Origin of the sequence: Alcanivorax xiamenensis (assembly GCF_009846745.1) — a bacterium.
In the GTDB taxonomy this organism is placed as follows: Bacteria; Pseudomonadota; Gammaproteobacteria; order Pseudomonadales; family Alcanivoracaceae; genus Alloalcanivorax; species Alloalcanivorax xiamenensis.
This window is the reverse complement of record NZ_AQPF01000003.1, coordinates 1-56934: the sequence shown is the minus strand read 5'-3', so window position 1 is coordinate 56934 and position 56934 is coordinate 1. Positions and strand designations below refer to the sequence as shown.

53 protein-coding genes and 1 pseudogene (1 of these 54 only partly in view) are annotated in these 56934 nt (G+C 61.3%); 31 read left to right on the top strand and 23 right to left on the bottom strand.

Translation table 11 applies throughout. The features are described from left to right. From A6D6_RS03095 to A6D6_RS03065, 7 genes are all read left to right on the top strand, one after another. Window positions 1-311, top strand: partial view of a GFA family protein gene (locus tag A6D6_RS03095; protein WP_159659891.1) — the 3' portion only. Its footprint begins 97 nt before the window's first position; 311 of the gene's 408 nt are visible here — the last part of the coding sequence; its start codon lies off the left edge, out of view; it ends in the stop codon at window positions 309-311. 111 nt (window positions 312-422) lie between these two features. Further along, complete coding sequence (locus A6D6_RS03090; protein WP_133491844.1) at window positions 423-1085, top strand: riboflavin synthase; 663 nt, start codon at window positions 423-425, stop codon at window positions 1083-1085. A 66-nt stretch (window positions 1086-1151) separates the two neighbouring features. Continuing rightward, entirely contained in the window at window positions 1152-2261 is a 1110-nt protein-coding gene (ribBA, locus tag A6D6_RS03085) for a bifunctional 3,4-dihydroxy-2-butanone-4-phosphate synthase/GTP cyclohydrolase II (RefSeq protein ID WP_133491845.1), read from the top strand. Between the two features lie 133 nt (window positions 2262-2394). Continuing rightward, window positions 2395-2865 (top strand): 6,7-dimethyl-8-ribityllumazine synthase, encoded by a 471-nt coding sequence (gene ribH / locus A6D6_RS03080; RefSeq protein ID WP_014993227.1) that lies wholly within the window; start codon window positions 2395-2397, stop codon window positions 2863-2865. Continuing rightward, complete coding sequence (gene nusB / locus A6D6_RS03075; protein ID WP_055099755.1) at window positions 2865-3344, top strand: transcription antitermination factor NusB; 480 nt, start codon at window positions 2865-2867, stop codon at window positions 3342-3344. The genes ribH and nusB overlap by 1 nt, the downstream gene beginning before the upstream one ends. Window positions 3345-3384: 40 nt before the next feature. After that, on the top strand, window positions 3385-4299 hold the full coding sequence (thiL, locus tag A6D6_RS03070) for a thiamine-phosphate kinase (RefSeq protein ID WP_133491846.1): 915 nt from the start codon (window positions 3385-3387) through the stop codon (window positions 4297-4299). Window positions 4300-4312: 13 nt separating this feature from the next. Beyond that, a complete protein-coding gene (locus A6D6_RS03065; RefSeq protein WP_159659890.1) occupies window positions 4313-4789 on the top strand; it encodes a phosphatidylglycerophosphatase A family protein in 477 nt (158 codons plus the stop codon). A 109-nt stretch (window positions 4790-4898) separates the two neighbouring features. Here the strand turns inward: A6D6_RS03065 and dxs are convergent, their stop codons facing one another. The 3 genes from dxs to A6D6_RS03050 form a co-directional block, all read right to left on the bottom strand. Continuing rightward, on the bottom strand, window positions 4899-6821 hold the full coding sequence (gene dxs / locus A6D6_RS03060) for a 1-deoxy-D-xylulose-5-phosphate synthase (RefSeq protein ID WP_133491848.1): 1923 nt from the start codon (window positions 6819-6821) through the stop codon (window positions 4899-4901). A gap of 298 nt (window positions 6822-7119) precedes the next feature. Continuing rightward, window positions 7120-8022, bottom strand: a complete 903-nt coding sequence (locus A6D6_RS03055) for a polyprenyl synthetase family protein (protein ID WP_133491849.1) — start codon at window positions 8020-8022, stop codon at window positions 7120-7122. Next, window positions 8012-8248: an exodeoxyribonuclease VII small subunit gene (locus A6D6_RS03050; RefSeq protein WP_159659889.1), complete on the bottom strand. Its 237-nt coding sequence runs from the start codon at window positions 8246-8248 to the stop codon at window positions 8012-8014. Before A6D6_RS03050 ends, A6D6_RS03055 begins: the two co-directional genes overlap by 11 nt. A 625-nt stretch (window positions 8249-8873) precedes the next feature. On the opposite strand from A6D6_RS03050, the gene A6D6_RS03045 reads away from it, so the two are divergent. Next, window positions 8874-9221, top strand: a complete 348-nt coding sequence (locus A6D6_RS03045) for a hypothetical protein (protein ID WP_159659888.1) — start codon at window positions 8874-8876, stop codon at window positions 9219-9221. Between the two features lie 6 nt (window positions 9222-9227). Here the strand turns inward: A6D6_RS03045 and A6D6_RS03040 are convergent, their stop codons facing one another. Then, a complete protein-coding gene (locus tag A6D6_RS03040) occupies window positions 9228-9956 on the bottom strand; it encodes a response regulator transcription factor (protein ID WP_133491852.1) in 729 nt (242 codons plus the stop codon). A gap of 620 nt (window positions 9957-10576) precedes the next feature. On the opposite strand from A6D6_RS03040, the gene A6D6_RS03035 reads away from it, so the two are divergent. The 12 genes from A6D6_RS03035 (at window position 10577) to A6D6_RS02980 (ending at window position 28159) form a co-directional block, all read left to right on the top strand. Continuing rightward, window positions 10577-11131 carry a fimbrial protein gene (locus A6D6_RS03035; RefSeq protein ID WP_133491853.1) on the top strand — a complete coding sequence of 185 codons (555 nt, stop codon included), beginning with the start codon at window positions 10577-10579 and terminating at the stop codon, window positions 11129-11131. Between the two features lie 77 nt (window positions 11132-11208). Beyond that, on the top strand, window positions 11209-11952 hold the full coding sequence (locus tag A6D6_RS03030; protein WP_159659887.1) for a fimbrial biogenesis chaperone: 744 nt from the start codon (window positions 11209-11211) through the stop codon (window positions 11950-11952). 41 nt (window positions 11953-11993) lie between these two features. After that, complete coding sequence (locus tag A6D6_RS03025; RefSeq protein ID WP_159659886.1) at window positions 11994-14543, top strand: fimbria/pilus outer membrane usher protein; 2550 nt, start codon at window positions 11994-11996, stop codon at window positions 14541-14543. Next, entirely contained in the window at window positions 14536-15534 is a 999-nt protein-coding gene (locus A6D6_RS03020) for a fimbrial protein (RefSeq protein ID WP_159659885.1), read from the top strand. Before A6D6_RS03025 ends, A6D6_RS03020 begins: the two co-directional genes overlap by 8 nt. A gap of 156 nt (window positions 15535-15690) precedes the next feature. After that, the gene (locus tag A6D6_RS03015) at window positions 15691-16716 is read left to right on the top strand and encodes a FecR domain-containing protein (protein WP_159659884.1); all 1026 of its coding nucleotides are present in this window, start codon (window positions 15691-15693) and stop codon (window positions 16714-16716) included. Window positions 16717-16758: 42 nt separating this feature from the next. Beyond that, window positions 16759-19095 (top strand): CHASE2 domain-containing protein, encoded by a 2337-nt coding sequence (locus A6D6_RS03010; RefSeq protein WP_159659883.1) that lies wholly within the window; start codon window positions 16759-16761, stop codon window positions 19093-19095. Between the two features lie 527 nt (window positions 19096-19622). Further along, entirely contained in the window at window positions 19623-19880 is a 258-nt protein-coding gene (locus A6D6_RS03005; RefSeq protein ID WP_063140318.1) for a DUF4212 domain-containing protein, read from the top strand. Between the two features lie 29 nt (window positions 19881-19909). After that, the gene (locus A6D6_RS03000) at window positions 19910-21706 is read left to right on the top strand and encodes a sodium:solute symporter family protein (protein WP_159659882.1); all 1797 of its coding nucleotides are present in this window, start codon (window positions 19910-19912) and stop codon (window positions 21704-21706) included. A 192-nt stretch (window positions 21707-21898) separates the two neighbouring features. Next, window positions 21899-23713: a DUF294 nucleotidyltransferase-like domain-containing protein gene (locus tag A6D6_RS02995; RefSeq protein WP_159659881.1), complete on the top strand. Its 1815-nt coding sequence runs from the start codon at window positions 21899-21901 to the stop codon at window positions 23711-23713. A 17-nt stretch (window positions 23714-23730) separates the two neighbouring features. Next, window positions 23731-24336, top strand: a complete 606-nt coding sequence (locus tag A6D6_RS02990) for a 3'-5' exonuclease (protein ID WP_133491861.1) — start codon at window positions 23731-23733, stop codon at window positions 24334-24336. Window positions 24337-24363: 27 nt separating this feature from the next. Then, on the top strand, window positions 24364-24585 hold the full coding sequence (locus A6D6_RS02985; protein WP_159659880.1) for a hypothetical protein: 222 nt from the start codon (window positions 24364-24366) through the stop codon (window positions 24583-24585). Window positions 24586-24694: 109 nt separating this feature from the next. Further along, a complete protein-coding gene (locus A6D6_RS02980; RefSeq protein ID WP_159659879.1) occupies window positions 24695-28159 on the top strand; it encodes a hybrid sensor histidine kinase/response regulator in 3465 nt (1154 codons plus the stop codon). Between the two features lie 113 nt (window positions 28160-28272). On the opposite strand, the gene A6D6_RS02975 is transcribed toward A6D6_RS02980, so the two are convergent. The 5 genes from A6D6_RS02975 to A6D6_RS02955 all read right to left on the bottom strand — a co-directional run bounded on the left by A6D6_RS02975 (window position 28273) and on the right by A6D6_RS02955 (window position 31986). Continuing rightward, window positions 28273-28923 carry a response regulator gene (locus A6D6_RS02975; RefSeq protein WP_201303697.1) on the bottom strand — a complete coding sequence of 217 codons (651 nt, stop codon included), beginning with the start codon at window positions 28921-28923 and terminating at the stop codon, window positions 28273-28275. A 206-nt stretch (window positions 28924-29129) separates the two neighbouring features. After that, window positions 29130-29528 (bottom strand): ectoine synthase, encoded by a 399-nt coding sequence (locus A6D6_RS02970; protein WP_133491865.1) that lies wholly within the window; start codon window positions 29526-29528, stop codon window positions 29130-29132. Window positions 29529-29593: 65 nt separating this feature from the next. Beyond that, window positions 29594-30886: a diaminobutyrate--2-oxoglutarate transaminase gene (gene ectB, locus A6D6_RS02965; protein ID WP_133491866.1), complete on the bottom strand. Its 1293-nt coding sequence runs from the start codon at window positions 30884-30886 to the stop codon at window positions 29594-29596. Between the two features lie 28 nt (window positions 30887-30914). Continuing rightward, window positions 30915-31448, bottom strand: coding sequence for a diaminobutyrate acetyltransferase (gene ectA, locus A6D6_RS02960; protein WP_133491867.1), 534 nt, complete (start codon window positions 31446-31448; stop codon window positions 30915-30917). A 4-nt stretch (window positions 31449-31452) separates the two neighbouring features. Further along, a complete protein-coding gene (locus A6D6_RS02955; protein WP_133491868.1) occupies window positions 31453-31986 on the bottom strand; it encodes a MarR family winged helix-turn-helix transcriptional regulator in 534 nt (177 codons plus the stop codon). A 195-nt stretch (window positions 31987-32181) separates the two neighbouring features. On the opposite strand from A6D6_RS02955, the gene A6D6_RS02950 reads away from it, so the two are divergent. The 3 genes from A6D6_RS02950 to folE2 all read left to right on the top strand — a co-directional run bounded on the left by A6D6_RS02950 (window position 32182) and on the right by folE2 (window position 35926). Beyond that, window positions 32182-33645: a sodium/proline symporter gene (locus A6D6_RS02950; protein WP_159659878.1), complete on the top strand. Its 1464-nt coding sequence runs from the start codon at window positions 32182-32184 to the stop codon at window positions 33643-33645. Between the two features lie 23 nt (window positions 33646-33668). Then, window positions 33669-34604 (top strand): tetratricopeptide repeat protein, encoded by a 936-nt coding sequence (locus A6D6_RS02945; protein ID WP_133491870.1) that lies wholly within the window; start codon window positions 33669-33671, stop codon window positions 34602-34604. 365 nt (window positions 34605-34969) lie between these two features. Beyond that, window positions 34970-35926, top strand: a complete 957-nt coding sequence (gene folE2, locus A6D6_RS02940) for a GTP cyclohydrolase FolE2 (RefSeq protein WP_159659877.1) — start codon at window positions 34970-34972, stop codon at window positions 35924-35926. Between the two features lie 161 nt (window positions 35927-36087). Here folE2 and A6D6_RS02935 read toward each other — a convergent pair whose 3' ends face one another. The 8 genes from A6D6_RS02935 to thrS all read right to left on the bottom strand — a co-directional run bounded on the left by A6D6_RS02935 (window position 36088) and on the right by thrS (window position 45187). Next, entirely contained in the window at window positions 36088-36606 is a 519-nt protein-coding gene (locus A6D6_RS02935; protein WP_159659876.1) for an outer membrane beta-barrel protein, read from the bottom strand. Window positions 36607-36783: 177 nt separating this feature from the next. Next, on the bottom strand, window positions 36784-38106 hold the full coding sequence (locus A6D6_RS02930; RefSeq protein WP_159659875.1) for a hypothetical protein: 1323 nt from the start codon (window positions 38104-38106) through the stop codon (window positions 36784-36786). Window positions 38107-38193: 87 nt separating this feature from the next. Then, the gene (locus A6D6_RS02925; RefSeq protein WP_133491874.1) at window positions 38194-40308 is read right to left on the bottom strand and encodes a TonB-dependent receptor domain-containing protein; all 2115 of its coding nucleotides are present in this window, start codon (window positions 40306-40308) and stop codon (window positions 38194-38196) included. A gap of 119 nt (window positions 40309-40427) precedes the next feature. After that, the gene (locus A6D6_RS02920; RefSeq protein WP_133491875.1) at window positions 40428-40760 is read right to left on the bottom strand and encodes a hypothetical protein; all 333 of its coding nucleotides are present in this window, start codon (window positions 40758-40760) and stop codon (window positions 40428-40430) included. Next, entirely contained in the window at window positions 40747-41079 is a 333-nt protein-coding gene (gene yidD / locus A6D6_RS02915) for a membrane protein insertion efficiency factor YidD (RefSeq protein WP_236563961.1), read from the bottom strand. The genes A6D6_RS02920 and yidD overlap by 14 nt, the downstream gene beginning before the upstream one ends. A 277-nt stretch (window positions 41080-41356) precedes the next feature. Further along, on the bottom strand, window positions 41357-42739 hold the full coding sequence (cysS, locus tag A6D6_RS02910) for a cysteine--tRNA ligase (RefSeq protein ID WP_133491876.1): 1383 nt from the start codon (window positions 42737-42739) through the stop codon (window positions 41357-41359). 3 nt (window positions 42740-42742) lie between these two features. Further along, the gene (hisI, locus tag A6D6_RS02905; RefSeq protein ID WP_133491877.1) at window positions 42743-43171 is read right to left on the bottom strand and encodes a phosphoribosyl-AMP cyclohydrolase; all 429 of its coding nucleotides are present in this window, start codon (window positions 43169-43171) and stop codon (window positions 42743-42745) included. 99 nt (window positions 43172-43270) lie between these two features. Then, window positions 43271-45187: a threonine--tRNA ligase gene (gene thrS / locus A6D6_RS02900; protein WP_159659874.1), complete on the bottom strand. Its 1917-nt coding sequence runs from the start codon at window positions 45185-45187 to the stop codon at window positions 43271-43273. Between the two features lie 449 nt (window positions 45188-45636). On the opposite strand from thrS, the gene A6D6_RS02895 reads away from it, so the two are divergent. After that, a complete protein-coding gene (locus tag A6D6_RS02895) occupies window positions 45637-47187 on the top strand; it encodes an HD domain-containing phosphohydrolase (RefSeq protein ID WP_159659873.1) in 1551 nt (516 codons plus the stop codon). Between the two features lie 208 nt (window positions 47188-47395). On the opposite strand, the gene A6D6_RS02890 is transcribed toward A6D6_RS02895, so the two are convergent. Both A6D6_RS02890 and A6D6_RS02885 read right to left on the bottom strand, forming a co-directional pair. Then, window positions 47396-48616, bottom strand: coding sequence for a GGDEF domain-containing protein (locus A6D6_RS02890; RefSeq protein WP_159659872.1), 1221 nt, complete (start codon window positions 48614-48616; stop codon window positions 47396-47398). Between the two features lie 135 nt (window positions 48617-48751). After that, window positions 48752-49024, bottom strand: a complete 273-nt coding sequence (locus A6D6_RS02885; protein WP_080530504.1) for an Arc family DNA-binding protein — start codon at window positions 49022-49024, stop codon at window positions 48752-48754. Between the two features lie 179 nt (window positions 49025-49203). Between A6D6_RS02885 and A6D6_RS02880 the strand changes: the two genes are divergently transcribed. Continuing rightward, window positions 49204-50154 carry a LysR family transcriptional regulator gene (locus A6D6_RS02880; protein ID WP_022993737.1) on the top strand — a complete coding sequence of 317 codons (951 nt, stop codon included), beginning with the start codon at window positions 49204-49206 and terminating at the stop codon, window positions 50152-50154. Window positions 50155-50348: 194 nt separating this feature from the next. Here A6D6_RS02880 and A6D6_RS02875 read toward each other — a convergent pair whose 3' ends face one another. Further along, window positions 50349-51227: a 6-pyruvoyl trahydropterin synthase family protein gene (locus tag A6D6_RS02875; protein WP_133491882.1), complete on the bottom strand. Its 879-nt coding sequence runs from the start codon at window positions 51225-51227 to the stop codon at window positions 50349-50351. 377 nt (window positions 51228-51604) lie between these two features. On the opposite strand from A6D6_RS02875, the gene A6D6_RS02870 reads away from it, so the two are divergent. The 3 genes from A6D6_RS02870 (at window position 51605) to A6D6_RS02860 (ending at window position 53114) form a co-directional block, all read left to right on the top strand. After that, window positions 51605-51943 (top strand): histidine triad nucleotide-binding protein, encoded by a 339-nt coding sequence (locus A6D6_RS02870; protein ID WP_159659871.1) that lies wholly within the window; start codon window positions 51605-51607, stop codon window positions 51941-51943. Window positions 51944-52041: 98 nt separating this feature from the next. Further along, window positions 52042-52485, top strand: a complete 444-nt coding sequence (locus A6D6_RS02865; RefSeq protein WP_159659870.1) for a hypothetical protein — start codon at window positions 52042-52044, stop codon at window positions 52483-52485. A 23-nt stretch (window positions 52486-52508) separates the two neighbouring features. Further along, a complete protein-coding gene (locus A6D6_RS02860) occupies window positions 52509-53114 on the top strand; it encodes a GNAT family N-acetyltransferase (protein ID WP_133491885.1) in 606 nt (201 codons plus the stop codon). A 166-nt stretch (window positions 53115-53280) separates the two neighbouring features. Here A6D6_RS02860 and A6D6_RS02855 read toward each other — a convergent pair whose 3' ends face one another. Further along, window positions 53281-54222: a DegV family protein gene (locus A6D6_RS02855; protein WP_159659869.1), complete on the bottom strand. Its 942-nt coding sequence runs from the start codon at window positions 54220-54222 to the stop codon at window positions 53281-53283. Between A6D6_RS02855 and A6D6_RS02850 the strand changes: the two genes are divergently transcribed. Next, the gene (locus tag A6D6_RS02850; RefSeq protein ID WP_159659868.1) at window positions 54221-54418 is read left to right on the top strand and encodes a hypothetical protein; all 198 of its coding nucleotides are present in this window, start codon (window positions 54221-54223) and stop codon (window positions 54416-54418) included. The two genes, A6D6_RS02855 and A6D6_RS02850, sit on opposite strands and share 2 nt — an antisense overlap. 4 nt (window positions 54419-54422) lie before the next feature. Beyond that, entirely contained in the window at window positions 54423-55034 is a 612-nt protein-coding gene (locus A6D6_RS02845) for an acyl carrier protein phosphodiesterase (protein WP_133491887.1), read from the top strand. On the opposite strand, the gene A6D6_RS02840 is transcribed toward A6D6_RS02845, so the two are convergent. Continuing rightward, window positions 55010-55873, bottom strand: a complete 864-nt coding sequence (locus A6D6_RS02840; protein ID WP_159659867.1) for an SDR family NAD(P)-dependent oxidoreductase — start codon at window positions 55871-55873, stop codon at window positions 55010-55012. The two genes, A6D6_RS02845 and A6D6_RS02840, sit on opposite strands and share 25 nt — an antisense overlap. Before the next feature lie 311 nt (window positions 55874-56184). Here A6D6_RS02840 and A6D6_RS02835 point away from each other — a divergent pair, with 311 nt between their 5' ends. Beyond that, entirely contained in the window at window positions 56185-56604 is a 420-nt protein-coding gene (locus A6D6_RS02835) for a 3D domain-containing protein (protein ID WP_133491889.1), read from the top strand. A gap of 24 nt (window positions 56605-56628) precedes the next feature. Here the strand turns inward: A6D6_RS02835 and A6D6_RS02830 are convergent. After that, window positions 56629-56934 (bottom strand): annotated as a pseudogene (locus A6D6_RS02830) (hypothetical protein); the annotation flags it as partial.

Sequence of the window (56934 nt, the reverse complement as noted above, 5' to 3'; positions counted from 1 at the left end):
CCCAGGGCACGCCCTTCGCCACCAATATTCCGGTCCCCACCGATGCTTTCCACCTGGATGCCGGTGAGGACTTGCTCAAGGGCTTCGAGTCCACACCGGGCAAGGAGCGGGTGTTCTGCGGTCACTGTGGTTCACCGCTGTTCAGCCGCCGGGCCGATCTGCCGGAGGTGGTGCGGATCCGTGCCGGTCTGATCAACGGGCCTTTGGACGTGCGCCCGGCCTGGCACGCTTTCACCGCCTCCAAGGCCGATTGGTGGTCGATCAATGATGATTTGCCCTGCTATCCCGAGGGCTACCCCGGACGGCCCTGAACGCGCCGGATTTGGCTCCAGCCCCCTGGACGTTTATCATTTGCCGCGCCTTTCCCATGCGCCTTCGCGGCGGTCCGTCCCTGTCCGCCCGGATCATTCAGAGGTACCACCATGTTTACAGGCATTATCGAGGCCCAGGGCCATATCGACGCCCTGATTCCCAGCAACGGTGACGTGACCCTGCGCATCCAGAGCGCCAACCTGGATTTCGCCGATGTGCGGCTGGGCGACTCCATCGCCGTCAATGGCGTGTGTCTGACCGTGACCGAACTGGCTGGCGGCGACACCTTTGCCGCCGACGTCTCCGGTGAAACCCTGGCGCTGACCTCGCTGAAACAGCTCAAGGCGGGCAGCCGGGTCAATCTGGAGAAGGCGATGACGCCGTCCACCCGCATGGGTGGCCATTTGGTCAGCGGTCATGTGGACGGCCTGGGTAAAGTGGTATCCCTGACCCCCGATGCCCGGTCCGTACGTATCGACATCGAAGCGCCGGCGGAGCTGGCCCGTTATATTGCCAAGAAAGGCTCGATCACCGTGGATGGCATCAGCCTCACCGTGAATGAGGTGGATGGCCGGGTGTTCTCTCTCAACATCATTCCCCACACCCAGGACGTGACCACCATTCAGGACTGGAAAGCGGGCACGCCAGTGAATCTGGAAGTTGATATCATTGCCCGTTACCTGGAGCGGTTGCTGCTCGGCGAACGGGCGGCGGAGCCCGGCTCCGCCGGCATCACCATGGCGATGCTGGCCGAACACGGCTTTGTGAAGTAATACTGGCATGCTCCGCACGTACTTTGCTTGTTAGCGTGTTGCGTGCCAGCTTGAAGGCGAATTTTTATGCAGCTCAATAGCGTTGAAGAACTGATCGAGGATATTCGTCAGGGCCGGATGGTGATCCTGATGGACGATGAAGACCGGGAAAACGAAGGCGACCTGGTGATGGCGGCCGAGCACGTGACCGCCGAGGCGATCAACTTCATGGCCAAATACGGGCGCGGGCTGATATGCATGCCCATGTCGAAGGAGCGCTGCGAGCAACTTGATCTGCCGCTGATGGTGCGCGCCAACGGCAGTGGTTTTGGCACCAAGTTCACCGTTTCCATCGAGGCGCGTGAGGGCGTCACCACCGGTATTTCCGCCGCTGACCGGGCGCGCACCGTGCAGGCCGCCGCCGCCCGTGATGCCAAGGCGTCCGATATTGTCCAGCCCGGGCATATTTTCCCGCTGATGGCCGAGCCCGGCGGCGTGTTGCGCCGGGCTGGTCACACCGAGGCCTCCTGTGATCTGGCGATGATGGCGGGGTGCGAACCGGCGGGTGTGATCTGCGAGGTGATGAACGAAGACGGCTCCATGGCCAGGCGCCCGGACCTGGAGACGTTTGCCCAGGAACACGGCCTCAAGATCGGCACCATCGCCGACCTGATCCAGTACCGCGCCCTCAATGAACAGACCGTGGAGCAGGTGAGTGAGCACCCGCTGGCGACCTGGTACGGTGACTTCCGCTTGGTGGCGTTCCGTGACACCGTGGACGGCCATGTGCACGTGGCGCTGGTAAAAGGTGAGATCACCGAGGACCGGGAAGTGACGGTCAGGGTGCATCAGGTGGACCCGCTGCGGGACCTGATGAGCGCCAAGATCGACGGCCGTACCGGCTGGAACATGCACCGGGTGTTGGAGGCGGTGTCCCGGGTCGAGTGTGGGGTGGTGATCATTCTCGGTCAGGACGACGAGTCGGCGGCACCGACCCTGAATCGGATCGAGGCCTTTTTTGACGGCACCGCCACGCAGCCGAAGGGGCAGTCCCGGGCCTACCGCAACATCGGCACCGGTTCGCAGATCCTCACCGCCTTGGGCGTGCGCAAAATGCGCCTGCTCAGCTCGCCAATGAAGTTCAATGCGCTGTCCGGCTTCGGCCTGGAGATCGTGGAATATGTGGACGCGGAATAATAGACGCCGGACGCCGGACGCGAGACGCTGAATCCCAAAAGCGTCCGGCGTCGGGCGTCCAGCGTCCGGCCATCAGTAGACACCACCTTAAGCACTGGCGTTGCCTGGTGCGGTGGGTTAGCAGGATAGGATCATGCAAGACATCAAAACCTTTGAAGGCACTTTGAGTAATGTGGGCGGCCGGTACGCCCTGGTGGTGGCGCGTTTCAACAGCTTCGTGGTGGAAGCGCTGCTGGCCGGCGCCGTGGACACGCTGGTGCGGCACGGCGTGGAACGCGCTGATATTGAAATCATTCGCGTGCCGGGGGCCTGGGAGTTGCCGGTGGCGGTGAAGAAAGTGCTGGAAAAGCGGGATTACGACGCGGTCATCGCTCTCGGCGCGGTGATTCGCGGTGGTACCGCGCATTTCGAGTACGTCGCCGGTGAAGCCGCCAAAGGCATCGCCGCGGTACAAAACAGCACCGGTGTGCCGGTGGCGTTCGGCGTCCTTACCGTGGACAGCATCGAACAGGCCATCGAGCGCAGTGGTACCAAGGCGGGCAACAAAGGCGCGGAAGCCGCGCTGTCCGCTCTGGAAATGGTTTCTCTGTTCAAGGCCCTTTAATGACCACTCCCGCTTCGTCTTCCACCCCCGCCGCCCGCCGCAAAGCCCGGCGTTACGCCTTGCAGGCTTTGTATCAATGGCAACTGGCGGGGACCACGCTGAGTGATATCGAGGCTCAGTTTCTGGCCCAGAACGACATGAGCAAGGTCGATCGAAGCTATTTTCATGACCTGCTCCACGGCGTGCCCGCCCGGGTCTCGGACCTGGATGAATCGCTGCGGCCCTTTCTGGATCGCCGGGTGGAAGAGTTGTCCCAGGTGGAGAAGGTGATCCTGCGGATTGGCGCCTTCGAGCTGCGAGAGCGTCTGGACGTGCCTTATCGGGTAGTGATCAACGAAGGTATCGAACTGGCCAAGGTGTTCGGTGCCGATGATTCCTTCAAGTACGTCAATGGCGTGCTGGACAAGCTGGCCCGCCGTGCACGCGCGGCGGAAACCCGGCCCGGTGGTGCCGCGCCCGACGATCAGCCGCCTTCCTGACGGACCTTTCCCGACCTTTCGTTCATGAACAGGAGCTGGCATGGACGAGTTCGCCCTCATCCGCCGTTACTTTCATCATCGCCAGGGCGAGGACGTGGTCCTCGGCCCCGGCGATGACGCCGCCCTGGTGACGCCGCCGGCCGGTGAGCAACTGGTGATGACGTTGGACACCAGTATCGCCGGCCGCCATTTTCCCGAGGATATGCCCGCCGCCGATATCGGCTACCGCTGCCTGGCGGTGAACCTGTCGGATCTTGCCGCCATGGGCGCCACCCCCCGCTGGTTTCTATTGTCCCTGACCTTGCCGGAAGCCGATCCCGACTGGTTGCGCGATTTCAGCGCCGGCCTGTTCGAACTGGCCGATCAGGCCGGCATCTCTCTGGTGGGCGGCGACGTGACCCGGGGGCCTTTGAATATCGCTATTCAAGCCACCGGCTCGGTATTGCCGGGGCGGGCATTGCGTCGGGATGGGGCGCGGCCGGGGCAAACCCTGGCGGTGACCGGCGTGCCCGGGCTGGGTGGGATGGGGCTGCGTCACTGGCGGGCCGGTGTGCGCGATTCACAAAGCGCGCGGCATTTTGCCCGTCCGTGGCCCGCGCTGGAGTGGGGCATGGCCCTGTCCGGCCGTGCCGGCGCCGCGCTCGATGTGTCCGACGGCCTGCTGCAGGATCTCGGGCATATTCTGAGCGCCAGCGGCGACCTGGGGGCGGAGCTGGTGCTGGCGGATTTGCCGGTGAACGATGAACTGGCGGCGCTGGACGCGGAGGACCGCTGGGTGCTGCAGCTGTCCGGCGGCGATGATTATGGGCTGTTGTTTACCTGGCCGGCCGGTATTGCCGTCCCGCAAGGGGCCCGCGCCATTGGCCGGATCACCGATACCCCGGGGGTGCGATTGCATTATCCCGATGGGCGGGTGAGCGACGCGGAGTCCGTTGGCTGGCGTCACTTCGAGTAGCGGGGTCGGGTCCGTGACGCCGTCTTCCATCCTGTTTTTGCTGGCCATTGGCATGGGGACTGGGCTATCCCCCTGGGCGCCGGGAACCATGGGCTGTGTATTGTTCATGCTGTTCTGGTGGCCTTTGGCGGCCTGTTCCCGGCGGCTCTATGCCATGGTTCTGGGGGGCGTGGTGGTGGTGGGGATTCCTCTGTGTGGTTTCGCGGCCGACGTGATCGGCGTCGAGGACGCGCCCGCCATCGTTTGGGACGAACTGGGGGGGCTACTGCTGGCGCTGTCGGTGGTGCCCCGGCATCCGCTTTGGGGGCTGCTTGGTTTGGCCTGCTTCCGTTTCTTCGACGTGCTCAAGATATGGCCGGTGGGTTGGGTGGATCATGTCTTGCCCGGAGGCTGGGGCATTGTCGCCGATGATCTGATCGCCGGGGGCATGGCGCTGGCGGTGCTATGGTTGTTTCGTGTCGTATGGCGGCGGCGTTTCCTGTCGCCGTGACTGTTGTATAACAGCCCGCGTCTGGCCATTCGCTGGCAAGCCAGCTTCCCACAGCGCCTCTGTAGCCCTCTCTGTGGGAAGCTGGCTTGCCAGCGAATAATGGCGCGCTTTACGCCCGATGGGTCAGAACCGCGCCCAGCCGCTGCAAGCGGTCCCGAATCCGGCGCTCGACACCGGCGGCATCCAGGCCATGGTCGGCCAGCAACGCTTCCCGTTTGCCGTGGTGGACGAATTCGTCCGGTAACGCCAGATTCAGCACCGGCATCACTACGCCTTCGTCCATCAGCAGTTCGTTAACCGCCGAACCGGCGCCGCCCATACGCTGATGATCTTCCACCGTGACCAGCAGGGTATGGCTGGCGGCGGCTGCGAGGATCGCGTCGCGGTCCAGTGGTTTGACCCAGCGCATGTCGAGAACGGTGGCGTCCAGGGTCTCGCCGGCTTCCCGGGCCGCTTCGCCGAGGGCGCCGAAGGACAGAATCGCCACGGGGCCCTTGCCTTCCCGCAGTACGCGGCTTTTGCCCAGAGGCAGCGGCGTCATGGTGTTCTCGATGGCGGCGCCGGGGCCGGTGCCACGGGGATAACGGACCGCCGCCGGCCCCTGGTGCAGCCAGGCGGTATAGAGCAGTTGCCGGCACTCATTTTCATCGCTGGGGGCGGCGATCACCATGTTGGGCACGGTGCGCAGGTAGGCCAGATCGAAAACGCCGCCGTGGGTGGCGCCATCCTCACCGACGATGCCGGCGCGATCCAGGCCGAAGGTCACATCCAGCTCCTGCAGGGCGACATCGTGGATCAACTGGTCGTAGCCCCGTTGCAGGAAGGTGGAATAGATCGCCACCACCGGCTTCTGACCTTCACAGGCGAGACCGGCGCCCAGCGTGACCGCGTGCTGCTCACAGATCGCCACGTCGTGGTAGCGATCCGGGAAGCGGTCGCGGAACGCCACCATGCCGGAGCCTTCGCACATGGCTGGAGTGATGCCGACCACGCGTGGATCGCGCTCCGCCATGTCGCACAGCCATTGCCCGAACACGTCCTGATATTTCGGCCCCTTGGGTTTGGCCGGCTTGGCCACTTCCACCTTGGCTTTGGGCTCGATCTTGTTGAGTGCGTGGTAGCCCACCGGATCCGCTTCCGCCGGTGCGAACCCCTTGCCCTTGGTGGTGTAGACGTGCAGAAGTTGGGGCCCTTCCAGGTCGCGCATGTTTTCCAGGGTGGCGGTGAGCTCGTCCAGGTCGTGACCATCGATGGGGCCGATGTAGTTGAAACCGATGGCCTCGAACAGCATGTCCGGGCTCACCATGTTCTTCATGCTCTCTTCAGTGCGACGCACGAAATCCCAGGCCGCCGGCATCGCCGACAGCACCTTCTTGCCGCCTTCGCGCAGCGCGATATAGGTTTTGGAGGCCCAGATGCGTGCGAAATAGTTGGCCAGACCGCCCACGTTGTGGCCGATGGACATGGTGTTGTCGTTGAGGATGACCAGCAGATTGGCGCGCGTGTGGGCCGCGTGGCTGAGGGCTTCAAAGGCCTGGCCGGCGGTCATGGCGCCATCGCCGATCACCGCCACGGTGCGCCGTTCCTTATCGCCCTGACGGGCGCCCAGGGCCATGCCCAGCGCCGCGCTGACCGAGGTGGACGAGTGGCCCACGCCGAAGGTGTCATAGGGGGATTCGCTTCGTTTGGGAAAGCCGGACAGCCCGTGTTGCTGGCGAATGGAGGTCAGCGCCTCGCGGCGGCCGGTGAGGATCTTGTGCGGATAGCACTGATGGCCGACATCCCAGACCAGGCGATCATGGGGCGTATCAAACAGATAGTGCAGTGCCACGGTCAGCTCCACCACGCCGAGACCGGCGCCGAAGTGGCCGCCGCTGCGGCCCACCGCGAACAGCAGGTAGGCCCGCAGTTCGTCCACCAATTGCTCGAGCCGGTGTGGCGCCAGCCGCCGTAAATCCGCCGGCGCGTTGATACTGTCCAGCAGCGGCGTGGCCGGGCGGGTGAGCGGGATGTCGGTAAAGGTCTTTGGCATACCTGCCTCTGAACGGAGCTGCGATGTTCCGCTACCGGCGGACGGTGGACGCCAGGCCGGTGCGGAAAAACATCATTATAGCGGGGTTGTTGGGGCCCCGTCAGTGACCGATGAAAACACCCCGCCATCCCGGGGTAGAGAGATTCATGGCTTAAGACCACTGAACTCCCCTTTCGGGGCGTCCAAACGGTGCTCTAAGCACCGTTGTGTGACCCGGGATCTCCCGCCGCAAGGGGAGTGGCTTCGTGGAAGGCGATGCCGGATCGAGTCCGGCATGACATTTTTCAGGGGGCGGTGGTCAGTGACCACGGCGGACAATATAGTCGGCCAGATCCAGTAACGGGCGGGCCGCTTCACCATGACCCTGCAAGTGCCCGCGGGCCTGCTGGCACAGGGTTTGAGCCCGTTCACGGCTGGCCTCCAGGCCGATCAGGGCGGGGAAGGTGCTTTTACCCTGTTTTTCATCCGAACCGCTGGGTTTGCCCAATTGCGCGGTATCCACGGTGACATCAAGGATGTCGTCCTGAATCTGAAATGCCAGACCGATGGCATCACCGAAGCCCAATAACGCTTGTTCCAGGGCCGGATCCGGACGGTTCGCCGCCAGATAACCCAGATGCAGGCTGGCGGTGATCAGGCGGCCGGTCTTCAGGTAATGCATGCGTTCCAGGGCGGCGACCTGTTGCAGTCGGCCCTCGGCCTCCATGTCCTGCATTTGCCCCGCCGCCATGCCGGCGGCTCCGGCGGCTCCGGCCAGGGCGCGGACCATCCCGACCCGGGTGGCGGCCGGATAGTCGCCGGCGTCACCAAGCAGCTCGAATGCCATTGTCAGAAGGGTGTCGCCGGCCAGGATCGCGGTGGCCTCGTCGAAGGCGCGGTGGCAGGTGGGCTGGCCACGGCGCAAGTCGTCATTGTCCATCGCCGGCAGATCATCGTGTACCAGGGAATACGCGTGGATCAACTCCACCGCCGTGGCCGGGGCGTCGGCTTGTGCCGGCGTGCCACCACTTAATTGGCAGGCGGCGTACACCAGCAGCGGACGGATCCGTTTACCGCCGGCCAGGACGGCGTAACGCATGGCCTCGGCAAGGCGCGGCGCATCGCTGCGGGCGGGGTCTGGTAAATAGTGGCGTAGCGCCTGTTCCAGGCGAATACGGGCGCCGTCGGCGAAAGGCCCCAGGCCCAGATTGTCACTGGCCATCGGGAGTCTCGAAAGGGGCCGGTTCGGCGTCCGGGTCCTGTTCCAGGAGGATCTGTACTTTCTGCTCGGCCCGGGACAGTGCCTGTTGGCACTGGCGGGTGAGTTTTACCCCTTCCTCGAAAGCGCGCAGGGATTCCTCCAGCGTCATGTCGCCGGATTCCATACGCTCCACCAGGGCTTCCAGGTTATCCAGGGATTCTTCCAATTGCGGGACTTGCTTGGCCATCGTTTTCCTCCGTGGGCGGCGCAACGTTAACGGAGGCGTCAGGCCGGGTCAATCGGTGGCGCCGAGCCTGGCAAGCCCACACGCAACACGCCGGCACGCTTTGGAGAAAATCGCCTGGAGCGATTTCCAACGTTGCCCGGGCAACGGTCCTTTAGCGTGCCAGCGTGTTGCGTGTAAGCGGGTGCCCCTCCAACCGTTTTCATGCTTTGGCGACTATTGTATTCTTCTTTGTATTCAAATGGTTATGTGGATTTCATGGGGCTTGGCCCGGGGGCGGGAATGAACAGGCGCCATTGATTCCAAATAGGTCTAACAGGGGGCTTCCGAGGTTTCGGCGGGGCGCCTATAGTGAAATGCCCGCTGGCCACCGCAAGCCGCTTCTTCCTCTGATCTCCTTTCCCTATGGCGTCTCGCTTGCGGTACCGGCGGGGGCTCTTGTCTCCATAGGCAGCTTCCCACAGCGGCTCCGCGGTTCCCGCTGTGGGAAGCTGCCTTGGCAGCGAATCGGTGCGGCGATTTTTTATCTGTCCCCTTATTTCCTGATATTTACTTCCCGCCGCCGTTCCCTTTCGATAGGAAAGTCGGCCCGGCCGACAATAAACAATAATAAGAGGGGGGATGAGCAATGGCGGGCGCCAATTCCACTTACGAGATCCATGTGTTCATTGGTTGTGCCCTCGCTGTTGGTGACGAGACGGAAGAGGGCGGGTTGGGGGCCTGGCAGCCGCTGATGGTGTTCTCCCGCCAATATTATTTGTGCGGATACCATGATTACCCGCGTATGGAACGGGTGGCCAGGGAACACGGGTGGGTCGAGGTGCTCATTGCCCGGGACGGCGTACTCATCGAAAGCCAACTGCCGCGGGCCCGGCCGGCGGTACGGGACGCCTTCGAGAAGGCGTTGGCGACGGGAGGGGCGGTGCTGGTGTACGCGGAGTGGCAGGGTAGTGGCTTGCCTCTGTCCCGGGAGTAATCATTCCTAACCGGCGGAGGGGTCGGCCTCTTGCAGGCGGTAACCGTAGCCGTAAACGGCATTGAGCTGCCAGCCGTGGTCCGGGGTCAGTCCCAGCTTGCGGCGGACACGGTAAATATGTACATCCAGAGTGCGTGACGAGAATTGTTCGTCTTTACCCCAGACATACTCGTATAAATACGCCCGGGCCAATGGGCGGCCAAGATTGCTGAACAGCAGGAAGGCCAGCCGGTATTCCTGATGCGTCAGCTTGACCGATTGGCCGTCGCGATGCAGGGTCTGACGATTCACGTCAAACACGATGTTGCCGTGGCTGGGGTCTTCCTCTCTCCCTTTTTCCACACTCAAGGGGCCATTGCGGCGGCGGAGCACGGCGATGGCCCGGGCCTTCAGTTCCCGCGCCCGGAAGGGCTTGTTAATGAAATCCTCAGCACCGCTGGTCAGGGCCTCGACCACATCCTGTTCACTATTGCGCACGGTGAGCATGATCACCGGAGGGGGCGATTCCAGGTAGGAAGTGAACCAGGTCAGTACTTCCACCCCGCTGCCGTCCGGCAATTCCCAATCGAGAATGGCCAGATCGAAGGTGTGGCGTTTGGTCGCCTGGATCAATTCCTTGCAAGTGGAGAAGGTGGAAATCTTCAGTGTGACTTTATGTCGTCCCCATGGGCCAGTCAGGGCCTGACTGACCTGGGCCAGTACGGCAGGCTCGTCATCCAGTATGGCGATATGCATGGTCCCCGTTCCCTCTCAAGTGACACGGTGCATTGTTCTACGAAGTCATAGTTTCCTGATGGTGCGGCTGAAATTCCGGCACGCCTGTACGAATTGTTATCCGGTTCGGGCGGTATCGGGAAATCAAAGAGCTATTTTTATTAATGTTTTGCATCCTCGCCCTTTCTGCCGCGCTTTGCGGCAGGGCGGGATCAGGCGTGTTCAGGGCGCCTGATCCCGGGCGGAATGTTAGGGCGGTGAACCGGCAAAGTCATCCACGATAAGGCAAAAATTGTTAACGCATTTCGTGCTTATTTAAATAAATGAAGACAATTTGTCTAATGTGAAAGTATTAAATAAATTAAAGGTATTGGTTATTTGGTCGTACTTTTGGTGGAAAATATAAAATAACTGTCAACGGAATATGAACAATGGTTTCGGACTGTTGTTTGTTTGTTAGCTCCCCTCCATTCTCCTCCCCCGCAGTCTACCGACCACGTCACATAATCGCATTTCTTGGCGGCATCTGATACCGGGCCCAGTGGGCAAGGTGCCAGGGCGGTAGGCCGCAAGGCCGCGGAACGGCTCCCGAACAGGCGTGCCGGTCCCAAAACACGTTATCAGGATGGGATGCATCTGTTATGAAAATGAACAAAACCGCTATTGCTCTGGCCGTTTTCGGTTTGGCTGGTGCGGGTTCCGCTCTCGCCGCGGACGGCACCATTACCTTCAACGGTAAAATCACCGACCAGACCTGTGATATCACCACCCCGGGTGGCACCGATTTCACCGTGACTCTGCCGACCGTGTCCGCTCAGACGCTGGCCGCCGCCGGTGAAGTCGCGGGCCGTACGCCTTTCGCCATCAACCTGTCCAACTGCTCCGCCGGGCAAGTGGCGACCTATTTCGAACCGGGTCCCACCGTGGATTACAACACCGGTCGTCTGAACAACCAGATCGACGCCGCCAGCAATGGCGCCACCAATGTTCAAATCCAACTGTTGGGTGAGAACAACGGCTTCTTGCCGGTGCTGGCCGCGGGTGCCAACGGTGCGCAAACCAACTCCCAGTGGGTAACGGTTGCCAACGACGGTGACAGCGCTGATCTGAACTACTACGCCGAGTACTACGCTACCGCCGCCGCCGGTGCTGGCGACGTCTCCACCAGCGTCCAGTACACCATTATCTATCAGTAATCCTCATGGCTTCCGCGGGCCGGCTTGCCGGCCCCGGATTCCTTATCGTCTGTCTTTCCAGGTTTCGGGTGGTGGCTATGAAGCGCTTTTCTCTTTGTCTGTTGTCATTCGCATTGCTGGTCACGGGCGTTGCCGCGCAGGCCGCCGTGGTGATCGGCGGGACCCGGGTGGTCTACCCTGGTGGTGACCGCGAGGTCTCGGTGCAGTTGACCAACGACGGCGAAAACCCGGCTCTGGTGCAAGTATGGATCGACGCCGGTGACGCCGACGCCGCTCCCGAACAAAGTGATGTGCCTTTCATCGTGCTGCCGCCGATTTCCCGCGTGGAAGCCGGCAGTGGTCAGGTTCTTCGAATTTCATTCACCGGTGGCAAGATGCCGCCGGAAGATCGCGAGTCCGTGTATTGGCTGAATGTGCTCGACATTCCGCCGGCACCGAAAGCCGAAGAGGGGATTCCCCAGAATTTCCTGCAATTGGCGGTTCGCTCTCGCATCAAGTTGTTTTACCGGCCCAAGGGGTTGAGCGGTAAAGCCAACGACGCTCCGGAAAAACTGCAGTGGTACCTGTCCCGTTCCGGGGGGCGAGCGGTACTCAAAGCGAAAAACCCCACGCCTTACCACGTCACCGTCAGCCGCCTGGAAATTCTCCGTGGTGAAAGCGCGCTGGTACCGGTGCCCGTGGACCAGGGCATGATCGCCCCCGGCGGCAGTCTGGAGTTCCCCTTGCCCGCTAACGCGCCCGCCACGATTGGCCAGGTGCGTATGACCACCATCAATGATTTTGGTGGTCGGGTGGCGCGGGATATGCCGGTGGGTCGTTAGTAAAAACGCCTTAACAAAAAACCATGGACGCGGGGTGTCTCATGAATCAAAAGCGCGTTGTCTCACGCCGGAAGACCAGTCTGAGTGCCGGTACCCAACTGCTGGGCGGATTGGCGCTGATGGCGTGGACGCCGGTTGTGTTGGCTCAATCCGAGCCCCAGGTGGCGGCGGCTTCCTTTAATAGCGATTTCCTTCGCGGTGCCGCCAAGGATATGGACGTTTCCCGTTATGCCCAGGGCAACCCGACTCTGGCGGGTGATTACTATCTGGACGTCTACGTCAACGGCTCCTGGAAAGGTCGTAATGAACTGGCGTTTCGTGCCGCTCCCGGCGAGATCAACGCGCACACCTGTTTTACCTTGAGCATGCTGTCCGGCTATGGCGTGGACGTCAGCACCATTGACGGGGTGGATGAAACACTGGGGGATGAATGTCGCTCGCTGGAAGGTTGGTTGCCCGGTGCCCTGGCTCGCTTTGACAGCAGCAACATGCGTCTGGAGATCAGTATCCCGCAAGCCAATATGCGTCGCAGTGCGCGTGGCTATGTGGATCCGGCGTTCTGGGATCCGGGCATCAATGCCGGTTTCCTGAGCTACAACTTCAACGCGCTGCGCACCGAGAGCCATTACGGCGGTAATGATCGTACCTACGACAATGCCTACCTGATGCTCAATAGCGGCATCAATATTGGCGCCTGGCAATTGCGGCACGACTCCAATGTGTCTCGCCGTGACGGGGAGGGCACTGACTGGCAGAGCACCGCCACCTATCTGCGCCGGCCGATTCCGTCGATCCGCGGCATGGTGACGGTGGGGGACGCCTACACCGAAGGCAATCTGTTCGATTCCATGGGGTTCCGCGGCGCCCGGCTGGCGTCCGATGATCGCATGTTGCCGGATTCGCTGCGCGGCTATGCGCCCACCGTCCGCGGCGTGGCGGAAAGCAACGCGTTGGTGGAAGTGCGCCAGAACGGCCAGGTGATTTACCAGGCCACGGTGCCGCCGGGGCCATTCGTCATTGATGACCTGTACCCCACCGGCTACGGCGGTGACCTGGAGGTTACCGTTACCGAAGCGGACGGCCGTATCCGCCGCTTCAGTCTGCCCTTCGCCTCCGTGCCGCAGATGTTGCGGCCGGGCATCTCCCGATACAGCGTCACCGCCGGCAAGGTACGTGAAACCAGCCTGGATGATGATCCCTGGCTGATGCAGGCCACCTACCAGAAGGGCCTGACCAACTGGCTGACCGGTTACACCGGCGCCACCTTCAGTGATGATTACCAGGCTTATCTGGCCGGTGTCGCGGTGGGGACGCCCGTTGGCGCCTTCTCAGCCGATGTCACCCACGCCCGTACCGGCTTCGATCGCTATGGCGATCGCAATGGCCAGAGCTACAAACTGGGTTACAGCAAATTCATGCCCGATACCGGCACCAATGTGACGGTGGCGGCCTATCGCTATTCCACCTCCGGCTATCTGGGGTTGCGCGATGCCATCATCGCCCATGACTACGAAGACCGTCAGTTGGGTTTCGACGCGGTGCGTCGTCAGCGCAGTGAGTTCCAGCTCACCGTGAATCAGACTCTGGGTGCTGGTTTGGGGGCGATGTACTTCACCGGTTCCGTTCGTGATTACTGGAAAAGCGAAGGGGAAACCACGCAGTACCAGGTGGGTTACAACAACAACTATGGGCCTTTCCATTACGGTTTCTCGGCGCTGAAGACCGAGGACGAGTTTGGTCGTGACGATACCCAGTACAACTTCAACTTCTCGGTGCCGCTGGACAACGTGGCCGGCAACGCCAGCCTGATCGGTTCCGGGACCATGCGTGACAGCGCCTACGAAAGCAGCCGTCTGGGTGTCTCCGGCAGTACCGGCGTGGACGGCAACATGACCTATAACGTGGCGGTCAGCCACCAGGATCAGAGTGGCGCCACCGGCGAACTCAGCGGTGAATACCGGGCGCCCTATGCCACGCTGCGGGCCTCTTACAGTCATAACGACAACTTTACTCAGATGGGAGCCGGCGTCAGCGGCAGCATGGTGGCGCATGGCGGCGGTGTAACGCTGACCCCTCAGCGCGGTGAAACCATGGTGTTGGTGGAAGCGCCGGCCGCCGCCGGGGCGCGCGTGACCAACATGTCAGGCGTGCGCATCGACAAGCGGGGTTACGCGGTGGTGCCCTATGTTTCGCCTTACCGGCTGAATTCGGTGACGCTGGATCCGAACGATATGTCCACCGAAGTGGAACTGAAGACCAGCAGTCAGCAGGTGGCGCCCTATGCGGGTGCCGTGGCCAAGCTCACCTTTGATACCGTCAGTGGTCAGGCGCTGCTGATCAAGGCCAAAAGAGTGGATGGTGAACCGGTTCCGTTCGGCGCCGAGGTGTACGACGAGGCTGGCCAGCCAGTGGGTCTGGTGGGCCAGAGCGGCCGGGTCTATCTGCGCACGGAAAAAGAGAGCGGCCGTCTGAGCGTCAAGTGGGGCGAGGAAGCGAACCAGAGCTGCGACATCGACTATCGCGTGCCGGAGTCCGACGAGGACGCAAGCGCGGCCCGCGCCTACCATCATCTGGAGGCCCGTTGTGAATAAAGTGTCCATACCTAATTGGTTCGTTGCTCCGATTGTGGTCCTGGTATTGTCGATGGTGTCCATTTCGGCCAGAGCGGCCTGTTATGTCGAAACCAGTGTCCAGAATATCAATATGCGAATGGGGCAGGTGACGATTACACCGAATGTGCCGGTCGGTACGGTTCTGGCGATGCAAGAGTTCCCCATTGGCGCCAGAGAAGATGCGGTGCGCTGTTATGGAGGGGGCGGATATATGCGTGGGCGGACCTTGATTGGTAATCCCAGCAGCTATGATCCGAATATCTATACGACCCAGGTGGATGGTATCGGGATTCGTCTTTCACGGCGCATCGCAGGCCTTAGCCAGACCGTGGTATATCCGCATGATTTGCGTCTTAACAGCTCAAGGGGCAGGTTGTCCGAAGGGTATTTTCGCGTAGAAATTATCAAGATCGCTAATCAAACCGGGTCAGGCACGCTGGCTCCCGGCCAGTACACAACTTACTACGCGGATGGGTCTGGCTCAGGGACTCCGATCCTCACCTCGTACCTGGACGCCAGCGCGATCACCATCGTCTCTTCCGCCTGCGAGGTGGATATGGGGTCCCGCAATATCGCCGTGGACTTTGGCACGGTGTCCCGTTCCGTTTTTTCCGGCGTTGGCAGTACCAATACGGAGAAGGAATTCCAGGTGGGCTTGTCCTGTGTCGGCCCCAGCAATGGCCAGGACACGGTGAAGCTGTCTTTCGGGTACAGCCCGGATCCCAGTGGCGCGGCTGGTGTCATCAAGATTGATGAGGGGTCCGAGGCCGCCAGTGGCGTGGGCATTCAATTGCTCGATAACCGCACCTCCACGCCCATCGCCAATGGCGATCGTGTCGAACTGGGTACGGTGACGCCTGGGGACCATCAATTCCAACTGCCGCTGAAGGCCCGTTATTACCAGACCGCGCCCACCGTCAATGGCGGTGAAACCCGCGCGATCGCCACATTTACCATCGAATACAACTGACTCCAACGCCAACAGCGAGGGAACGCGCCGACTCAGCCCGTGGACGGGGCCTGAAGAAGAGGGTGGACCATGCAAGGCGTGACAAAAAATTGCCGGAAGCAATTTCCAGCATCGCTTCGGCGACGGCCCGGAGGGTGGCCGCCACGGATCGTGGCCATGACACAAGGCGTGATCGGCGGTCTGCTTGGCGGGCTGCTGCTCGCCGGCACCGCGATGGCCGCGCCGCCGCCGGCCAATCCACAGTCCCCATCATCGCCGGGATACCATATCGTGCGTCCCGGCGATACGCTTTGGGATATCGCCGAAGACTATCTGGGGGACGCTCGGGCCTGGCGCCGTGTTCGTGACCTCAATCACCTGTCCGACCCTTACCGTTTGCAACCCGATACCAAGCTGATACTGGAGGAGAACAGCCCTCTAAGTATCGATGTGCTTCACTTGGAAGGTGAGGTCTGGGCCGAGGGCGTGGATGGTGAGCGTCAACAGCTGTTGACGGGCATGCGACTGGATACAACCCAAGCCGTGGTGACTGGTCCTTTCGCCTTTGTATCCTTGCGCCTGGAAGACGGTTCCCAGGTGGTTTTGCCATCCAGCAGCCGGGTTCGATTCGCCAAGGAGCGTGATCGGGGTATTGTCCGCGTCCGCCTGGAGAGCGGCGCGGTGGAGTCCAAAGTCACCTCGCGTCCCGGCGAAGAGCACTATCAGGTGGAAACCCCGGTGGGTATTATCGGCGTGCGTGGTACCCATTTTCGTGTACGGGAACAGACCGGTGCCGCCACCACCAGCGTGCTGCGCGGAGCGGTGGCGATCAGTCACGATGGCCACGCTCAGCAGCAGGTGCGTGAAGGTGAGGGCGGGCGCCTGGACAGCGATGGCCGGTTGATGCGTGTCGCGTTGTTGCCCGCGCCCACCTTGCTGCCCGACTGGCGTGGCGCGGGCGGGGTTCTGCACGCCCGGGTTGAATCGTTACCGGGAGCCGTCCTGTATCGGCTGCAAATGTCCAGGGACAGTGATTTCATCGAGCTGGTACGTGAAGCGGTATCGGATGATGGTGAGTTTAAAGTCGAGGATGTGCCCGCGGGGGCGTACCATGTCCGCTTGTCGGCGGTCGATGCCAATGGCATTGAAGGGCGCGAAGCCCATCATGTGTTTTTCCTGCGCGGGGTGGGTGCCCACCGCTAGGCCCCCTTGCTTTTCGATTCTCCTAGCCAGCAAGCTGTCCTGATGCCCATATTGACCAGCGAAGCATTATTTCGCCGCCTGTTTTTCCAGTGGGGCGTGCTGTTACTGATCGCTCTGGCCGCCACCGGCTGGATGGCGAGCCGTGACTTCGTACAGCTCAATGCGTCGGTCTATGACCATATGATTGCCTGGTCGGATCGGCCGGTGAACGACGATATTCTCATTGTCGCCGTGGACGACCGCAGCCTTCGTGAGATCGGGCGCTGGCCCTGGAGCCGGCTGGTGCACGCGGCACTGTTGGACCGCTTGCATGAGGCCGGTGCCCAGGCCGTGATGATGGATATCCTTTTTCTGGAAGCGGAAGGTGACGGCAAGGCGGACCAGCGCCTGGGCGCCGCCATGGCCCGTGCCGGTAATGTCTATGTGCCCCTGGCGCGGGCTCCGATGTCGACGCCGGGGGCGCCCCCCGTTGTTTATCCGCCTTTGCCTGACATCGCTGACAATGCCGCCGGCATCGGACACATTAATGTGGAAGCGGATATGGATGGCAAGGTGCGGCGCCTGTATCTGTGCGAGGGCGTTATTGATCAGGTGGTACCGCATCTTACCTGGGCGCTGTTCGATTCCCTGGCGAGCAAGGGGTTGGCCACGGGAATGGCGATGCCGGGCGAGGAAACCCAGTCGATACACAACACTCCTTCCTGGCATCGGGATCATCTGGTCCGGGTGCCGTTTCGGGGGACGCCCGGGGCGTTCCCGCGAGTGTCCTACAGCAGTGTGTTGCTCGGCGAGGTTCCGGACGAGCTGCTTAAAGACAGGGTCGTGCTGGTTGGCGCCACCGCCTCCGGCCTGGGAGATCGCTATGCGGTACCGGTATCGGGCCGTATGGGCACCATGGCCGGGGTGGAGATCCAGGCTAATCTGCTCAATGGCCTGATGGATGGCTATGTTATTACCGAGCTGGATAAAGCCACGAGGATATTGCTGTCCATGGTGCCGGTGCTGGCCTTGATGATCGCCTTGCTGGTGTCGCGTTTGCGCTATGTCCACGTCCTGATGGCGTTGATGGCGACACTGACCATGGTGGCATGTGCTCTGGCTTTGCGGTTGGGAGTCTGGTGGCCTCCGGCGGCATCCTTAACCGGACTGGTATTGTTCTATCTGCTATGGCAATGGCGCAGTCAGAGTGTGATCCTGCGTTGGTTCAGCAGTGAGATCGAGTCGCTGAGCAGTGAGCCGAACATGGTGCCGGAGGCGGGCAGTGCTTCCCGCATGCATTGGGGCAGTACGCTGCATCGCCGGGTCATGGCCCTGGAAGCCGGTGTGCAACAGCTGCGTGCTTCTCGCCGGTTCGTCACCGACATGCTGGACTCTCTGCCAGTGGTGACGTTTCTGGTGGATGGCGAGGCCAAGGTGAAGGCCGCCAATCGAAAAGCCCGCTGGCTGGTGGGAAATCCCGCGGGGGTGGAGAGTTGGAAGTTGCGGGATGCGTTGCTGACGGTGGTGCCGGCGGATGCAGTGCCGGTGTTCCTCTCCGAGGGCGGGCGTTTCGCCGATGTGCGTCACTGGCACGGCCAGGCCTTTTTTGATCGCTGGGGGAATCACTATCGTATGGAAGTGGCGCCGCTGTGGACGGCGATTACCCTGGACGCGGGTTGGCTGATCAGTCTGGTGGATATGACCGGCGAACGCCGCGCGGCGGAGCAACGGGCTCACATGTTGCGGTTCCTGTCCCATGATATGAAGGCACCGCAGGCCAGCATGCTGGCCCTGCTTGATATGCAGAACGGTACCGCGGCGTTGCCAGAGCGGGAATTTCATGCACGTCTGGAGCGACAGGTACGATCCGCCCTGGACATGATCGAGGACTTCATGCAATTGGCCAAGGTGGAATTCGGCGCCTTGGATTTCCGGGAGGTGCTGCTGGCCAATATCGCCATGGATGCGCTGGATCGGGCCTGGCCCTTGGCTCAGGCCAAAGGTATCCAGTTGGAAAGCGATAACCTTGACGATGATGGCGGGCCGATTTGGGGTGATCAGGGGTTCCTGGTACGGGCGGTGTTCAATCTGCTTGAGAACGCGATCAAATACAGCCCGCCCCGAAGCGTGGTGACGTTGTCGGTTTTGCAAAGCGGCGACAGAGTGATTTGTCAGGTCAGCGACCAGGGGATCGGTATCGCCAGCCACGACATTCCCTACCTGTTTGAAAGCTATCGCCGCTTCGATGCCGATAACATGGCCACCGGTCTGGGGTTGGGACTGGCCTTCGTGAAGACGGTGATGGACAAGCACAATGGTGAGATCCAATGCCGGAGCGTGGTGCGGCAAGGCTCCACGTTTACCTTGAATTTTCCCGCCTACTCGGACGCCGGCGACTAGGGCCTGTTCACACTATTTGCACCGCGACAGGCGCGGTGCAAATAGTGTGAACAGGCCCTGGCGCCGCCGGCCCCGCCCTTCGACTAAAGTCATACTGTCGCGCCATCCGGCTTTGTTTAGTCTCTTATCTTAGAGCCTGTTCATGATCTCTACGCCACCGCGCCGGAGTTCCCTTCTCCCCTGGTGGAAAGTGTCGTCAGGGCGTGATTTCGATTGTGCGGTGTAGTCGTTCTACATAAACAAGCGTAATCGCGGTCTAAAGAAAGTGGCCCCGGCCCTTCGGGTTGCGCTGGAAAAGCCGCCAGAGGACGCTGTGGCCTTTGACTTTGGCCCACCAGAGCCTGCAGTCCCCAACGCCCTCTGGCGGCTTTTCCAGCAGCAACGCGGTGGCGTAGAGATCATGAACAGGCTCTTAGATGCGGACCGTCCGTGCCTGTCCGGTGAAAACCGGGCGCGTATGTCGAGACGGGGTCGCTGTCAGTGCCGTCATCGTCACTGGGAATCGTCACTGGGAAAGGGGTTAACTAATGAGAGAAAAAAACGCCCGCGACTATTGGGCCGCCAACCTGAGATTGATCTTCTCCTATCTCGTTGTCTGGTTTGTTGTTTCCTACGGCTTCGGCATCCTGCTCGTGGATCAACTGAATGCCATCCAGTTTTTCGGCTTCAAACTCGGCTTCTGGTTTGCGCAACAAGGATCGATCTATGTGTTCCTGATACTGATCGTCATGTATGCCCACTCCATGAACAAACTGGATAAGAAATTCGACGTGGACGAGCAGTAAACCAGCTCGATAACAATGAGGATAAGAGTATGGATGTCCAGCTTCTAACCTATATTTTCGTGGGCGCGTCGTTCGCGCTCTATATCGGCATTGCCATCTGGTCGCGGGCCGGCTCCACCAAGGAGTTCTACGTGGCTGGTGGCGGTGTCTCTCCGGTGGCCAATGGTGCCGCCACGGCGGCGGACTGGATGTCGGCGGCGTCTTTTATTTCCATGGCGGGGATTATCGCCTACGCCGGCTATGACGCTTCCGTATACCTGATGGGCTGGACTGGCGGCTATGTGCTCCTGGCGATGCTCCTGGCGCCCTACCTGCGCAAGTTCGGCAAGTTCACCGTGCCGGATTTCATCGGTGACCGTTACTACTCCAACGTGGCGAGAACGGTGGCGGTGATCTGTGTGATATTCGTATCGTTTACCTACGTGGCCGGGCAGATGCGCGGCGTTGGTATCGTGTTCGCCCGCTTCCTGGAAGTGGACGTGAACATCGGCGTGGTCATCGGCATGGCCATCGTCTTCTTCTATGCCGTGCTGGGTGGCATGAAAGGCATTACCTACACTCAGGTCGCGCAATACTGCGTTCTGATTTTCGCGTTCCTGGTACCAGCGGTGTTCTTGTCGATCATGATGACCGGCCACGTACTGCCGCAAACCGGATTTGGCGCCACCGTGCTGGACGCTTCCGGCAATGATACCGGCGTTTATCTTCTGGAGCGTCTGGATCAGGTGGTTCAGGATCTGGGCTTTGGCGCTTACACCGACGGTACCAAATCCACCATCGATGTGTTCTTTATCACCGCCGCCTTGATGTGCGGGACCGCCGGCCTCCCTCACGTTATCGTGCGTTTCTTCACCGTGCCGCGTGTACGTGATGCACGGATCAGCGCTGGTTGGGCGTTGTTCTTCATCGCTCTGTTGTACACCTCGGCGCCGGCGGTGGGGGCCTTCGCCCGTACCAATCTGATCGAAACCGTAAACGGCACCGAGTACAAGGCGTTGCCCGGCTGGTTCTACAACTGGGAAAACTCCGGTCTGATTGGCTGGATGGACAAGAACAACGACGGCCGTGTGCAGATGGCCGCGGGCGCGCCGTTCGAGGGCAAGCCGGTTTTCTCTGGCTCCCGCGAGGAGGCCGCTGGTCCGCAAGGGGAGCGTGTGCTGACCAATACCCCCACGGATAACGCCTCCGAGGTTTATATTGACCGTGACATTATCGTTCTGGCCAACCCGGAAATCGGCAATTTGCCGGCCTGGGTGATTGCCCTGGTGGCGGCGGGGGGCGTAGCGGCGGCCTTGTCGACGGCGGCGGGGTTGCTGCTGGTGATCTCGTCGGCTATTTCCCATGACCTTTTGAAGAAAACCCTGGTGCCCGGGATCAGCGAGAAACAGGAACTGTTGGCGGCGCGCCTCGCGGCCATCGTCGCCATCATCATCGCCGGGTACTTTGGCATTAATCCACCGGGTTTCGTGGCCCAGGTGGTGGCCTTTGCCTTCGGGTTGGCGGCGGCGAGTTTCTTCCCGGTCATTCTGATGGGCATCTTCTACCGCCGCATGAACAAGGAAGGGGCGATTGCCGGCATGCTGGTGGGGCTGGCCTTCACCTTCGGCTATATCGTCTACTTCAAGTTCATCTCGCCGGAGCTGAACACCGCTGATAATTGGCTGTTTGGTGTCTCCCCCGAGGGGATTGGTACTGTCGGTATGATTCTTAACTTCGTGGTGGCTTTCGCGGTTTCCCGGGTTACCCAGGCGCCGCCGGAACATATCCAGCATATTGTCGAGGACATCCGGGTGCCCCGTGGCGCCGGCGCGGCGGTACAACACTGATCACTGGACCAGGAGTAGATAAATGGGGGCGAGGTGCGATGCGCCTTGCCCCTTTCTCATAGGAAAAGGGCACAGGGGCCGGCTATCAGGAAAAGATCATCGGATAAGCCCATCCCAGGGTTGGCTTATCCGATGGTTTATCCGGCAGTCTTGTTCGATGAAGGAATGGGATTCCGGGAGGACAGGGGCAAGGTGGATCTGAATTTCGAGCAGTTGCCGTTCTCCCTGTTGGGTGAACATGGCCGTGAACGTTTGGGCCAGGCGGTGGAAATGACCTTCCTGGCCGCGGGCACCGTGATTCTCGACGCCGGTGACGCCACCGATTATGTCTATGTGGTTCACAAAGGCGTGGTGGTGGAGCTGGATCCCCATGCTCCGGAAGCGTCCGCCCGGATCGCGGTCTATACCGATGATGATCTGTTTGGCGCCATTACCGTCTTCAATGGCACCAGCCGTTATCGGTTCAAGGTGGAGGAAGAAGCGCTTTGCTATTTGATTCCGGCGGAGCTGTTTCAGTCCTTGTGCAATGAGGAACCTGAGTTCGCGGACTACTTTCAGGCAAGATTGGCGGCGAAAAGCCAGTTACTCGCGGAGCGGCGGGAAGGTGGTGTCACTCTGGCCGGTTTCATGTTGGCGCGGGTCAGTGAGTGCATGCGGGAGCCGGTGCTGTTGCCCGCGGACGGCACCATCGGTGATGCGGCCACGGAGCTGACTCGGCATGGCGTGGACAGCTTGCTGCTGGAAGCCCATGGTCGGGTCGGAGTGATCACCAAAACCGACTTGCTGCGTGGCTTGGTGGAAGAGGAACTGACGCCGCGAAGTCCGGTGTTGGGGTTGGCCTCGTTTTCTCTGGTAACCGTTGATCTGGATGAGTTTCTGTTCGCCGCTCTGGTACGCATGACCCGACACCAGGTGACCCGGGTGGTGGTGATGGCACAGGGGCGCGCCCTGGGCGTGGTGGAGCTACCGGATGTGCTTAGTTTCTTTTCCAGCCGCTCCTACGTGGTGGGTCTGGAAGTGGAACGGGCGGAGGACATGGATGCCCTGGTCTTGGCCAGCGCTCGTTTGCCGGAGCTGGTACGGGCGCTGATGGCACAGGGCGTGCGCATGCGCTTCGCCATGGAACTGATGGCGGCGCTCAATGGCCGCATCATCGCCCGTGCCTTTGAATTCCTGGTGCCCCAGACGCGGGCGACGCAGTGCTGCCTGATGGTATTTGGCAGTGAGGGTCGCGGTGAACAGATACTGAAGACCGATCAGGATAACGGTCTGATTCTGGAAGAAGAGCTGAACTGGCCGGAACTGCGCGAGCTGTCCCGCGCCTTCACCGACACGCTGGTGCGTCTGGGGTACCCCCGTTGTCCTGGTGGCATCATGGTGTCGAATCCGGAATGGGTCGGCACCTTGGCGGATTGGCGCCGGCGTATTCGGCGCTGGGTGGGGCAGGGCGATGACGCCGCAATGATGCGATTGGCGATTCTGGCCGATGCTCATCCGGTGGCGGGGCAGGTGCGTTTGGTGGAACGACTGCGGGACCTGTTATTCGAGCACTGCAGTCACGACGAAATTCTGCTGTCCCAATTTGCCCGTCCGATTCTGCATTTCGCCACGCCTTTGACCTTGTTCGGTACTCTCAAGACCCGCGACCGGACCCTGGATATCAAGAAGGGCGGTGTTTTCCCGCTGGTTCATGGGGTGCGGGCGTTGAGCCTGCGTTATCGCATACGGGAAACCAACACCCTGGCCCGGCTGACGCGCCTGGTCGATGCCGGTCATTTGGAAGCGGAAATGGCGGATGATCTCGGTGGCGCGTTATCGGTGTTTTCCGAGTTGCGACTGCGACAGCAGATGAGATCCATGTCCGAGCCCGGAGCCGCGTTGGATTCCGGCAATCAGGTCAACGTCGCCGGCTTGTCGTCCCTGGAGCGGGATATGCTGCGCGACGCCCTGCATGTGGTGAATGACTTCAAGAAGAGCCTGAGTCGGCGTTTCCATCTTGAGTACTGAATCAGGAGTACCGAACCATGCATACATTGAAGCGTATCTGGCAGCGCCACCGGCACGGCGATGGTCCTTTCTCTCATATGTTCGAGTTACCCTCGGACCCGGATGAGCTGGTGGCGATTGACTGTGAGACCACCGGACTGGATGTGCGCCGTGCCGAACTGGTATCCGTGGCGGCGGTGCCGATCAGTCATGGGCGGGTGAAAGCGGGCGCGGCGCTGGATCTGCACGTTCAGGCGCCGGCATCCCTGGATGCCACGTCGATTCGCATTCACCGGTTGCGGCCGCTGGATCTGCGTGAGGGTGGTGAGGTTCGCCGGGTCCTGGAGCAACTGCTCGCCTTTATTGATAACCGGCCGCTGGTGGGCTGGTGTCTGAGCTTCGATATGGCGATTCTGAATCGTTACACCAAAGCCCTGTTCGGTTTTGAGCTGCCCAACCGCCGTATCGAGCTGAGCAGCCTGTACCAGAAACGTCTGCGTCATCGCCAGCCCGAACAGGTGGCGGATTTGCGTTTTGAGCAGGTGGCGGCGGATCTGGGGGTGCCGGTAATGGGGCGGCACAGCGCGCGCGGTGATGCCACCACGGCCGCGCTGATGTACACCCGGCTGGTGGAAATAGCGTGAACAGGCCCTGGCAAGGAGTGGTAAACCATGGTGTATTTGGAAACGGTATTGTTGGTTCTGGGGCTGCTGGTCGTTCTGGGTACCTACGCGCACTATTGGCGTCGCACCGGAGACTGGCGCGGCGTGGCCCGTTTCTGGGCGCGCGGTATGGCGCTGTCAGTGGCGGAGTTCAAGGCGCAGCGCGCGGGTGTATTGTTATTATTGCTGGCGGTGGTGATTCGCTTCGCGCGTGCCTTGATGCTGTGGTGAGATGGAGCCCTCCGCCAGGGTATCTGCGCTCATGAGCCGCGATTGGCGTGTAAGCGTGCCGGCGTGTTGCGTGTAAGCGTATCGGGCTTGCACACGGTTCGGAGGCAAGGTGGTTTCTCTGTGGCAGTTGGGCGGCCTGGCGCTGCTGTATGTGCTGATTCTGTTTATCATCGCCTGGTGGGGAGACCGGGCCGAGCGGCGTGGTCTGCGGGTGGTGAACAACCCCTGGAGTTACAGCCTGGCGCTGGGGGTATACTGCACTTCGTGGACGTTTTATGGCGCGGTTGGAGACGCCGCCCAAAGTGGCTGGACCTACCTGCCTATTTATCTGGGACCGATCATTACCGTGCTGTTCGGTGCCGCGCTGGTCTACAAACTGGTGTCGGTGGGTAAGCAGCACCACATTACCTCCATCGCCGACTTTCTCGCCGCCCGTTACGGTAAGTCCCGTCAGTTGGCGGTTCTGGTCACGTTGGTGGCGATTATCGGTGTCTTGCCCTACATCGCCTTGCAACTGAAGGCGGTGACCTTGTCGTTCGAGCATGTGCTGGGGGCGGACGTGTCGCCGCCGCTGGATACCGCTTTGGTGGTCACGGCGCTGATGGCGTTGTTCACGCTTTTGTTCGGCACCCGCCACATCGACGCCACCGAGCACCAGTCCGGATTGATGCTGGCGGTCAGTTTTGAGTCCTTCATCAAACTGGTCTCCTTTGTCATTGTCGGGCTCTTTTGCTTGTTTGGCATCTACAGCGGCCCCTTCGACTTGTGGAACCGGGTGACCGCCGACGCCGCTATCCGTGATCTGTTTGAGCCGACCCTGTTTTCCCAGGGATTCGTCACCGCGTTACTGTTGTCGATGCTGGCGATCATTTGCCTGCCCCGCCAGTTCCATGTGGGAGTGGTGGAGAACAACGATCTTCGTCATCTGCGCAGCAGTCGCTGGGTGCTACCGTTGTACCTGCTGCTGTTCGCGGTGTTCGTGTTGCCCATCGTGGCGGCGGGTTTACAGATGCTGCCACCGGGGACCCAGGAAGACATGTTCATGCTGTCGTTGCCCATGGCCACCGGCAATCACGGGCTGTTGCTGGTGGCCTTTATTGGGGGCATCGCCGCCGCTACCGGGATGGTGATCGTTTCCACCATTGCTCTGGCGATCATGTTGACCAACGAAGTCCTGCTGCCGGCCTGGGTGCAATACCGGATCCAGGGCAAGGAGGAACTGTCCGACCTGAGCGGGCAGTTGCGTTTTCTCCGGCGTCTGAGCATCGTTCTGTTGCTGATCCTGGCGTTTCTGTTCCACACCATCATCGATCGCATTCAGGGGCTGGCGCACTTGGGGTTGATCTCCTTCGCCGCCGTGGCCCAGTTCGCGCCGGCGCTGCTGGGGGGGCTGTATTGGCACAAGGGGCACCGCAATGGCGCTTTCGTTGGCATGATCGCGGGATTCGTGATCTGGCTGTACTGCCTGCTGTTGCCACTGATGCTGCCGGATTCGGCGGTGGGCTGGCTCAACCTTCATGGCCTGATCGGGCTGGGTATATTGAGGCCCCATGCCTTGTTCGGTATTGAAGGGCTGGATCCATTGACCCACGGCGTGTTCTGGAGCCTCAGCCTGAATCTGGCCGCCTATATTTATTTTTCCCGGCGTTCTTTCCGTGAGGCGCTGGATGAGACCCAGGCCACGCGCTTCGTCGATACCCCCACGGATTGGTGGCGGGAGAAGATGGGGCACCCGCTGATCTCCACCGCGGAATTGCTGCAAGTGTGTGAGAGAGGGTTGGGGCACCCCCGCGCGCGGACCTTGTTCTTCGATTATCTGGAGCGGCGTCAGGTGCCAGCGGATCTGCAGCTGCCGGCGCCGTTGCATCTGGTTCGCTATGTGGAGCGGTTGCTGGCCGGTGCCATGGGGGCGTCCACCGCGCGTATCGTGATGGGTTCTCTGCTGAGCAAACAGAATGTGCGCCATGATGAGATGGTGCGGATCATGGATGAAGCGTCCCAGTTGATCCAGTTCAATCACCAACTGCTGCGCACCACCATCGAGACTATCAGCCAGGGAATTTGCGTGGTGGATCGCGATCTTAACGTGGTGGCCTGGAACCAGGCCTACGTGCGGATGTTCGAGTATCCGGAGGGGCTGATCCGCCTCGGAAGGCCGATCGGAGAGGTTTATCGCTATAACGCCGGGCGCGGTTTCTATGATGGTGATGACCTGGAACAGGACGTCAACAAAAGAGTGCAGCTATTGCGTGAAGGCCATGCTCACCGCTTTGAACGGGAGCTGCCCAATGGCGTGGTGGTGGAGGTGCGCGGTAACCCCATGGAGGGGGGCGGCTTTGTCAGTACCTATATGGACGTGACCGAACGCAAGCGGGACGAAATAGCGCTGCGGCAGATCAACGAGAACCTGGAACAGATGGTGTCCGAACGCACCCGCCGGTTATCGGAACTGAACGCCAGGCTGGAGCAAGCCAATGAAGGCAAGACCCGGTTCCTGGCGGCCGCCGGCCACGATCTGATGCAGCCGCTTAACGCGGCGCAATTGTTCGTGTCGTCCCTGGGGCAACGGCTCGGCCGGAAGGAGCAGGATTTCGCCTACGAAACCGAAGTGCTCGGTCATATCGACAGCTCGTTGCAGGCCGCGGAGCAGATTATTTCCGCCTTGCTGGAAATCAGTCGGTTGGACACCGGCACCATGCCCTCCCACCCGGCGCCGGTGAGTCTGCGGCCGTTGATGCAGCAGCTTGGACAGGAATTCGGCGTGCTGGCCAGGGATCAGGCGCTCAGCCTGCATCTGGTGGCGGCGGAGGTGGAGGTGCGGACCGATCCCACTCTGTTGCGGCGGGTGTTGCAGAATCTGTTGTCCAATGCGGTGCGCTACACCGATCGCGGCAAGGTGTTATTCGGCTGCCGCCGCGATGGCGACTGGGTTCGTATCGAAATCTGGGATACCGGACCGGGTATCCCCGAGGATCAATTGACCCAGGTGTTCCGGGAATTTCTGCGCTTGCCGCAGCAGGGCCGCCGGCAGGTGAAGGGGCTGGGGCTTGGACTGGCGATAGCCGACCGTATTTGCCGCCTGTTGGAGCATCCGCTGACGGTGCGTTCCTGGCCGGACAAGGGCACCGTATTCACGGTTTCGGTGCCCCGCATCCGGTCGCAAACACCGACGGCCGCGCCGGTGGATATCATCGAGGAACCGCAGAGGGACATTCAGGGCATGCGGGTGTTCTGTGTCGATAATGACGCCGCTTTACTGGCCAGCCTGGAAGCCTTGTTTCGTGCGTTGGGATGCGAGCCGGTGGTGGCCGGTTCGGTGGGTGAGGCGATGGAGAAGGCAAGGAGCCAGCCAGCGCCGGATCTGCTGGTGGTGGATTATCAGCTGGATCATGGCGAGACCGGGTTTCAGGTGATCGAGGCGCTGGACGGCTATTGGGACGATGTGGTGCCGGCGGTTCTGATCACCGCCGACCGGCGGCCGGAGATCCGTACCATGGCGGAGGAAATGGGAGTGCAGTTCCTGCAGAAGCCGGTTAATCAGGATGCCTTGCTGGCGGTGCTGCGGGCGTTATAGCGGTGGTGCATGCCGATTCGCCGCCAAGGCAGCTTCCCACAGAGAGGACACAACGCCGCTGTGGGAAGCTGCCTTGGCAGCGAATGCCTGGGTGGTGTTGTGACGGGCCCGGGTCAGAGATCGCCGGGGGCATCGATGGCCAGATCCTTGAGGGCCAGCACCGCTTGAGTCCGGTTGCGAACGCCGAGTTTGCGGAAGATGGCGGTCATGTGCGCCTTGACGGTGGCTTCCGACACATCCAGTTCGTAAGCGATCACTTTGTTCTGCATGCCTTCCAGCAGCATGCCCATGACGCGGAATTGTTGCGGTGTCAGGCTGGTGATGCGCTCGCGCATGGCGGTGTAGTCGGCGAGATCCGGAGGGCGAGGCCCGCGGGCTTTTTCCGGGACCCAGCGCTCGCCGTTCATGATCCGTTCCAGCGCTTCGGTCATGGCGTCCACCGAGGCGGATTTGGGAATGAAGCCGTCCGCGCCGAAGTGCAGGGCCCGTTGAATCACGGCGACCTCTTCGTTGGCGGAGATCACCGCCAGGGGCACCCGTTGATGGATATCACGCAGATAGACGAGACCGGAAAAGCCGTGCGTGCCCGGCATGTGCAGATCCAGCAGGATCAGATCGAACACGGTTTCGTCCTGGCCCAGGCGCTCCAGCGCCGCCAGGGAATCGGCTTCGATAATACGGGCATCGGCAAAACTGCTTTCCACCGCCTGGCGCAACGCGGCGCGAAACAGGGGGTGGTCGTCGGCGATCAGTATTTTCATTATGGGAGCCTGCGATACTGTCGCGCCGCAGTATAACTCCCATAAGTATCGCGCGTATACGCCGGCACGCCCCACGCTCCTCCTCCTGCTCGGGGATCATGGCGTAGGGGGCAGTGACGATCCGCAAGGTGATTTTCGCGGAAAAGCGCTATAGGGTTTTGCGTGCGCCCGCGAAGCGGGCGGCGTGTTGCGTGCAAGCGTGTCGGCAGTCAGTCCAGGTCGGCGGGGTAAACGCCGTTTTCATCGTGGACTTCCTTGCCGCTCAGCGGCGGAGTGAAAGCGCAGGCCACCACCATATCCTCATTTTCACCGCCGTACAGATAGTGCTCGTCATGTTGGTCGAGCAGGTAAATAGTGCCGGGGGTCAATTCATAGACATCACCGCTCTCGACCAGCTCGATTTTGCCCTTGCCGGACATCACGTACACCGATTCCCAATGGTTGGCGTATTTGATATGGGTCTTGGTGCCCTTGAAGATGGTGGTGATATTGAAGGAGTGGCCCATGCCGTCTTCCTTCAGGGACAGCCGAACGGACTGCCAGTTACCATTTTCCGCGACCACGCGGCGTTCGGTTTTCTCGGCTTCCGCCAGAGTACGTACGATCATTAAAGTGGCTCCAGAGTATGACAGGGGAGAAAGGCGCTCCCCCGGGCGGGGGAGCACGAGGGGGATCAGCCTACGGAATGTGCTTCACCACGCTTGACCCGGTCGGTCATGACCTCGGTCACGCTGTCCTTGAGAATCTCCATGGCGCGGTTCAGGTCTTCCTCGCTGATGATCAGCGGGCACAGGGTTTTGATCACCTGGCCGTCGGCACCGGAGGTTTCAATTACCAATTTGCGCTTGAAACAGGCCTTGGTAATTTCCTCGGCCAGCTCGCCGTCGCGGCAGACCAGGCCTTGCATCATGCCGCGCCCGTTCAGGTAGAACCAATGATCATCGTAGCCGCGGGCGATGTCGCGGAAGCGTTCGGTGATGATATCGGCTTTTTTCCGTACTTCCTGGGCGAACTTGTCGTCGCGCCAGTAGTGATTGAGGGCCGCGGCGGCGGTCACGAACGCCAGGTTGTGGCCCCGGAAGGTACCGTTGTGCTCGCCGGGTTTCCACTGGTCCAGTTCCGGTTTCAGCAACACCATGGCGAACGGCAGGCCATAACCGCTGAGGGACTTGGACAAAGTGATGATGTCCGGGTTGATACCCACTTCATCAAAGCTGAAGAAGCTGCCGGTACGGCCGCAGCCGGCCTGGATGTCGTCCAGGATCAGCAGCATGTCATGTTTGCGGCACACCTTCTCCAGGTTACGTAGCCATTCAAAGCTGGCTGCGTTGATGCCGCCTTCGCCCTGCACCGTTTCCACGATCACGGCGGCGGGGAAGTCCACGCCACTGGAGGAGTCGCCCAACACCTTGTCCAGGTACTCGGTGGTATCGAAAGCATCTCCCAGATAGCCGTCGTAGGGCATGCGATTGACGCCGCCCAGAGTGACGCCGGCCACGCCACGGTGGTGGCTGTTCCCGGTGGCGGCCAGGGCACCCAGGGTGACACCGTGGAAGCCATTGGTGAACGCGATGATATTATGACGGCCCTTGATGTTGCGGGCGATTTTCAGCGCCGCTTCCACCGCGTTGGTGCCGGTGGGGCCAGTGAACTGCATCACGTGGTCCATTTCGCGGGGCTTGAGAATCACCTCATAAAAGGTGTCCATGAACTCCCGCTTGGCGGCGGTGTGCATGTCCAGGCCATGGACGATGCCGTCGCGCTGGATGTACTCGAGCAGCTTCTCTTTCAGGACCGGGTTGTTGTGGCCGTAATTGAGCGTGCCGGCTCCGGCCAGGAAGTCGATGTATTCCGCGCCGGTTTCATCGTACAGGTAGCTGCCCTTGGCCTGGTCGAAGACCACCGGGAAGCTACGGGCATAGCTCATTACTTCCGATTCGTGGCTTTCAAAAATGTCGGTATCCATGGTTCCGTCGTCCTCTCTGAATTCGTTTTCAGGCGTCGTCCCGGTTGAACGGGCCGATGCGCAGCAGATGCTCATCCTGATGCTGGCCGGCGAAGTGCAGGCGCGAATCGAACAGGATGAATTCCTCGGTGGGCATGCGGCGCTCATAGGCGAAGCTGCGGAACATCCCCCAGGACGCTTCGTTGTCCGGGGTGATGGTGGTTTCGATGTGGCGCACATCCGCGGCTTCGTCGCGCTCCAGCAGGGCGGCCAGCATGCGTTTGGCAAGACCCCGGCCCCGTGCTTTCTCATGCACGGCCACCTGCCACACGAACAGGGTGTCCTGCTGCTTGGGTGGAAGGTAGCCGGAGATGAAGCCGACCAGGTCGCCATCCAGTTCCGCCGCCACCGAGGTGTCGGCGAAATGGGTGCATTGCAGCAGGTTGCAGTAGACGGAGTTCTCATCCAGAGGTTTGCACTCCGCGATCAACTGATGCACCCGGGGGCCGTCCTGGCTTTCCGGCTTGCGCAGGGTCAGGTCGTCGTCCTGGTGTTTTTTGTCGGTCGTGTCGTCTGCAGGCATGGTGTCACTTCTGGTCGGTTTGGGAAGGGGGGCGGTGGCGGCTCCGGCGTTCTTCGGTGACCGGCTGAGCGCGATCGATGGCGCCCAGATCCAGCACTGGTGACGCGTCGATGTCGCCCGCGTTCATCATTGCGGCGACCCGTTGCAGTGAACTGAGAATCAACGTCTGCTCCCAGTCCTGAAGCTGCTCGAAACGGGCCATGAACTCCTCCTGAAGAGGGGTGGGGGCGCGTTCAAGAATGGCGGCGCCCTCGCCGGTGAGCGAGGCGTAAACGCGGCGTTTGTCCTGTTCTCCACGTTTGCGTTCGATCAGGCCCCGTTTCTCCAGGCGGTCAAGAATGGTGGTGACCGTGGCCTGGCTCACTGATACCTCATTGGCGATGTCGCCCATGGTCAATTCCCCATGGGGCTTGATCGCTTGCAATACCAGCAGCTGAGGCGCGGTGAGACCGGCAACCTTGCTCAACTTCCGGGAGTACAAATCGGTGGCGCGAATAATCTGTCGTAACGCGATCAACACTTCGTCGTGTCTGGCCATGTCCGTGTATTGCCTTGATAGCGAATCAATATGACTGAAAAAAGAAAAACGCAATTTCGAGTTGAAAGGGATTTTTTCGATCGGTTTCGGCTAACCAGGCGGCAAGGCCGGGACCTCCGTGGCTCAAAGTGGTAGGCTAGTTTAGAGATATAATATTTAGATGTCAAAGTAATTGGCTGTTCGGGGAGGCGCCTGATGGTTCTGGCGAGCTTCATTGGCTTCATGTTGTTGTTCCTTCTGATCGGCTTTGCTTCGGTGCTGGTGCGCTCCCGAAGCCAGGCCGATTACCTGCTCGCCGGCTCGGGCGTGGCACCGTCCCTGACCGGACTTTCCGCCGTTGCCACCAACAATTCCGGCTTCATGTTCATCGGCGTGATCGGTTACACCTACGCTACCGGGTTGCCGGCGTTCACCATGATGGTGGGCTGGATTCTGGGCGACTGGATGGCGTCAACCCTGGTGGCCCGTCGTATCCGTGAAACCGCGGAAAAGCGGGATAGCCTGACCTTTCCGGAGTTGCTGTCCAATTGGGGCGGTGTCGAGTTCAAGGTATTGAAGACGGTGGCGGCGGTCATCGCGGTGGTGTTGCTGGGTGTCTACGCGGCGGCTCAGTTCAAGGCTGGTGGCAAGGCGTTGCACGCCCTGTTTGACTGGGACACCCGTACCGGCGCGATCATCGGCGCTGTGATGGTGCTGTTTTACGGCTTTTCCGGCGGGCTGCGTGCCTCGATCTGGACCGATGCGGCGCAGTCGGTGGTGATGATCGTGGCCATGACGGTAATGTTGTGCACCGCCGTGTACATGGTCGGTGGTTGGGAAGCCGCCTGGACCGGGCTGCATGGTGTTTCCGATCATTTCTTCCGTTTCTTTTCCGAGGCGAGCCTGACGCTGGGGTGGCAAGGGCCGGTGCTGTTTCTGGTGGGCTGGACGTTCGCCGGTGCCGCGGTGATCGGCCAGCCCCATGTCATGGTGCGCTTCATGGCGGTGGAGAACCCCGGTTCGGTGCGCCGGGCCCGTTGTTATTACTACGCCTGGTTCATTGCCTTTTACACGCTGGCGGTGGGCGTCGGGATGATGGCCCGGCTGTTGATGGATCAAGGCGTTGTTGACCCGTCGCTGGTAATGAACGCCGGCAATCTGGATGCGGAGCTGGCGTTGCCGGTAATGGCTCAGGAGCTGTTGCCGGATGTGGCCACCGGGCTGGTGCTGGCGGGGCTGTTCGCGGCCACCATCTCCACCGTGGATTCACTGATTCTCAGCTGCAGTGCCTGTCTGTCCCGAGATCTGATGCCAAGCCGTTGGCACGGTTACGGCACCGCCCGTGTCATCACTCTGGTGGTGGTGGTGGCATCCCTGGGTATTGCCCTGTTCGCCAATGAGAATGTGTTTGATCTGGTGTTGTTCGCCTGGGGGATTCTCGGCGCTTCGTTTGGTAGTCTGCTGGTGGTTTACGCGTTGGGTGGCCGTCCCGGTGAGCCGGTGGCGGTGAGTATGGTCGTTGCCGCCACCATGGTGGCGGTCGGCTGGCGCCTGGCGGGGCTTAATGCGACCATGTCGGAGGTTTTTCCGGCGATGGTCGCCGCCTGGCTGGTGTTCGCCATGGGGCACCTCACCGGTTTGGGTGAACGTCGCCCGTTGGAAGGTTCCCAGGGGCAGTAATCAGCAAGAGGAAGAGGTGAATCGTGTTCCGCAAAGCGCTGCTACAGCGGCTTGGCCGTGTTGGCGGAAAAGTCGGTGTGTTGATCGGTTGTCTGATGGTGTCGCTGGCGGTCCAGGCCCAAACCCCGCAGGCTCCGGAAGACGCACGGGAGGCGCCCCGGCCGGAGGCGCAAAGCGAGATTGAACGGGGGGCGGTAATTTCCCAGTTCCGTGAAAACTGGATTCTTGGTGAACTGCGTTCTCTCCGTCAGGACATGATGGAATACCGCAACGAGATGACCAAAGTGGTCACCGACCGGGAACTGGAGGTGGCGGATAAAGCCATGGGCTACGCCACCAATACGGTGACTTACTTCTTTTACCTGATCGCCGGTGCTGCCTCGATTCTGGCGCTGGTGGGCTGGTCCACGATCCGGGATCTCAAGGACAACATCCGTGTTTATGCTGAGAAGGAGATGTCGCGGCTGACCGTGGAATACGAGTCGCGGCTGGCGGATCTGGAGAAGGAGCTGCGCAAGAAATCCCGCACCATTGCCGAGAACCAGGAAGAGATCGAGCGCACCAACGAAATTCACAGCCTGTGGCTGAAGGCCTCCAAGGAGCCCAGCTACAAGGAGAAAATCGAGCTGTACGACCGCATCCTGGAATTGCGCCCGGATGATCCGGAAGCGCTGGCATGGAAGGCGGACGCCGCGCTGGAGCTGGGTGAGCAGCGTTGGGCGCTGAGTCTGTGTGACCGGGTGCTGGAGGTGGATGAAGAAAACTCCCATGCGCTCTACCAGCGCGCCTGTGCCTGGGCCGGACTGGGCGAAATCGAGAACGCCCTGCGTGATCTGGAGCAGGCGGTGAATCAATCGGACGCGCTGCGCCAGCATGCCCGGGCCGAGGAGATGTTCCAGCCGTTGCGGGATCTGCCCCGGTTTCAGGCAGTGGTCGGTGAAGAGCCGCTTGACCCATAGGTCGATGCTGTCGGTGTCATGAGCGAAAACTGTTGGCCGGGGTGGGCCGGCGCTTCGGCCAACATAATGTCTGTATTTTTCCCTTTATATTTCAAGGGGATAACCGTTCAGGTGCCAATCGGTGTCGTAATTCACCGTGCGCCGGTACGGCCATGGGCCCGTAATCAGGGCTTTTCACGGTTATTTTCACATCAGCAATAGGTCTATTTGGCTGAAGGTTTCTGCTACACTCTGCGCCCCTGAATGATTGGACGATGACAGTCGGATTGCCATCAGTGCTGATTCGTTGGGCGCCATTCTGTGTCCCGGCATCCGGTTAGCGCCATCCTGCGTTCCGGTCGTCCTTATCGGAATCGGAGATTTCCATGAAGCGCGAAAGTGGTGCGGATAACACCAAGGCGATGCCTGATGTGGCATCCAACTCCATGGTCGACCATATCGGCGGCACCCTCGACTGGGTCGGCATGAGTGAAATTCACCTGCCCGCACGGGTCAGTGATACCCGGGTCGGCGAACGCCCGGTGAGTACCTCCATTCAGGCCTACGTCAATCTGGCCAATCCGGATGCCAAGGGCATTCACATGTCGCGCCTGTATTTAATGCTGGAAGAAACCTTCGGGGATCACTCGGTGAGCCCGGCTTCCATCGAACAGCTGCTCGGCAATTTCCTGGAAACCCATGAGGGGCTCAGCACCCGTGGTTTCGTGCAGTTCGACTTCGAGTACTCCATGCGCCGCCCGGCGCTCAAGAGCAGCTACGCCGGCTGGAAGAGCTACACCGTGAGCATCAAGGCGTCACTGGGTGAAGAAGGGCTTTGCACCGAGATGTACGTGGAAGTGCCGTACTCTTCCACCTGCCCCTGTTCCGCGGCATTGGCTCGTCAGTTGATTCAGGAAAAATTCCGCGAGGACTTTCAGTCCGGCAAGGTGGATGTGGACGAAGTGTTCGAGTGGCTCGGCACCGAGGAAGGCATTCGCGCCACTCCCCACAGTCAGCGCAGTATCGCGCAGGTGCGGGTGCTGCTCGATAAGGCCGCTGAATCCTTCCCGATCACGGCGCTGATCGACTCCATCGAAGAGGCGCTGAAAACGCCGGTGCAGACGGCGGTCAAGCGTATTGATGAGCAGGAATTCGCGCTGCTGAATGGTCAGAATCTGATGTTCTGTGAGGATGCGGCACGCCGTCTCAAGCATGCGTTGGATCCACAACCTTGCTACCGCGACTTCTGGTTGCGGGTGAATCACCTGGAAAGTCTGCACGCCCACAATGCGGTGGCGATTGTCACCAAGGAAGTGGACGGCGGCTACCTGCCGATTCCGTGACGCTGACGTTCTGACAAAAAACGCGGCCCGTGAGCCGCGGATGAACAGCACGCCGTCACCCCGGGCATGACCCGGGGGCTCCCTCTGGAGGGCACACCGCTTGATGGAAGGAGATGCCGGATCAAGTCCGGCATGACGTGCTTGGTCACCTGGTATGTCGTTCAGAACCGGCCGTTGACGCCGAACGCCAGGTTGTTCACCTCGTCACCGCTACTGTCCACGGCGCGCAGATACTCCACACTCAGAAAAACCTTGGGGCTGACGGTGAAGTCCACCCCCAGACCGAGAGACAGATCGCTGTAGTTCTTGCTGCTGGAGCCGCCGGCGCGATAGTCGTGGGTGGTTTCCACTCGGGTGACGCCGATCAGGCCATAGGGGCGGACCGGCATGGAGTTGGGGAACTGGCCGCGAAAATAGGCGCCGTAGTGGCGGTCTATTTCCACCTTGGTGCCATTGCCCAGACTGTCATCGTCCAGCCCCAGGCCGATGCGTACTTCACCGCCCAGGGTTTCGGTGCGGTTGATCCAGGTTCCCAGCTTGAACTGCAACGCTGAGGGTTTGGCGCTGCCGCCTCGATCCGGTTCCACCTTGCTGCTCACATAGTCCAGCCCGGCGAAGCCGCCGGCGTTGGCGATCATTGGCAGAGCGAGGCAGACGGCCAGAAGCCAGGTTTTCTTCATCACAACAATCCTTTCATTACAACCACGATAGGGTACTGTCATTGTAATGAAGTTTGCTGCGTAAGAAAGCCAGGTGCAGCCCGGCGGGCTCCCACAGCGGCTCCGTGGCCTCTCTGTGGGAAGCGAGCTTGCTCGCGAACAGGCGCCGGACGCCAAACGTCCGGCGCCGCTTACCGCTTAATGCTCGTGATCGTGCTCGTGATCGTCTTCTTCCTCGCCATGATCATGGTCATCGTGCTCTTCGGCGATGCCGGTCCAGACCAGGCCCAGCGGGGCGAAGCCCAGGTCGGTGACGACCTCGCTGACTTCCAGGCTTTCCAGCTCCACCCGCAGAATGGCGCCGGCGACTGGATCGGAAACGAACAGTTCATGGCCGTCACTGCTGAATGCCAGTGCCGGAGCGGAGGTGCCGGTGGCCGGAACCTGGTCCAGCAAAGAAGTGTGGCCGTGGTGACTCCAGTCCGCGGTGTCGATCACATGGAGTTCACCGCTGTCGTCAACAATCACCAGATGTTCACCATGAGGATCCAGGCCATAAGCCAGTGGTTTGGCATCGGCGGCGGCGCCTTCGCGCCAGGTCAGCAGCTCGGCGTCGGTGGCCTCGGGCTCAATCCGGTAGAGATTGTAGTCGGGGTAGGAAAACGCGACGAAGTCGGTCAGGTCGCTGTTGCCCAGAATGGTCACCAGACGTTCTGGCGCGTTGACTTTGTGATCGTGGAAGTGATCGCCATGCAGCTCCGCCACCAGGGCGCCATCTTCGCAGCCAAACACCGAGTGGCTGGTGTTGGATGCGCCACCGTGCAAGCCGGGGCAAGTGGTACCAAGCAGGCCTTGGTCGTGGAAATGGTCACCATGCAGTTGGAAAAGCCGGATGCCGTCGGCACTGCCATCGCCGTCGCTGTCATCGCTGCTCAGTACCCATTCGCCGAGCGGCTCGGCGATGCCGTGGTGGGCGTTTGCCAGCTCCTGACTGGCCAGCACACTGGTATTTTCCAGAGTGGTGTCGTTGAACAACTGGAACCCGCTGTTCTGGCTGGTGGCGCTGTCACCGTCGAAGAACAGGGCGGCAAGGCCGTCATTAACGCGGTAATGGGTGGGGCTGGAACCGAACAGCTCCTGGCCGGTCAGTGACGGGGTGTCGGCATGAGCGTGATCGCCGTGCAGGTAGATACCACTATCGAGGACCTGTACCTGGTCATCATCGCGCTGGATAATCAGCGCGTAACGGTTGCCCGGGCTGGCGTACAGCGCGGTGGGCGGATAGGTCAGGGCGAAGTCGGCAAGCGCACTGCCTTCTTCCAGATCATAGACGTGGACGCGGGAGTTGGTGCCGGCGGCTTGTGTGAATACCAGGCGGCCAGCGCTTTCCTCGTGGTCATGGTCGTGATCGTCGCCGCCTGGGAGAGTGGTGCTGCCGGTGTCGTTATTGCAGGCGGCCAGCAGCAGGGCCAGGGTCAAGGCGCCGAGGCGGGGCAGGGCGGAGTGATGTGAGCTGTTCATGTATCGTTCCTGAATTCGTTACGGTTTTATGACGTTATAGCGTTTCAGCAATGAGGCGCGCCGGACCCTCAAGGGGCCCGGCCAGCCTCAGAATTCCATGCGCATGCCGACGGTCAGATTGCGGCCCGGCTCCGGCACTGTGCGGGCCAGGAAGGAGGTGTGATTCCACACTTCCTCGCCCAACAGGTTGCTGCCACGCAGATAAACGCTGTAGCGCTGGGCCCCTTCCAGGGTGTAGCTGAGTGTGGCGTTGAGCATGTCGTAGCCCGGAGTACGGCTTTCGTAGCCGGCGATGTCGTTTTGCGGGAACACCCGGTAGAACTCCAACTCGCCGTCGAACGCCCGCCAATAGGTGTTGACGCGGCCGCCCAGGCGCTTGGCCGGAATCCGCGGCAGTTCGTTGCCGCCGTGACTGAACTGGGCTTTGACGATGTCGCCGAACACCGTGGTGGACCAGCGCGGCGTCCACTGATAGCGCATTTCCGCTTCGGCGCCGGTGAACTCCACATCGTCCTGGGTATATTTGATCAGGCGGAACTCCTCGATCTGATCCAGAGTGCGGGCGTAGATATAGTTGTCCACCTGGTTGTGGAACAGGCCGATATCAAAGGTGAGGTCGCCACGGATCTTGCGCAGGTTAAGGCCAATGTTGCGCGAGGTTTCCTTATGGATGGCGGAATCGTCACCCGGTGCGCCACAGGTGTAGCTGCTGGAAACCAGACCGCACTCATAGGTGTTGGTGGCCAGGTGAACACCACGGGCGTACATCTCCTGGGCATGGGGCATGCGCTGGGCGCGGGTGGCGGACAGCGACACGTTGTAGTCCGGCCGGAAGGCCCAGGTCAGCGCCGCCGAAAGTGAATTGGCGGAATCGCTGTAAGAGGGGCGATCGAGCGGATCTTCCACTGGATCCAGGCGCTGGTGCTCGTGGCGGGCGCCCACTTCCAGATGCCATTGTTCGGAGAAGCGGTAGTGCTCCACCGCGAATACCCCAAGGGTTTCGGTGTCGGTCTTTGGCATCAGGGCTTCGGTGCCCTGGGTGTTGAACTGGTGATCGGCGTACTGGAAGCCGACCACGCCGTGCCAGCCGCCAATCGGCGCGTGCTCCGCCTCCACCCGGGTTTCATAGCCCTTGTGACGGAAAGTGGTGCCCACTTCCCCTTCCTCGATTTCATGGTGACGATAGTCGGTGTGGCTGGAACGCACCTTGACCTTCTCAATGCCGGGCAGCGGCTGCCGGTATTCCCCGCGCAGATCAATACGGCGGGCGTCCAGATCGACGAAGGGCGCTTCGTGGGCACCATGCTCGTGATCATGGTCATGGCCGTCCCCGTCACACTCCAACTGATCGCCGTTGGCGCCGCAGCCCTCGAATTCGTGGCTGTGGCCGGGCAGTCCGTAGATATCGCTGCGATAGGAATACGCCATGCCAAGGTAGCCGCGCTCGCCGATCCAGGAAGCGCCGACACTGACGTTGTCACTGTCGGCGTAGGTGCCATCGATGTCGGGTGCGGTGAAGCCATTGACTTCATAGTCGTCGGCGCGGCGGCGGGAACCTTCCACATGCACGGCGAAGTGGTCGCCGGCGCGGGCGGTAATGCCGGCGGCGCCGGCCTTCTCATTGGCCACCGTATTGCCACGGGCGGCGATGAAGCCTTCCACCGGGCGGTCCGGCATGCGCGTGGGGATCTTGTCGTCCAGGACGTTGACCACGCCGCCGATGGCGCCGCCGCCATAGAGCAGGGTGGAGGGGCCGCGCAGGACTTCCACCTTGCGGGCGAGCATGGGTTCCACCGTGGTGGCGTGGTCCGGGGAAATATCGGAGGCGTCGAACAGACGGGCGCCATCGGACAGCACGCTTACCCGCGGCGCGCCCTGGCCCCGGATCACCGGGCGGCTGGAACCACCGCCGAAGGTGTCGGAATGAACCCCAGGCAACCCTTCCAGCGTATTGCCGAGGGTGGCGTTGCTGCGCTGGAACAGCAGGCTGTCCTCAAGCAAGCCGAAAGAGGAAGCGCCGCTGGCGGCATCCTCGTCAAAAGGCAGGGCGGACACCTGGACCGCATCCAACTGATGGGAGGGTTGCCGGGGCGCTTGGTCGTCGGTGTTGTCGTTCTGTTGCGCCGTCGCCGGCAGTGTGGCCAGGGTGGCACCGGCCATCAGCCCCAGGGCCAGCGGCAGGGGTAAAGCTTTGCGTCTCATGGACTCTTTTCCTCTATCGAACAGGCACGCGGAGCATGCCTTGGCAAGCTGCGAATGTTATATCATAACAAAAGCGCTATCGAAACCCGAACCGCTTGAGGCGGCGGCGAAATCGGAGATCAGGCGGACAGAGGTGGGGCGCGGGAAAGGTAGGCGCGCAGGCCGGCCTGGGTATGGCCTCGGTTTTGCGCCAGCGGACGCCAGAATGGCTCCGCCGGAGAGTCATGCTGAACCAGCGTGGCGGGCGGCACGGCAATCTGTACCGGCGCGCAGTGCTGGCAATGTGGGGCGACGGCGGTGCCGTCATTGTCGGGAGTGCCGCCGGCCAGGGACGTGGCGGTCGGCAAATGCTCGGTGCTGTGCCACGCCATCTGCCACTGGCCGGCGATGATCAGCAGCGCAAGCAGCAGGAAGCGAAGCGGAACAGCGCTTAGCGACTCAGAGGGACGCATGGTCCTTTCCATGGTTGGGGGCATGGTTGGGGGCGTCACCGAGGCCGTTGTCGATGCTGTTGTGCTCGGGGTCTTCGTCCCTGGAGGCGCCATGTAGCGGGTGTGGCGTGCCCGGTACCGGGTCGAAACCGCCGGGATGCCAGGGATGGCATTTGCACAGACGGCGCGCCGCCAGGGCGCTGCCGCGCAAGGCGCCGTGGTGTTCCACTGCCTGCCGCGCGTACTCGGAGCAAGTGGGATAGAAACGGCACTGGTTGCCCAGCCAGGGGCTCAGATAGCCCTGGTAGAAGCGCAGGCTGGCCAGTAAAACCCGTTTCACGATGGCGACTCCCAATCAGAATCCGGCCAGCATACCCGAGGAAGATGACATTTGTCTGTCATTTGGCGGCAACATGCAGAACGCAGAACGCAGAACGCAGAGCAGAACACATGCAGAACGCAGAACGCAGAACGCAGAACGCAACACGCTTGCACGCTAACCCCTGGCTCTGAAACCGTGGTGTGTTTCCTGTCCTCTGTCAGGAAACACACCATTCCCCTCCGCCACGGGTTTAGCGTGCAAGCGTGTTGCGTGTTGCGTGTCAGCGTGTCAACCCCTAGTCCCGGCTCCAGCGAGTGCCCTCGCGGGTGTCCTCCAGTTGGATGCCGGCGTCCTTGAGCTGGTCGCGAATCTGGTCGGCGCGGGCGAAATCGCGGGCTTTTTTGGCGGCGGTGCGTTCCGCCACCAGGGCGTCGATCTCGTCGTTGGCGAGGCCGTCATCGGCGCTGCCGTGGTTCTGGAACCAGGCCACCGGATCGGTGCGCAGCAACCCCAGCAACTCGGCGCCGGCCAGTAATTCGGCTTTCAGCACGGGCTTGTCGGCCAGCGCCGCTTTGTTCAGCCGTGCCGCCACCGCGTGCAGTGCGCTGATCGCCTCGGCGGTGTTGAGATCGTCGCGCAGTGCCAGCAGCACCGGGTGATCCTCGGGCAACACATAGTCGTCGACGGCATCGACCTGTTCGCCGCGGCCAAGCAGCGCGTAGTAGAGACCGTCCAGGCTCTGGCGTGCCTGATCCAGCACCTCGGCGGAGAAGTTCAGCGGTGAGCGGTAGTGGCTGGAGAGCAGGGCGAAACGCAGCACTTCGCCGGGGTACTCCTTCAGCAATTCGCGCACCAGCCGGAAGTTGCCCAGGGATTTGGACATCTTCTCGCCATCGATATTGATGTAGCCGTTGTGCATCCAGTAGCGCACGTACTCGGTACCGTGGGCGCAGCAACCCTGGGCGATCTCGTTCTCATGGTGCGGGAAAATCAGATCCTGGCCGCCGCCGTGGATGTCAATGACGTCGCCCAGATGCTTGTGGATCATCGCCGAGCACTCAATGTGCCAACCCGGCCGGCCGCGTCCCCAGGGCGAATCCCAACCGGGCTGGTCATCGCCGGAGGGTTTCCACAGCACGAAATCGCCGGGGTGGCGCTTATAGTCCGCCACCTCCACACGCGCCCCGGCGAGCATGTCTTCCAGGTTGCGTCCGGAGAGCTTGCCGTAGTCGGGCATCGATTCCACCGCGAACAGCACATGACCATCGGCCTCGTAGGCATGCCCCTTGGCGATCAGCGTTTCGACCATGGTGATCATGTCGGCGATGTGATCGGTGGCCTTGGGCACCACGGTGGGGGTGAGCGCGTTGAGTCGCGCCATGTCCTCCTCGAAGGCGGCGGTGAAGCGGGCGGTCAGTTCACCGATGTCCTCGCCGTTGTCCGCCGCCGCCTTGATGATCTTGTCGTCGATATCGGTGATGTTGCGCGCGTAGACCACCTGGGGATAGAGCCGCCGCAGCAGCCGGTAGAGCACATCGAACACCACCACCGGACGGGCATTGCCAATATGGACGTAGTTGTACACCGTGGGGCCGCATACGTAGAGGGTGATGCGGTTCGGGTCCAGCGGAATGAAGTCGTCCTTGCGGCCGGTCAGGGTGTTGTGCAGTTTCAGCATGGCTCAGTTCTTATACAATTCGCTGGGATCAATGATCGGGCTCCGGTCGATCACCACCCGATCGCCGTCCACCTTCCAGTAAAAACAGTCGCGGCGGCCGGTGTGGCAGGCGGGGCCGGTCTGCTCCACTTTGGCCAGCAACACGTCACCATCGCAGTCCAGCCGCAGTTCCTTGAGATACTGCACTTGCCCGGAACTTTCGCCCTTGCGCCATAGCTTGCCGCGGGAACGGGAGTAGTAGCAGACCCGGCCGGTGCGGACGGTTTCTTCTATCGCCTCCCGGTTCATCCAGGCGAACATCAGCACTTCGCCACTGTCGTGCTGCTGGGCGATCACCGGCACCAGGCCCTGGTCGTTGAAGGCCAGGTTATCCAGCGCTTCGGAGAGGGCGACGCTGAAACCTTCCGGCTGTTGTTCGTTGGCTTTGAACATAAGCAGCTCCGCTGCTGGGCATTCACGCTAACACGCAACACGCCGACACGCGGGAGGCCGAGCGTGTTGCATGGTGCGTGCAAGCGTGGTTGCACTTACTTAAATAGGCTGACGTGTCGCCTCGGCCAGCGCCGCCAGTGCTTCGTCCAGGGCCAGGGTATCCGTGGCCTGGGAGCCCAGGCGCCGCACCGCCACCTGATTCTGCTCCGCTTCCTTCTCGCCGACTACCCAGATCACCGGCACCTTGGCACGGGAATGCTCGCGCACCTTGAAGCCGATCTTCTCGTTGCGGGTATCCAGCTCCGCGGGAATGCCGCGCGCCTTGAGTTGCTCGACCACCCCGGCGGCGTAGTCATCCACCGCGTTGGTGATGGTGGCCACCACCACCGGTACCGGCGCCATCCATAAGGGCAGATGGCCGGCGGTGGACTCGATCAGAATGCCCAGGAAGCGCTCCAGCGATCCCAGCACGGCCCGGTGCAACATCACCGGACGCTGGCGGCTGCCGTCCTCGGCCACATATTCGGCATCCAGACGCTCGGGCAGCACGAAATCCACCTGCAGGGTGCCGCATTGCCAGTCACGGCCAATGGCATCGCGCAGCACGAACTCCAATTTCGGGCCGTAGAAAGCGCCTTCGCCAGGGTTCAGTTCGCACTCCAGGCCGAGGGACTCCACCGCCTCGCGCAGGGCGCCCTCGGCGCGGTCCCAGGTTTCATCGGAGCCGGCGCGGTTGTCCGGCCGGTCGGAGAACTTGATACGGAAGCTGTCGAAACCGAAATCCTGGTAAACCTCGCGCAACATGGTGATGAAGGCGGCGGTTTCCTGGTTGATCTGGCCCTCGGTACAGAAGATGTGGGCGTCGTCCTGGCTGAAGGAGCGCGCCCGCATCAGACCGTGCAAGGCGCCGTGGGCCTCGTTACGGAACAGCGCGGTGAACTCGCCCATGCGGATCGGCAGGTCGCGGTAGCTCTTGATGCCCTGATTGAAAATCTGCACGTGGCCGGGGCAGTTCATCGGCTTGATCGCCATTTCCCGGTGGTCATGGGTGCAGACGGTGAACATGTCGTCGCTGTATTTATCCCAGTGGCCGGACTGTTCCCAGAGCACGCGGTCCATCATCTGTGGAGTGGACACCTCGGAGTAGTCGTACTTCTCCATCTTGGCGCGGATGTAGTTTTCCAGGTTCTTGCGCAAGCGCCAGCCGCGCGGGTGCCAGAACATGCTGCCCACGGCTTCCTGCTGGATATGGAACAGGTCCATTTCCCGGGCCAGTTTGCGGTGGTCGCGCTTTTCCGCCTCCTCCAACTGCTTGAGGTAGACGTTGAGCTCCTTCTTGTCACGCCAGGCGGTGCCGTAAATCCGCTGCAACTGGGCGTTGTCGGCGTTGCCGCGCCAGTAGGCGCCGGCGACTTTCATCAGCTTGAAGCCGTCGCCGAGCTTGCTGGTGGAAGGCAGGTGCGGCCCCCGGCACAGGTCGATGAACTTGCCCTGGCGATACAGAGAGACCTCCTCGCCCTCGGGCAGGTCGCGGATGATTTCCGCTTTGAATTCCTCGCCCTGATCCAGGAAGAAACGGATCGCCTCGTCCCGGTCCCAGACCTCGCGGCGAATGTCTTCATTGCGTCGCACGATCTCCTGCATGCGCTTTTCGATGGCGGCCAGATCCTCCGGGGTGAAGGCAGTCTCCCGGTGGAAGTCGTAGTAAAAGCCGTTCTCGATGGTCGGCCCGATGGTGACCTGGGTTTCCGGAAACAGCTCCTGCACGGCTTCGGCCATGACGTGGGCGGCATCGTGACGGATCAGCTCCAGAGCGTCCTCGTGGTCGCGGGTGATGATTTCCACTTCCGTGCCGTCGGTGAGGGGCAGGTAGACGTCGGTGAGATGGCCGTTGGCCTTCACCGCCAGCGCCTGTTTGGCGAGTTTCTTGCTGATCCGCCCGGCGATCTCCAGGGCGGAGGCCGGTTGATCAAACTCCAGGGTTGCCCCGTCGGGCAGTCGATAGCTCACACTCATGGGTGACACGGAATCCAAAGCAAATGAAGCAGGCAGATGTGGAAGGCAGGCCCGGTGCGGGGGCACCGGTTTGCGTCCCGGAACCGACGGATGGTAGGCAATCGCCGCGATGGCTTCAAGCGTCAAGCCATGACAGCGGCCTTATGACGTGGTTTGAGAGCCTGTTCTTGCTCTTTACGCCACCGCGTTGCTGCTGGAAAAGCCGCCAGAGGGCGTTGGGGACTGAAGGCTTTGGTGGGCCAAAGTCAAAGGCCACAGCGTCCTCTGGCGGCTTTTCCAGCGCAACCCGAAGGGCCGGGTCCCTTTTGCCGCCAGACCGCGATTACGCTTGTTTATGTAGAATGACTACACCGCACAATCGAAATCACGCCCTGACGACAAAATGAACTCCGGCGCGGCGGCGTAAAGAGCAAGAACAGGCTCTTGACCCATGACGACGAGGAAACGGCATGCCCCAACTGCACAGGATCGGAGATCAGTTGATGCCGCTGCTGCGGGTGGCGCGGCGCATCAACGAGCAAAGTGACCTGGCCACACTGGTGCAAACCATTGTCGCCGAGGCGCGCGCCTTGTGCCGCGCGGAAGCCGGTGCCCTCTGGCTGTACCGGGGCAACGATGGTGATGAGCGCCTGGTCTGCATGATCCGTCAAGGCGAAGGTGGGATCGAGGTGGCGGACCCGGTCGAAGTGGCCCTGGCACGGTCCGAACGCCCGGTGGTGGAGGTCGCGAAAACAGGCGCAACCCTGCTGTTGGAGTGGGAGCAGGGAATGTCGGAACAGGACCGGACGTTGTGGGTGCCGGGCCTGGTGACGGCGGTGTCTGGACAGCTGCTGGTACCGCTGCCGAACCATGATGGTGAGGTGGTCGGCGTGGTGCAGCTGATCAATGCCCGTGACGACCAGGGGCACCGGCTGGCGTTCTCCCGGCGCCAGCGCGTGGTGGCGGAGGCCTTGGCCGGCTACGCCGGCATCGCCTTGAATAATCTGCTGGTGGTGGCGGAGATGAAGGAGCTGCTGGACGCCTTCGTCAAGGTCATCGCCCAGGCCATTGACGCCAAGAGCCCGCACACCAGCGCTCATTGCCAGCGGGTCCCGTTGCTGACCGAATTGTTGGCCCGGGCCGCCTGCCGGGATCACGACACCTTCGCCGACTTCGATCTGGACGAGGACGGCTGGTACGAGCTGAGAGTAGCGGCCTGGCTGCACGACTGCGGCAAGCTGGCGACACCGGACTCGGTGCTGGAGAAATCCACCAAGCTGCATGCCCTGCACGACCGCATCGACATGATCGCCGCCCGTTTCGCGGTGCTGCGGGCGGAATTGGTGGCGGACTTCGTCGAGCGCGAACGGGCGGAGCCGGAACGGGCCACGGTGCTGGCGGTGGAAAGAGAGCGGGCGCTGGCGGAGCTGGAAGCGGATCTGGCGCTGTTGCAGCGAGTCAACCTGGGCGGTGAAACCATGGCTCGGGAGGATCAGGAACGGGTCCGGGGGATGGCCGGGCGCACCTGGACCGATGCGCAGGGGCGGTTACAGCCGCTGTTGAGTGAAGACGAGGTAAGCAATCTGTGTATCCCCAAAGGCACGCTGACCGAGGACGAGCGGGCGGTCATTAACGGGCATATGGACGTGACCCTGGCGATGCTGGAGTCGCTGCCGTTTCCGCGCAAGCTGCGGCGGGTGCCGGAATACGCCGGCGGTCACCACGAACGCATGGACGGCACCGGGTTCCCCCGTGGCCTGACCCGCGAACAAATGTCGATCCCGGCGCGGATCATGGCCATCGCCGACATCTTCGAGGCGCTGACCTCCCGGGAGCGGCCCTACAAACCGCCGCTGAAGTTGTCGGAAGCACTGGCGATCATGCGCCAGATGCGCGACGACCACCACCTGGACCCGGATCTCTACCGCCTGTTCCTCGACGCCGGCGTCTGGCGCCAATACGCCCTGGAGGCCCTCGACCCGGAACAGCGGGATGTGGAGGAAGTGAGCAAATACCGCTGAAAAGCAGGGAATAGTTAATAGTGAATAGTTAACAGTTGCGCGAAATAGGCCGGGGAATCGGGAAACGAGGAGGCCGCGCCATCGCTTGGGCAGGGCCTGATTGTCCTTTAACATAAACCGAAGTTGCGGGTACGCAAACAGCCTTTGCAGTACTGCAATGTGCTTTTTTTCGCTGTTAACTATTCACTATTAACTATTTCCCTGCCCCTCACAGTGCCTGCACCCGCTGCAGCTCATCCATGAACGCCACGCAATTGCGGCCCGCGCCCTTGGCCTGGTAGAGCGCCTCGTCGGCCCGTTTGATCAGGGCGAGAACGTCCTTTTCTCCGGGTAAGGAGCTGGCCACGCCGACGCTGATGGTGACCACCTGGCTGACCCTGGAGCCGGCGTGGGGCAAGCCCAGTTGCTCGATCCGGGTGCGCATCCGTTCGGCGAACACCAGGGCATCCTTGAGGCTGGTGTTGGCCAGCGCCACCAGGAATTCCTCGCCGCCGTAACGGGCGACGAAATCGGCTTCGCCCTGGGCCATGCCCCGGGGGATGCCGGCCACGGACTTGAGACACTCGTCGCCGGCCAGGTGGCCGTAGGTGTCGTTGTATTGTTTGAAGAAGTCGATGTCGAACAGCAGCACGGTGACATTGTCGATGGTGTGCCGGCTGCGGCCGTGCAGAGCATCATTGAGGCGGGACTCCATGCCGCGCCGGTTCAGGCAGCCGGTGAGACCGTCCCCGGTGGCCTGGCTTTCCAATACCCGGTTGGCTGAATGCAGCTCTGCCCGGTGTTGATACAGCACGTGCTCGGAGAGAAAGTGGCTGCGCAGCAGGCGTTCGTAAATATACTGGCCGAACAGACTCATGGTGCCGGTGGCCAGCGAAAACAGCAGCAAGGTCAACGCCTGGGACAGCGGCAGGGTATTGGGGGCCAGTGTGCACAAGGCCTGGAGGGCCAGTATCAGCGAAGTGCTCAGGGCGGAAGCCAGGAACGGCACGCGCAGCAGCACGCCGAGTACCAGGATTGCCAGAGGGGTTTGCAGGAACAGCAAGAAGGCTTGCGGGTGATCGATGGACAGGCCCATCCACATCCCGGTGATGGCCACCGCGAACGCCAGCAGGATGATCATTGGATGCAGCCAGCGGCGCAAATCGGGGCGATGGGCGACCACCGCGGTGGCGCCGGCCAGCATGATACAGAACAAGCGCGGGCGCCAGGTAAGGGCGACCAGATCCGGTTCCACGCTCAGCTCCAGAATCACCGCCAGAGCCAGAATGGAGACCAGGGTAATGGTGGCCCAGGGCGTGATGCGGGCCACGTTGCCGCGGAAATAATCAACGAATTCGCGTTCCAGCGGCGCCGGAAGACGCAAATGCCAGGGCAGCCGTATATCGCTGCCGGACGGAAGCGTACTCGTCCGTTGCGGGTCTTGGGTCACCTTGGATCCTTAGAGTCTGTTCGGGGAGAAGAGCGTCCCCAAAGATTCATTCAGGTTCCCAGCATAGCGCCTGACGCACCAGATATCCCGCAACTATATCAATATCAACAGAGCCCGTTTTACCAGCAAGGCTCGCTACACCAGCAAAGCCAACAGGGCCTGGCGTTTTTCAGCGGGCAGGCGGCGAAAGCAGTCCAGCAACAGCCCTTCCTCCAGCCCCTGGGGAACACAGCCTTCAGCTCGTGGCAGGTCCCCGGGCCATTCAACCATGCTGCGTTGCAGCCGCGCCACGATCTCCGCGTTCATGCTTCGGTGACTGTGAGTGGCGGCCTGGGCGATGCGATCACGCATGCCGGGAGGGAAACGAACCACGAACTTCTCGGCCCGCGTGGTCTCGTCCTGCTTCATAGTGTCTGTCATATGCCCCGAGAAAACGGTTACCTTACGCACTTTTTCAACTTCACGCGATGATGGCACGGTGCTATTAATCGGCCTTGACCCGGGTCAAGGCCGAGTGCGAAAGAGCATGCGGGGTGGCGTCGCGGCGTCTGTTATGATCGCTTTGTCAGGAGAGAGAGCACACTGCCATGAATGTCGCCGGCGCCGATCTTAATTTATTGAAGTACCTGGATGTGCTGCTGCGGGAAAAAAACGTGACCCGGGCCGCGGAACAACTGGGCATTACCCAGCCGGCCATGAGCAACAGTCTCAAACGGCTGCGGCAGATGTTCAATGATCCGCTGCTGATCCGCACCAGCGAGGGCATGACCGCCACCGACCGGGCCCTGGAACTGCAGCCGCTGGTGCGCCAGTTGATGGCTCAGGCGGAATCCCTGTTCAATCCGGAAGAAGTGTTCCGTCCCGAGGAAAGCCGCCGGGTTTTTCGTATCATGACCAGCGATTACGCCGAGGGCACTCTGGTGCCGCACATCGTGCGACGTCTGCGTGAAGAGGCGCCCCATGTGGTTCTGGACTTTCTCACGCCGTCGGATGTCAGCTACCCCGATATGGAACAGGGCCGGGTGGATATGGCGGTAAACCGATTCAATGAAATTCCCGGCTCTTTCTACCAGGTCACTTTGTGGAAGGACGCTTTCTCCTGTTTGCTCAACCGGGATAACCCGATCGCCAAACATTTCGATCTGGACAGCTACCTGTCCGCCCAGCATATCTGGGTGTCCAAGACCGGTTTTGGCGTGGGTTTCGGCATGAACCCGGAAAAACTGGGTGGACTGGGCTGGATCGACCATGCGTTGCAGCAAATGGGGCGGACTCGCAAGATCAGCATCTTCACCCGCCATTATCAGATGCCCGCGCTGCTGGCCATGAACAACGATCTGGTGGCCACGTTGCCCTCCCGGGTGGCGCGCATGCAGGCGCAAAATCCCCGCCTGGTGATCAAATCCCCGCCGTTCGACATTCCGGAATTCGAGCTGAAAATGGCCTGGTCCCCTCTGCTGCACCACAACGCCGCCCACCGCTGGCTGCGCAAACTGATCCAGGAGGAGGCGGAGCGGATACTGGCGGAGGACCCGTGAAAAGGGCAGTTAACAGTTAATAGTGAATAGTTAACAGTGAAAGACAGGCGACCCGGAATCGCTGTGGGAAGCTTGCTTGCAAGCGAATGGGGATCCTTCAGGCGTTTAACGATATTCGCTTGCAAGCAAGCTTCCCACAGAGGCTAAAGATCACCTGTTTTTGTCTTTCGCTGTTAACTATTCACTATCAACTGTCAACTGCTTTTCAGGTTGTTCTCCCCGGCTTCGGCGATGGCGCCCTTGCCGACGCCCTCGAAGGCGCGGACGCGGAAGTGTTTGCCGGGGGCTTCCTCGGCCAGTTGTCGGGCGATGTGGTCGGCCAGATATTCCACCGTGGTGTCGGTATCGATCAGGTAACAGTGATCTTCCGGGATCACCAGCTCAAAGTGGCCCTGGGGAGCGTCGTAGCGGAACCGGTGGTGGGGGACGTCCTCGACGAAGTAGGTGCCTTCCAGGTCCTCCCGGGTACCAATGTAAATGTCTTCCCAACGGTCCGCCCACAGTTTCTCCCAGTACCGGCTGCGCCGGCCGTTCTCGAAGATCTGAATGGTGGAACGGTGGCCGTGGGCGATGCGCTGGCAGTTGCCGTCGTGTTTCTTCAGCCCGTGGGAATAATGGTAAAACGGCGCGGTACCGACATCCTCCTCGCGAAGCAAGATGCGCGCTTCGGTGACGTTGTCCGGCAGGGACGGCTCCAGCAATTCCATCAGAAACAGGGTGACGGAGGCCTTGGACACACTGGTGCCGGGTATTTCCAGAAGGCTCTCGGCGGGCGCCAGCAGCCGTATTTCTCCGGCACCATACCGCCAGGTGAGGCTCAGTTGCTGATCTTCGCGCTGATTCAGAGTCAGCGCCTCATGGGCGCCGGGGAAGAGCAGGCGATGGTCCACCTGGGCGTCGATCAGGTGCTTGAGCCGCCGTTTGATCTGGCCGAAATCAAACACCATGCCCTGGCCGTCCAGATCACCGGACAGCTCCAGGTCCACGATCCAGGATTCGCCGACCATGCCCCGCTTGGGGTGCAGGTAGGAGAAGTCCAGTACGGTCAGGTTGTCTACGAACAGAGTGGCCATATCGTTCCGATCAGCAAAAACAAGAATCCACGGACATCATCGCCGACGGCGATGCCAGGGCGATAGTATACGCGGCCGGGGCGGCCTGGCTCACCCCACCAAGGGGGATCGGCGGCGATGAATTGGGCGGGATGTGAACGGCACCACGTCCCGGCTGTGTGGCGCGCATCCTGCCCGGTGGTGCGAGTAAACGCAAGCGGCGACCCGCTGTCTGGCATGGGCCGCTCCGTTGTTCTATGGTTGGTTCTGCCCGACGGTAAAATACCCGTGCGCGGATGCCTGCCGCCGGCGGTATCAACGGCTCCATGAGCCACCCGCGTCCGCGAGTCGAACCACCTGGTAGCAAACCCAGTAAAGCCATTGGATACCTTTGACAGATGAGCGAGACCCTGTTTTCCAAGATCATCGACCGGGAGATCCCGGCGGACATCATCCATGAGGATGAGCAATGCCTGGCGTTTCGGGATATCAATCCCCAGGCACCGGTGCATTTCCTGGTGATTCCGAAGAAACCTATCCCCAAACTCTCCGACGCCACCGAGGAAGATCAGGCGTTGCTCGGGCACCTTTTGCTGGTCGGCAACCAGGTCGCCGCCCGGGAGGGGCTGGAGGACTTCCGCGTCAACGTGAATAATGGCGCCAGCGCCAGTCAGGCGGTGTTCCATCTGCACGTCCATGTGATGGGGGGACGTCCGTTCAGCTGGCCACCGGGCTGAGCCCGTAATTCCAGGGGCAGCCCTGGTACCGGCCTCGCCGGACCTTAATAAAAGGTGACGGTCCCGAACGTCACCTAAAAACAAAAGGAGATAATAAGATGAAGAGTAAAGCCTGGATCATCGGCCTGCTGGCCGTGGTCGTCAGTGTGCCGTCCTTTGCGCAATTGCCCGACGACGCCGAGCAGAAAGTCATCGACAGTCTGATGATACGCATCGCCAAGATGGAACAGACCGGTCGTGAGCTGCACGGGAAATACACCGACGGCAAAACCGCCGAAATCCAGAAAGCCTGCAAAGCGGGCTATCCGGACCTGCCGGAACAGGCCCGCAACCTGCGCGGCGAGGCCGCCGCGTTGCAGACACTGGCTTTCAAAGTGCATCTGAGCATGGCCGCCAACGATCTGGTGCAATGCGTGGACTGTCTGGGCTCGGTCACCGCCTGTGATGGCGCCGCGGCTTCCCTGGAACGCGCCAGGGATCAGATGAAACGCATGCAGGACTACGCCAAGAAGCTTCAGGCCGGGCAGGACGACCCATCCTGAGGCCGGAAGCAGAGGGAACGGACATGAGCCGATGGATAGAGCCGGTCATCCTGGAAGGCCGGCAGGTGGTACTGGAGCCGTTGCGGGCCGAACACGTGGACGATCTGACCGAGGCGACCCGGGACGGTGAGTTATGGCGGCTCTGGTATACCTTCGTGCCGGCGCCGGACGCGGTGGCGGAGTATGTCAACGCCGCGCTGGCGCGCCGGGATCAGCATGGCGAGATGCCGTTCGCGGTGCGCCATCGTGATAGCGGCAAGGTGATCGGCTCCACCCGTTTTTGCCATGTGGACGAGGGCAACCATCGTCTGGAGGTGGGCTATACCTGGTATGCCCGCCGCTTCCAGCGCAGTGGCTTGAACACCGAATGCAAGCGGCTGCTGCTGGGCCATGCTTTCGAAGCACTGGACGCTATCGCGGTGGAATTCCGCACCCATTGGCACAACCGCGCCTCCCGGACCGCCATTGCCCGGCTCGGTGCCAAGCAGGATGGCGTGCTGCGCAATCATCAGGTGGGTGCGGATGGCTTGTACCGCGATACCGTGGTGTTCTCCATCATCAATCTGGAGTGGCCGGCGGTGCGGCGGAATCTGGATTTTCTGCTGGATGTATCCAATCGGGGTGCCTAGTGGTCGATCGCGGTTCGCGGACCATGGCTGGCCCACGGTTGTGCTGGGCGCGCTGACACGGAATTCGCTGCCAAGGCAGCTTCCCACGGCTGCTTCGTAATCCTCTCTGTGGGAAGCTGCCTTGGCAGCGAATCGGCATGTAAGCGTACTGGCCCATGAATCGGGGCTAAGCGAAATCCTGCTGCTCGGCCAGCAGTCCGATACTGAGTGCGCCGGGGCCGATATTGACGCTGCCGGTGAGCCCCATACTGCTTACCAGCACCCTGACCTGATGGCGGTCGGCGCAACTTTTCAACGCCTCGAAGCCTGGCATCTGATACACCGCCTGGGGATCCCCGGCGTAGCTCACGCACAGTACCGGCGACAACAGACCTCTTTCGATACAGCGCGTGCCATGTTCGAACAGTCGCGCCACGCCCTGGCTGAAACCGCGAATCTTGGCCACCGGGAAAGTTTCGCCACCGCGCGCGCAAAGAATCGGTTTGATATCCAGGGCCGAGCCCAGCAACGCGCCCACCAGTCCCACGCTGTTGTCACCTTTCTTGCGAGCTCTCTGCCGCAGGTAGTAGAGATCAGGCACCACCGCGTAGCCGGTGGCCTTCGCGGCGAGCGCGCTGACCCGGGCGCGTAACTCGGCACCGCGCATGCCGGTGGCCATCAGCCGAACGGTTTCCGCCGCCAGCGCGCCCTGACCGGCGAACAGGGTCTGACTGTCGATCACCCGCACCGCGAACGGTCCCTGCAGGCCGGCCCGGTCACGCACCGCCCGGTACTCGGACAGGATGCCGTGGGCTGCTTCCGTGGCGTTGTGGAAGATCGGGCTGCGGCTTTGCAGTACGGTTTCCACCAGCGCGTAGTCGCAGTGGGTCACGACCTGTTCGAGAAAAAGCTGTTTGATTTGCGCCACGGTGGCGGGCAGGGACTGCGCGTCATGGACTTTGTCCAGTAACTGGCGGTCGTAAAAGGAGCGGGTACGTTGGGGAGAACGGTCATCGGCGATGACCTCGTCGCCGATGCGAATCGACGCCGGCAGCACCAGGATGCCGTTTTCTTTGATAAAGTCAGAGGGCAAGTCGCAACCGGAATCCACCACCAGGCCAGTTTTCATGGGTATCCTCACCAATAATGCCCAAGCGGCGCCGAATCCGGCGTCAGGCGGGCATGAAGTCGCAAAAGCGACGGTTTTTACGGTTCGCGCGGGTTCGCGTTCTAATCTTTTATGGTTATATATTGCTCATCTTATTGTATTAATCAACGGTTTTTACAATAAGCCAAAAGTGGATGGCGTTTCGGCGCCGCGATAAAACAATGAATTATTTTGCTCATTTGGTACTGGCACAGCCCACGGTGACCTCCAAGGTCGGCAATCTGCTGGGGGATTTTATGCGGGGTACGCGTGAGGAGGCGCTGCCGGATCCGGTTCGGGCGGGCTTGCGTAATCACCGTCTGGTGGACCGCTTTACCGACCATCATCCGAGAGTGCGCGCTTCGCGCCGCCTTTTCTCGCCTCAGCGGCGGCGCTTTGCGGGTGTGGCGCTGGATGTGCTGTTCGACCATTTCCTGATTCGCCACTGGTCCCGTTTCCATGATGAAGACCTGGGGCAAGTGATCCGCGCCGATTATCGTCATCTGCAATACGGTCAACCGTTGATGCCCGGACACATGCGCGAAACCACCCGGCGCCTGGTGAGTAACGACTGGTTCGGGCATTACGCCGATCTGGAGACGGTGGGCGTGGCGTTGGACCGTATCGCCGGGCGGCTACGCTTCGCCAATACGTTCGCCGGCAGCATCGAGGATATCCGTGCCCACTATGAGGCGCTGGAAGCCACTTTCCTGAGCTTCTACCCCGAACTGCGTGCCCATGTGATGGACGCCGCCCTGGAACGCCCGGTTCAGCCGGGCACCCGGGTGGGCTGAGGCGCGGCCAGCGGTGTCAGTTCCAAGAGCGCCATGGTCTCGTCATAGAGCCGTGCCGCCAATTCAGTGTCGCGGGCGCCGGGGGAACGGCGGGCGCGGCCCCGGGCATCGAAGTAGCCGCCGGTAACGCCGATGAAATCCTCGTCCAGCGCCATGGACACCGGCAGCAGGGCGGCCTTTTCCGGCGTGGTCAGAGTGGGCCGGATCAATCTCCGTAAAGGATCGGGAACATGGCGGAAGATGCCGGTATCGACGCCGCCGGGATGCAGGGCATTGCTGGTGATGCCCTCCCGGGCCAGCCGTTGGGCCAGCACATTGCTGAACAGGATATTGCCGAGCTTCGATTGGCCGTAAGCGTCCATGACCAGATAGGGAAAGCGGCCCCGCCAGGTACGGGAATTGATGCGCCCGAGCCAGTGCGCCACGGAGGCCACATGCAGGATGCGGGCGGACGGGGCTTGCCGTAGCAACGGTAGCAGCAGGTGGGTGAACAGCACGGGGGCGAGGTAATTGACGCCGAATTGCATTTCGTAGCCGTCGGCGGTGAATTGCTGCCGGGTAGGGACTGTCCCGGCGTTGTTGATCAGTACGTCCAGTTCGCCGATGTCATCCCGTAGCCGGCGGGCGGCGCTGCGCACTTGCGCGAGATCACTCAGATCCAGGGCGAACAGGCGCACCCGTGCCTGTGGGTGAAGGTTCTTGATGTGCGCCACGGCGGCCTGACCGCGGGTCCTGTCCCGACAACCGATCAGCACCTCGGCGCCCCGGGCGGCCATCTGTTCGGCGCTGTGCAATCCCAGCCCGGAATTACCCCCGGTGATCAATACGGTTTTCTTCATTGCTCCTCCCTGTGCCCGAAAACTCCCTGCCCGAAAATGCTCTTCCCGGAAGTACTCATCCCGAGAACGCCGAGTCTGGTGATTGCGGGCCGGTTTCGAGACTTACAAATTGGGACCGCCGGCGACATTCGCGGTTCGTTGGAGTTTGGTAACCGTCTCCATGATAAGGATCGCGCCACGGCCGGATTATGGCTGCCGCGCCGCTGGCCAGGGCGTTGCGGATAGAGCGCAGTTCGTTGCATTACCCGATTTCCCTCTGTGTTGGGGTATAATCGGCCGCCAAATCATCCGACTTGAGTCCGAGGGCGCCGATGAGAGACGCCATAAAGGCGCTGGCGTTGTTGCTGGCCGCCGCGAGCATACCGGTACACGGCGAGACCACTTTCTCCGAGCGCCGCACCGTTACCGCCACAGCCTACAATTCGTTGCAGGGGCAGGGCGCGGGAGAAGATCACAGCCTGGCCGCCTGGGGCGATCAACTGGAGCCCGGCATGAAGGTCATCGCCGTTTCCCGGGATCTGCTGGATGCCGGGCTGGACTATGGCACGGCGGTTACCATCGAAGGGCTGGACGGCATTTGGTACGTGCGCGACAAGATGCATTCCCGCTGGCGCAACAAGATCGATATCTATATGGGCGAGGATCGCAGGGCGGCGCTGCGCTGGGGGAAACGCAAGGTCAGGATCCGTTTCGAACCCCTTTCCCAGGAGCTGCGAACGGCGAACCGCTAGTTCCGCGCCCTTCTTGCTGTCCTTCTACTCGCGACTCAGAAAGGTCATGGTCAGACGGGTCGAAGCGCTGGGCAGCAGCTTGTCGAACAGCTTGATCATCTTGAACACACCTCCCACCGGGTTGTGCACCGGCACCTCCCGCGCCGCCGCTTCCCAGACCTTGGCGGCGATGTCCTCCGCTTTCAGTTTCACGCCCAGACGGTTCACCACCGGCGCCTGATAGTCGGCATCCTCCACCATGGGTGTCTTCACGAAGGGCGGTAGCAGAGCCTGTTTGGGCACTTTACGCCGCCGCGCCGGAGTTCCCTGTTCACCTGGTAGAAAGTGTCG

Coding starts and splice junctions, on each gene's coding strand:
- A6D6_RS03090 (WP_133491844.1), top strand. CDS start 423: ATGTTTACAGGCATTATCGAGGCCCAGGGCCATATCGACGCCCTGATT.
- ribBA (WP_133491845.1), top strand. CDS start 1,152: ATGCAGCTCAATAGCGTTGAAGAACTGATCGAGGATATTCGTCAGGGC.
- ribH (WP_014993227.1), top strand. CDS start 2,395: ATGCAAGACATCAAAACCTTTGAAGGCACTTTGAGTAATGTGGGCGGC.
- nusB (WP_055099755.1), top strand. CDS start 2,865: ATGACCACTCCCGCTTCGTCTTCCACCCCCGCCGCCCGCCGCAAAGCC.
- thiL (WP_133491846.1), top strand. CDS start 3,385: ATGGACGAGTTCGCCCTCATCCGCCGTTACTTTCATCATCGCCAGGGC.
- dxs (WP_133491848.1), bottom strand. CDS start 6,821: ATGCCAAAGACCTTTACCGACATCCCGCTCACCCGCCCGGCCACGCCG.
- A6D6_RS03055 (WP_133491849.1), bottom strand. CDS start 8,022: ATGGCCAGTGACAATCTGGGCCTGGGGCCTTTCGCCGACGGCGCCCGT.
- A6D6_RS03050 (WP_159659889.1), bottom strand. CDS start 8,248: ATGGCCAAGCAAGTCCCGCAATTGGAAGAATCCCTGGATAACCTGGAA.
- A6D6_RS03045 (WP_159659888.1), top strand. CDS start 8,874: ATGGCGGGCGCCAATTCCACTTACGAGATCCATGTGTTCATTGGTTGT.
- A6D6_RS03040 (WP_133491852.1), bottom strand. CDS start 9,956: ATGCATATCGCCATACTGGATGACGAGCCTGCCGTACTGGCCCAGGTC.
- A6D6_RS03035 (WP_133491853.1), top strand. CDS start 10,577: ATGAAAATGAACAAAACCGCTATTGCTCTGGCCGTTTTCGGTTTGGCT.
- A6D6_RS03030 (WP_159659887.1), top strand. CDS start 11,209: ATGAAGCGCTTTTCTCTTTGTCTGTTGTCATTCGCATTGCTGGTCACG.
- A6D6_RS03025 (WP_159659886.1), top strand. CDS start 11,994: ATGAATCAAAAGCGCGTTGTCTCACGCCGGAAGACCAGTCTGAGTGCC.
- A6D6_RS03015 (WP_159659884.1), top strand. CDS start 15,691: ATGACACAAGGCGTGATCGGCGGTCTGCTTGGCGGGCTGCTGCTCGCC.
- A6D6_RS03010 (WP_159659883.1), top strand. CDS start 16,759: ATGCCCATATTGACCAGCGAAGCATTATTTCGCCGCCTGTTTTTCCAG.
- A6D6_RS03005 (WP_063140318.1), top strand. CDS start 19,623: ATGAGAGAAAAAAACGCCCGCGACTATTGGGCCGCCAACCTGAGATTG.
- A6D6_RS03000 (WP_159659882.1), top strand. CDS start 19,910: ATGGATGTCCAGCTTCTAACCTATATTTTCGTGGGCGCGTCGTTCGCG.
- A6D6_RS02990 (WP_133491861.1), top strand. CDS start 23,731: ATGCATACATTGAAGCGTATCTGGCAGCGCCACCGGCACGGCGATGGT.
- A6D6_RS02985 (WP_159659880.1), top strand. CDS start 24,364: ATGGTGTATTTGGAAACGGTATTGTTGGTTCTGGGGCTGCTGGTCGTT.
- A6D6_RS02970 (WP_133491865.1), bottom strand. CDS start 29,528: ATGATCGTACGTACTCTGGCGGAAGCCGAGAAAACCGAACGCCGCGTG.
- ectB (WP_133491866.1), bottom strand. CDS start 30,886: ATGGATACCGACATTTTTGAAAGCCACGAATCGGAAGTAATGAGCTAT.
- ectA (WP_133491867.1), bottom strand. CDS start 31,448: ATGCCTGCAGACGACACGACCGACAAAAAACACCAGGACGACGACCTG.
- A6D6_RS02955 (WP_133491868.1), bottom strand. CDS start 31,986: ATGGCCAGACACGACGAAGTGTTGATCGCGTTACGACAGATTATTCGC.
- A6D6_RS02950 (WP_159659878.1), top strand. CDS start 32,182: ATGGTTCTGGCGAGCTTCATTGGCTTCATGTTGTTGTTCCTTCTGATC.
- folE2 (WP_159659877.1), top strand. CDS start 34,970: ATGAAGCGCGAAAGTGGTGCGGATAACACCAAGGCGATGCCTGATGTG.
- A6D6_RS02935 (WP_159659876.1), bottom strand. CDS start 36,606: ATGAAGAAAACCTGGCTTCTGGCCGTCTGCCTCGCTCTGCCAATGATC.
- A6D6_RS02930 (WP_159659875.1), bottom strand. CDS start 38,106: ATGAACAGCTCACATCACTCCGCCCTGCCCCGCCTCGGCGCCTTGACC.
- A6D6_RS02925 (WP_133491874.1), bottom strand. CDS start 40,308: ATGAGACGCAAAGCTTTACCCCTGCCGCTGGCCCTGGGGCTGATGGCC.
- A6D6_RS02920 (WP_133491875.1), bottom strand. CDS start 40,760: ATGCGTCCCTCTGAGTCGCTAAGCGCTGTTCCGCTTCGCTTCCTGCTG.
- cysS (WP_133491876.1), bottom strand. CDS start 42,739: ATGCTGAAACTGCACAACACCCTGACCGGCCGCAAGGACGACTTCATT.
- hisI (WP_133491877.1), bottom strand. CDS start 43,171: ATGTTCAAAGCCAACGAACAACAGCCGGAAGGTTTCAGCGTCGCCCTC.
- thrS (WP_159659874.1), bottom strand. CDS start 45,187: ATGAGTGTGAGCTATCGACTGCCCGACGGGGCAACCCTGGAGTTTGAT.
- A6D6_RS02895 (WP_159659873.1), top strand. CDS start 45,637: ATGCCCCAACTGCACAGGATCGGAGATCAGTTGATGCCGCTGCTGCGG.
- A6D6_RS02885 (WP_080530504.1), bottom strand. CDS start 49,024: ATGAAGCAGGACGAGACCACGCGGGCCGAGAAGTTCGTGGTTCGTTTC.
- A6D6_RS02880 (WP_022993737.1), top strand. CDS start 49,204: ATGAATGTCGCCGGCGCCGATCTTAATTTATTGAAGTACCTGGATGTG.
- A6D6_RS02875 (WP_133491882.1), bottom strand. CDS start 51,227: ATGGCCACTCTGTTCGTAGACAACCTGACCGTACTGGACTTCTCCTAC.
- A6D6_RS02870 (WP_159659871.1), top strand. CDS start 51,605: ATGAGCGAGACCCTGTTTTCCAAGATCATCGACCGGGAGATCCCGGCG.
- A6D6_RS02865 (WP_159659870.1), top strand. CDS start 52,042: ATGAAGAGTAAAGCCTGGATCATCGGCCTGCTGGCCGTGGTCGTCAGT.
- A6D6_RS02860 (WP_133491885.1), top strand. CDS start 52,509: ATGAGCCGATGGATAGAGCCGGTCATCCTGGAAGGCCGGCAGGTGGTA.
- A6D6_RS02850 (WP_159659868.1), top strand. CDS start 54,221: ATGGGTATCCTCACCAATAATGCCCAAGCGGCGCCGAATCCGGCGTCA.
- A6D6_RS02855 (WP_159659869.1), bottom strand. CDS start 54,222: ATGAAAACTGGCCTGGTGGTGGATTCCGGTTGCGACTTGCCCTCTGAC.
- A6D6_RS02845 (WP_133491887.1), top strand. CDS start 54,423: ATGAATTATTTTGCTCATTTGGTACTGGCACAGCCCACGGTGACCTCC.
- A6D6_RS02840 (WP_159659867.1), bottom strand. CDS start 55,873: ATGAAGAAAACCGTATTGATCACCGGGGGTAATTCCGGGCTGGGATTG.
- A6D6_RS02835 (WP_133491889.1), top strand. CDS start 56,185: ATGAGAGACGCCATAAAGGCGCTGGCGTTGTTGCTGGCCGCCGCGAGC.